At 75.2% G+C, this 51,801-nt stretch carries 56 protein-coding genes; 23 read left to right on the forward strand and 33 right to left on the reverse strand.

Annotation, left to right across the window (positions count from 1 at the left end; genetic code table 11):
* Positions 1-250 precede the first annotated feature (250 nt).
* On the forward strand, positions 251-1,084 hold the full coding sequence (locus tag OO57_RS10805) for an SAM-dependent methyltransferase (protein ID WP_081973598.1): 834 nt from the start codon (positions 251-253) through the stop codon (positions 1,082-1,084).
* A 168-nt stretch (positions 1,085-1,252) separates the two neighbouring features.
* Here OO57_RS10805 and OO57_RS39330 read toward each other — a convergent pair whose 3' ends face one another.
* Positions 1,253-1,783, reverse strand: coding sequence for a hypothetical protein (locus OO57_RS39330; RefSeq protein WP_051777158.1), 531 nt, complete (start codon positions 1,781-1,783; stop codon positions 1,253-1,255).
* A 55-nt stretch (positions 1,784-1,838) separates the two neighbouring features.
* A complete protein-coding gene (locus OO57_RS10815; protein WP_051777161.1) occupies positions 1,839-2,846 on the reverse strand; it encodes a LysR family transcriptional regulator in 1,008 nt (335 codons plus the stop codon).
* A 217-nt stretch (positions 2,847-3,063) separates the two neighbouring features.
* Between OO57_RS10815 and snpA the strand changes: the two genes are divergently transcribed.
* The 3 genes from snpA (at position 3,064) to OO57_RS39335 (ending at position 5,927) form a co-directional block, all read left to right on the forward strand.
* Positions 3,064-3,726: a snapalysin gene (gene snpA, locus OO57_RS10820; protein WP_033252130.1), complete on the forward strand. Its 663-nt coding sequence runs from the start codon at positions 3,064-3,066 to the stop codon at positions 3,724-3,726.
* 320 nt (positions 3,727-4,046) lie between these two features.
* Positions 4,047-5,342: a Tim44 domain-containing protein gene (locus OO57_RS10825; RefSeq protein ID WP_081973599.1), complete on the forward strand. Its 1,296-nt coding sequence runs from the start codon at positions 4,047-4,049 to the stop codon at positions 5,340-5,342.
* A gap of 111 nt (positions 5,343-5,453) precedes the next feature.
* Positions 5,454-5,927: a DUF2690 domain-containing protein gene (locus OO57_RS39335; protein ID WP_051777164.1), complete on the forward strand. Its 474-nt coding sequence runs from the start codon at positions 5,454-5,456 to the stop codon at positions 5,925-5,927.
* Positions 5,928-6,043: 116 nt separating this feature from the next.
* Here OO57_RS39335 and OO57_RS10835 read toward each other — a convergent pair whose 3' ends face one another.
* From OO57_RS10835 to OO57_RS10855, 5 genes are all read right to left on the reverse strand, one after another.
* A complete protein-coding gene (locus OO57_RS10835) occupies positions 6,044-7,507 on the reverse strand; it encodes a cellulose binding domain-containing protein (protein ID WP_033252132.1) in 1,464 nt (487 codons plus the stop codon).
* A gap of 231 nt (positions 7,508-7,738) precedes the next feature.
* Positions 7,739-9,274: a beta-N-acetylhexosaminidase gene (locus tag OO57_RS10840; protein WP_033252133.1), complete on the reverse strand. Its 1,536-nt coding sequence runs from the start codon at positions 9,272-9,274 to the stop codon at positions 7,739-7,741.
* A 68-nt stretch (positions 9,275-9,342) separates the two neighbouring features.
* Complete coding sequence (locus OO57_RS10845) at positions 9,343-10,239, reverse strand: carbohydrate ABC transporter permease (RefSeq protein WP_051777168.1); 897 nt, start codon at positions 10,237-10,239, stop codon at positions 9,343-9,345.
* Positions 10,236-11,150 carry a carbohydrate ABC transporter permease gene (locus tag OO57_RS10850; protein WP_234337299.1) on the reverse strand — a complete coding sequence of 305 codons (915 nt, stop codon included), beginning with the start codon at positions 11,148-11,150 and terminating at the stop codon, positions 10,236-10,238. Before OO57_RS10850 ends, OO57_RS10845 begins: the two co-directional genes overlap by 4 nt.
* A 116-nt stretch (positions 11,151-11,266) precedes the next feature.
* Positions 11,267-12,547, reverse strand: a complete 1,281-nt coding sequence (locus tag OO57_RS10855) for an extracellular solute-binding protein (RefSeq protein WP_081973600.1) — start codon at positions 12,545-12,547, stop codon at positions 11,267-11,269.
* Positions 12,548-12,818: 271 nt separating this feature from the next.
* On the opposite strand from OO57_RS10855, the gene OO57_RS10860 reads away from it, so the two are divergent.
* Positions 12,819-13,667: a GntR family transcriptional regulator gene (locus OO57_RS10860; RefSeq protein ID WP_033252134.1), complete on the forward strand. Its 849-nt coding sequence runs from the start codon at positions 12,819-12,821 to the stop codon at positions 13,665-13,667.
* Between the two features lie 330 nt (positions 13,668-13,997).
* Here OO57_RS10860 and OO57_RS10865 read toward each other — a convergent pair whose 3' ends face one another.
* Positions 13,998-14,681: a hypothetical protein gene (locus tag OO57_RS10865; RefSeq protein ID WP_418909877.1), complete on the reverse strand. Its 684-nt coding sequence runs from the start codon at positions 14,679-14,681 to the stop codon at positions 13,998-14,000.
* Between the two features lie 126 nt (positions 14,682-14,807).
* On the opposite strand from OO57_RS10865, the gene OO57_RS10870 reads away from it, so the two are divergent.
* Positions 14,808-16,109 (forward strand): MFS transporter, encoded by a 1,302-nt coding sequence (locus tag OO57_RS10870; protein WP_033252136.1) that lies wholly within the window; start codon positions 14,808-14,810, stop codon positions 16,107-16,109.
* A 153-nt stretch (positions 16,110-16,262) separates the two neighbouring features.
* Here OO57_RS10870 and OO57_RS47360 read toward each other — a convergent pair whose 3' ends face one another.
* The 4 genes from OO57_RS47360 to OO57_RS10890 form a co-directional block, all read right to left on the reverse strand.
* On the reverse strand, positions 16,263-16,625 hold the full coding sequence (locus tag OO57_RS47360) for a nucleotidyltransferase domain-containing protein (protein WP_418909878.1): 363 nt from the start codon (positions 16,623-16,625) through the stop codon (positions 16,263-16,265).
* A 16-nt stretch (positions 16,626-16,641) separates the two neighbouring features.
* Positions 16,642-17,286, reverse strand: coding sequence for an isochorismatase family protein (locus OO57_RS10880; RefSeq protein WP_033252138.1), 645 nt, complete (start codon positions 17,284-17,286; stop codon positions 16,642-16,644).
* Positions 17,287-17,371: 85 nt separating this feature from the next.
* On the reverse strand, positions 17,372-18,367 hold the full coding sequence (locus OO57_RS10885; protein WP_033252139.1) for a GlxA family transcriptional regulator: 996 nt from the start codon (positions 18,365-18,367) through the stop codon (positions 17,372-17,374).
* 188 nt (positions 18,368-18,555) lie between these two features.
* Positions 18,556-19,422 carry an NAD(P)H-binding protein gene (locus tag OO57_RS10890; RefSeq protein WP_033252140.1) on the reverse strand — a complete coding sequence of 289 codons (867 nt, stop codon included), beginning with the start codon at positions 19,420-19,422 and terminating at the stop codon, positions 18,556-18,558.
* A 130-nt stretch (positions 19,423-19,552) separates the two neighbouring features.
* On the opposite strand from OO57_RS10890, the gene OO57_RS10895 reads away from it, so the two are divergent.
* A complete protein-coding gene (locus tag OO57_RS10895) occupies positions 19,553-20,527 on the forward strand; it encodes an AraC family transcriptional regulator (RefSeq protein WP_033252141.1) in 975 nt (324 codons plus the stop codon).
* Positions 20,528-20,656: 129 nt separating this feature from the next.
* Here the strand turns inward: OO57_RS10895 and OO57_RS10900 are convergent, their stop codons facing one another.
* Positions 20,657-21,454: an MHYT domain-containing protein gene (locus OO57_RS10900; protein ID WP_033252142.1), complete on the reverse strand. Its 798-nt coding sequence runs from the start codon at positions 21,452-21,454 to the stop codon at positions 20,657-20,659.
* Between the two features lie 183 nt (positions 21,455-21,637).
* Between OO57_RS10900 and OO57_RS10905 the strand changes: the two genes are divergently transcribed.
* Positions 21,638-22,114, forward strand: coding sequence for an NTP pyrophosphohydrolase (locus tag OO57_RS10905; RefSeq protein ID WP_234337300.1), 477 nt, complete (start codon positions 21,638-21,640; stop codon positions 22,112-22,114).
* A gap of 133 nt (positions 22,115-22,247) precedes the next feature.
* On the opposite strand, the gene OO57_RS10910 is transcribed toward OO57_RS10905, so the two are convergent.
* Positions 22,248-22,613 carry a hypothetical protein gene (locus tag OO57_RS10910; protein WP_033252143.1) on the reverse strand — a complete coding sequence of 122 codons (366 nt, stop codon included), beginning with the start codon at positions 22,611-22,613 and terminating at the stop codon, positions 22,248-22,250.
* A gap of 418 nt (positions 22,614-23,031) precedes the next feature.
* Here OO57_RS10910 and OO57_RS10915 point away from each other — a divergent pair, with 418 nt between their 5' ends.
* Positions 23,032-23,670: a gamma carbonic anhydrase family protein gene (locus tag OO57_RS10915; protein ID WP_033252144.1), complete on the forward strand. Its 639-nt coding sequence runs from the start codon at positions 23,032-23,034 to the stop codon at positions 23,668-23,670.
* 57 nt (positions 23,671-23,727) lie between these two features.
* On the opposite strand, the gene OO57_RS10920 is transcribed toward OO57_RS10915, so the two are convergent.
* Entirely contained in the window at positions 23,728-24,141 is a 414-nt protein-coding gene (locus tag OO57_RS10920) for a hypothetical protein (protein ID WP_158715085.1), read from the reverse strand.
* A 205-nt stretch (positions 24,142-24,346) separates the two neighbouring features.
* Between OO57_RS10920 and OO57_RS10925 the strand changes: the two genes are divergently transcribed.
* The 3 genes from OO57_RS10925 to OO57_RS39340 all read left to right on the forward strand — a co-directional run bounded on the left by OO57_RS10925 (position 24,347) and on the right by OO57_RS39340 (position 26,301).
* Positions 24,347-24,784: a hypothetical protein gene (locus tag OO57_RS10925; protein ID WP_033252146.1), complete on the forward strand. Its 438-nt coding sequence runs from the start codon at positions 24,347-24,349 to the stop codon at positions 24,782-24,784.
* 317 nt (positions 24,785-25,101) lie between these two features.
* Complete coding sequence (locus OO57_RS10930; RefSeq protein ID WP_418909879.1) at positions 25,102-25,428, forward strand: macro domain-containing protein; 327 nt, start codon at positions 25,102-25,104, stop codon at positions 25,426-25,428.
* A 60-nt stretch (positions 25,429-25,488) separates the two neighbouring features.
* The gene (locus OO57_RS39340; protein ID WP_051777171.1) at positions 25,489-26,301 is read left to right on the forward strand and encodes a hypothetical protein; all 813 of its coding nucleotides are present in this window, start codon (positions 25,489-25,491) and stop codon (positions 26,299-26,301) included.
* Between the two features lie 7 nt (positions 26,302-26,308).
* Here OO57_RS39340 and OO57_RS39345 read toward each other — a convergent pair whose 3' ends face one another.
* The 4 genes from OO57_RS39345 to OO57_RS47365 all read right to left on the reverse strand — a co-directional run bounded on the left by OO57_RS39345 (position 26,309) and on the right by OO57_RS47365 (position 30,295).
* Complete coding sequence (locus OO57_RS39345; protein ID WP_051777174.1) at positions 26,309-26,920, reverse strand: SsgA family sporulation/cell division regulator; 612 nt, start codon at positions 26,918-26,920, stop codon at positions 26,309-26,311.
* Between the two features lie 197 nt (positions 26,921-27,117).
* Entirely contained in the window at positions 27,118-27,405 is a 288-nt protein-coding gene (locus OO57_RS10945; protein ID WP_033252147.1) for a hypothetical protein, read from the reverse strand.
* 160 nt (positions 27,406-27,565) lie between these two features.
* Complete coding sequence (locus OO57_RS10950) at positions 27,566-28,927, reverse strand: histidine-type phosphatase (RefSeq protein WP_033252148.1); 1,362 nt, start codon at positions 28,925-28,927, stop codon at positions 27,566-27,568.
* A 267-nt stretch (positions 28,928-29,194) separates the two neighbouring features.
* A complete protein-coding gene (locus tag OO57_RS47365; protein WP_418909880.1) occupies positions 29,195-30,295 on the reverse strand; it encodes a glycoside hydrolase domain-containing protein in 1,101 nt (366 codons plus the stop codon).
* A 159-nt stretch (positions 30,296-30,454) separates the two neighbouring features.
* On the opposite strand from OO57_RS47365, the gene OO57_RS10960 reads away from it, so the two are divergent.
* Both OO57_RS10960 and OO57_RS10965 read left to right on the forward strand, forming a co-directional pair.
* Entirely contained in the window at positions 30,455-30,898 is a 444-nt protein-coding gene (locus tag OO57_RS10960; protein WP_051777180.1) for a BlaI/MecI/CopY family transcriptional regulator, read from the forward strand.
* Between the two features lie 3 nt (positions 30,899-30,901).
* Positions 30,902-31,834, forward strand: a complete 933-nt coding sequence (locus OO57_RS10965; protein WP_033252149.1) for a M56 family metallopeptidase — start codon at positions 30,902-30,904, stop codon at positions 31,832-31,834.
* A gap of 219 nt (positions 31,835-32,053) precedes the next feature.
* On the opposite strand, the gene OO57_RS10970 is transcribed toward OO57_RS10965, so the two are convergent.
* Entirely contained in the window at positions 32,054-33,721 is a 1,668-nt protein-coding gene (locus OO57_RS10970) for an LCP family protein (RefSeq protein WP_234337301.1), read from the reverse strand.
* A complete protein-coding gene (locus OO57_RS10975; protein WP_033252150.1) occupies positions 33,714-34,376 on the reverse strand; it encodes a DUF6542 domain-containing protein in 663 nt (220 codons plus the stop codon). The genes OO57_RS10970 and OO57_RS10975 overlap by 8 nt, the downstream gene beginning before the upstream one ends.
* Before the next feature lie 270 nt (positions 34,377-34,646).
* On the opposite strand from OO57_RS10975, the gene OO57_RS44655 reads away from it, so the two are divergent.
* The 4 genes from OO57_RS44655 (at position 34,647) to OO57_RS10995 (ending at position 37,024) form a co-directional block, all read left to right on the forward strand.
* Positions 34,647-35,324 carry a lytic transglycosylase domain-containing protein gene (locus OO57_RS44655; protein ID WP_033252151.1) on the forward strand — a complete coding sequence of 226 codons (678 nt, stop codon included), beginning with the start codon at positions 34,647-34,649 and terminating at the stop codon, positions 35,322-35,324.
* Between the two features lie 113 nt (positions 35,325-35,437).
* On the forward strand, positions 35,438-35,842 hold the full coding sequence (locus tag OO57_RS45355; protein ID WP_234337302.1) for a trypco2 family protein: 405 nt from the start codon (positions 35,438-35,440) through the stop codon (positions 35,840-35,842).
* 34 nt (positions 35,843-35,876) lie between these two features.
* The gene (locus tag OO57_RS46730; RefSeq protein ID WP_033252152.1) at positions 35,877-36,455 is read left to right on the forward strand and encodes an EF-hand domain-containing protein; all 579 of its coding nucleotides are present in this window, start codon (positions 35,877-35,879) and stop codon (positions 36,453-36,455) included.
* 80 nt (positions 36,456-36,535) lie between these two features.
* Positions 36,536-37,024: a Clp protease N-terminal domain-containing protein gene (locus OO57_RS10995; protein ID WP_033252153.1), complete on the forward strand. Its 489-nt coding sequence runs from the start codon at positions 36,536-36,538 to the stop codon at positions 37,022-37,024.
* Here the strand turns inward: OO57_RS10995 and OO57_RS11000 are convergent.
* On the reverse strand, positions 36,942-37,337 hold the full coding sequence (locus OO57_RS11000) for a hypothetical protein (RefSeq protein WP_033252154.1): 396 nt from the start codon (positions 37,335-37,337) through the stop codon (positions 36,942-36,944). The two genes, OO57_RS10995 and OO57_RS11000, sit on opposite strands and share 83 nt — an antisense overlap.
* Positions 37,338-37,438: 101 nt before the next feature.
* Here OO57_RS11000 and OO57_RS11005 point away from each other — a divergent pair, with 101 nt between their 5' ends.
* A complete protein-coding gene (locus OO57_RS11005) occupies positions 37,439-38,182 on the forward strand; it encodes a VIT1/CCC1 transporter family protein (RefSeq protein ID WP_051777186.1) in 744 nt (247 codons plus the stop codon).
* 67 nt (positions 38,183-38,249) lie between these two features.
* On the opposite strand, the gene OO57_RS11010 is transcribed toward OO57_RS11005, so the two are convergent.
* Complete coding sequence (locus OO57_RS11010) at positions 38,250-39,347, reverse strand: hypothetical protein (protein WP_033252155.1); 1,098 nt, start codon at positions 39,345-39,347, stop codon at positions 38,250-38,252.
* 83 nt (positions 39,348-39,430) lie between these two features.
* Entirely contained in the window at positions 39,431-39,814 is a 384-nt protein-coding gene (locus OO57_RS11015) for a DUF2809 domain-containing protein (protein ID WP_051777189.1), read from the reverse strand.
* A gap of 287 nt (positions 39,815-40,101) precedes the next feature.
* Between OO57_RS11015 and OO57_RS11020 the strand changes: the two genes are divergently transcribed.
* Positions 40,102-40,626 (forward strand): 2'-5' RNA ligase family protein, encoded by a 525-nt coding sequence (locus tag OO57_RS11020; protein ID WP_033252156.1) that lies wholly within the window; start codon positions 40,102-40,104, stop codon positions 40,624-40,626.
* Positions 40,627-40,633: 7 nt separating this feature from the next.
* Here OO57_RS11020 and OO57_RS11025 read toward each other — a convergent pair whose 3' ends face one another.
* Positions 40,634-41,719: an epoxide hydrolase family protein gene (locus OO57_RS11025; RefSeq protein ID WP_033252157.1), complete on the reverse strand. Its 1,086-nt coding sequence runs from the start codon at positions 41,717-41,719 to the stop codon at positions 40,634-40,636.
* Between the two features lie 111 nt (positions 41,720-41,830).
* Here OO57_RS11025 and OO57_RS11030 point away from each other — a divergent pair, with 111 nt between their 5' ends.
* Positions 41,831-42,304, forward strand: coding sequence for a MarR family winged helix-turn-helix transcriptional regulator (locus OO57_RS11030; RefSeq protein ID WP_033252158.1), 474 nt, complete (start codon positions 41,831-41,833; stop codon positions 42,302-42,304).
* Between the two features lie 50 nt (positions 42,305-42,354).
* Here OO57_RS11030 and OO57_RS11035 read toward each other — a convergent pair whose 3' ends face one another.
* The 4 genes from OO57_RS11035 to OO57_RS46735 all read right to left on the reverse strand — a co-directional run bounded on the left by OO57_RS11035 (position 42,355) and on the right by OO57_RS46735 (position 46,975).
* A complete protein-coding gene (locus tag OO57_RS11035; RefSeq protein WP_033252159.1) occupies positions 42,355-43,629 on the reverse strand; it encodes a hypothetical protein in 1,275 nt (424 codons plus the stop codon).
* A complete protein-coding gene (locus tag OO57_RS11040) occupies positions 43,622-45,163 on the reverse strand; it encodes an alkaline phosphatase D family protein (protein WP_033252160.1) in 1,542 nt (513 codons plus the stop codon). The genes OO57_RS11035 and OO57_RS11040 overlap by 8 nt, the downstream gene beginning before the upstream one ends.
* 99 nt (positions 45,164-45,262) lie before the next feature.
* Positions 45,263-45,895 carry a hypothetical protein gene (locus tag OO57_RS11045; protein ID WP_033252161.1) on the reverse strand — a complete coding sequence of 211 codons (633 nt, stop codon included), beginning with the start codon at positions 45,893-45,895 and terminating at the stop codon, positions 45,263-45,265.
* Between the two features lie 396 nt (positions 45,896-46,291).
* Entirely contained in the window at positions 46,292-46,975 is a 684-nt protein-coding gene (locus OO57_RS46735; protein WP_033252162.1) for a macro domain-containing protein, read from the reverse strand.
* 140 nt (positions 46,976-47,115) lie between these two features.
* Between OO57_RS46735 and OO57_RS11055 the strand changes: the two genes are divergently transcribed.
* Positions 47,116-48,741, forward strand: coding sequence for an ADP-ribosyltransferase domain-containing protein (locus OO57_RS11055; protein ID WP_033252163.1), 1,626 nt, complete (start codon positions 47,116-47,118; stop codon positions 48,739-48,741).
* Between the two features lie 169 nt (positions 48,742-48,910).
* Positions 48,911-49,687: a methyltransferase domain-containing protein gene (locus OO57_RS11060; RefSeq protein ID WP_033252164.1), complete on the forward strand. Its 777-nt coding sequence runs from the start codon at positions 48,911-48,913 to the stop codon at positions 49,685-49,687.
* Here the strand turns inward: OO57_RS11060 and OO57_RS11065 are convergent.
* The 4 genes from OO57_RS11065 to OO57_RS11080 form a co-directional block, all read right to left on the reverse strand.
* On the reverse strand, positions 49,671-49,862 hold the full coding sequence (locus OO57_RS11065) for a hypothetical protein (RefSeq protein WP_033252165.1): 192 nt from the start codon (positions 49,860-49,862) through the stop codon (positions 49,671-49,673). The two genes, OO57_RS11060 and OO57_RS11065, sit on opposite strands and share 17 nt — an antisense overlap.
* A gap of 216 nt (positions 49,863-50,078) precedes the next feature.
* Positions 50,079-50,429, reverse strand: coding sequence for a winged helix-turn-helix domain-containing protein (locus tag OO57_RS11070; protein WP_033252166.1), 351 nt, complete (start codon positions 50,427-50,429; stop codon positions 50,079-50,081).
* Positions 50,426-51,166: a hypothetical protein gene (locus tag OO57_RS11075; protein WP_158715086.1), complete on the reverse strand. Its 741-nt coding sequence runs from the start codon at positions 51,164-51,166 to the stop codon at positions 50,426-50,428. Before OO57_RS11075 ends, OO57_RS11070 begins: the two co-directional genes overlap by 4 nt.
* Positions 51,167-51,291: 125 nt before the next feature.
* Entirely contained in the window at positions 51,292-51,693 is a 402-nt protein-coding gene (locus OO57_RS11080) for a pyridoxamine 5'-phosphate oxidase family protein (RefSeq protein ID WP_033252168.1), read from the reverse strand.
* Between the last annotated feature and the right edge of the window lie 108 nt (positions 51,694-51,801).

A 51,801-nucleotide genomic window follows, 5' to 3' on the forward strand; every position in this document is an offset into this window, starting at 1 on the left:
CCTCGTCCCGGAAGGTCGGCGGCAGGCGGCAGGCGGCAGGCGGCAGGCGGACGTCGACGGTCGCCGCCGTCGGGGTGGTGGGCCCGCCCCCCACCCCCGGCTCAGGCTCGTGCGCCCGGTCGCGCCACGGTCTTGTCAGGTCGGTCCGGCAGTCGGGCAGCGGCCGGTCGTCACACGAACGGGTGGGCCGGGTGCGTCTCGGGCCGCTTCGGCCAAGGGAGTTGCCGTCGCGGGTCTAGAGTCCGTCGACGTGGCACAGACGATCTCCGACGAGCCCGTTCCCCCGTACGTCGACCCGACGAAGCCGAGCATCGCCAGGGTGTACGACGCCTTCCTGGGCGGCACCGACCACTACGAGGTGGACCGCGAGGTGGTCCGCAAGGTCACCCGGGCCGCCCCCGAGGCCGTGGACCTCGCGGTCGAGAACCGCGCCTTCCTGATCCGCGCCTGCCGGTACCTGGCCGCCCAGGTCGGGATCACCCAGTTCCTGGACTGCGGCTCCGGCCTGCCCACCGCCGAGAACACCCACACCGTGGTGCAGCGCGCCGACCCGCGGGCCCGGGTCGTCTACGTGGACAACGACCCGATGGTGCTGGCCCACAGCCGCGCCCTGCTGGCGGGCGACGAGCGGACCCCCGTCGTCGCCGGGGACATCTTCGAACCGGAGGCGCTGCTGCGGGACCCCACCGTGCGCTCCGCCCTGGACTGGGACCGGCCGATCGCCCTGCTGCAACTGGGCACGCTGCACCACTACAACGGCGAGGACGTCCGCACCCGCCGGGACGTCATGCGCGCCTACACCGACGCGCTGCCGTCCGGGTCGTACGTGGCGATCAGCCACTTCCTGGACCCGGAGGACGAACACAGCGGCACCGCCCGGAAGATGGAGGAGATGTTCCTGCACAGCATGATGGGCAGCGGCACCTTCTCCACCCACGACGAACTGCTCCGGCTCTTCGACGGCCTGGAACTGCTCACCCCCGGCCTGGTCCGGTGCTGCGACTGGCGGCCCGACGGCCCCCGGCAGGAGCCGCTGACCGCAGGCCGGCGCTGCATCGCGGGCGGCGTCGCACGGAAACCCTGAGCCGACGCCCGACGACGGTGGTGGTCGGGTCTCCGCCGGAGGCCCGGTCGTAGGCGGTCAGCGGGCCGAGGATGCGGTGGACCGGCTGCCGGGCTTCTTCCCAGCGCCCCGGGCTGCTCCCCGACGTTCTCTGCGGGCTGCGGCCGCCCCCGTCCGGTGGGCCCGGTCTCAGTGCGGTCGCAGCCCGGGGTAGTAGCCCAGTTGGTAGGTCGACAGGTCGGAGACGGCCAGCTCGCCGCCGCCCCGGCAGACGGGGCAGACGCGTCGCGCGAAGCAGACGCGGCAGCGTCGGCGTCCGGGAGGCTCGCCCGGCAACCAGCCGCGCCCGTCGCAGCTGTCGCAGGCGCCGAGGCCGTCGCACTCGTAGCAGAGCACGTAGCCGGGCGTGACGGTCTCCGCCGTCCGGACCGGTTCCGGCCGCCGGGGCTGCTCCGGTTCGCGCGGGGTCGCGGCGGGTGCCCGCCCGCGGTGGGGCGCGTTCGGGCCGCCGTCGTCCGGGCTGCCGTCGTCCGGGCGGGCTCGGGCGGCACCGGCCTCGGCGGGGCGTTCTGCGCGGGGCGCGGCCGCGCGGCGGCGCGGCGGCGGCTCGTGCCCCTGGTCGGCGCCCGGGGTCGGTTCCTCCGGCGGCTCACCGGGCTGCGCCCGCCGGGCGTGCCCGGACCGTTCCGGCTCCTCGCGCGCACCCGGCACCTCTCCCATGGGCTCCGTCCTTCCCCGGTCCGGCCGGGTGAATCCCGTGCGGGCCGGACGGGCGTCAGGTCGGCGGCCCCGCCGACGGCGCTGCCAGTGGCCCCGTCGGCGCGAGGAGGGTGTGCAGGGAGCGGTTGTGGCGGCGCAGCCAGTCCCGGTAGACGGGGTTGCCGCCGGCCAGGCCGAGGTAGGCGTGGCGGAGGTCGTCCCAGAGGCCGTCGAGGGCCGGGCCGCGGACGGTGTCGGGGCGCCAGGTGAGCAGCAGTCGGACGGCGAGCGGGTCGCCGTGGACGGGGCGCAGGACGGTGCCGGGGCCGGGCGGCGAGGTGGGCTGGCAGGGGCGGACGGCTTCGCCGGAGGCGACGAGTTCGGCGGCGGTGGCGTTGTCCCGGACCTGGATGACGCGCGGGTCGAGTCCGGCCTCGGCGAAGACGCGGCGCAGGGCGGCGTACTCGTGGTCGGCGGTCGGGTCGACCATCCAGGTGTCGCGGGCGAGGTCGGCGAGGCGGACGACCGGCCGTCCGGCGGCGGGGTGGGTCTCGGCGAGGGCGACGAACTGGGGTTCGCGGGCGAGCAGCACCCGCTGCTCGGTGCCGGCGGGGACGTGCAGCGGGAAGCCCTCGCTCTCGTGGACGAAGGCGGTGTCGAGCTGTTCGGCGGCGACCAGGTGGAGCAGGGCGATCGCCGAGATGTCGATGTGGATGGTGGTGTCGGTCTCCGGGAGCCGGTCGTGGATGCGGCGCAGCCAGGCGGGGACGGCGCGGCTGCCGACGCTGCCGATCCGCAGTCGGCGGCGGCCCGGTCCGGTGGCTTCGGCGCGGGCGGCGGCGACGAGGGCGTCCATCTCGGTGATCACGGGTCGGGCGCGGGAGAGCACCGAGTGCCCGAGGGCGGTGGGGCGGCTGCCGGTCCGTTCGCGGGTGAACAGCCGTCCGCCGACGGTGCGTTCGATGCGGTGGAGTTGGGTGGTCAGCGACGGCTGGGTCATGCCGAGTCGACGGGCGGCCTTCCGGACGCTGCCGGTGTCGGCGATCGCGCACAGCACCCGCAGGTGTCGGACGTCGAGCTCCATCACGGGAGCATAGCCAGGCGCCCCACGTATGCCAAGAGCATGTCAAGAGATGCCCGCGAACCGTCAAACCGCCTGCCGGGCAAGGGCATTGCCCCGGGCTATCGCCGGTTGCCATCTCCGCGACCCGCCCGGCCTGCCCCAAGCTCGGTGCAACAACTCGTCACCGCGTCCCGGACGTCCTCCCCACGGCGCCGGGACCCGCGAATGGAGTCCCCACATGAACCGCTCCATGACCGTGCTCGCCGCCGCCCTCGGACTGGTCCTCGCGGCCGGGACCGCCGCCGTGCCCGCCGCCGCGGCCGCCCCGGCCCCCGCGGCCGCCCCGGCCCCCGCAGCCGCCGCCCAGGGCTACACCCCGTCCGCGGGCGTCGCCGCCAACTCCGCCGAGGCGGCCGGCAACAAGGCGTTCTACGAGGCCGTGATGAAGTCGGCCCGCGCCAAGCAGGCCGCCAACCCCTACCTGCTGGCCGTCACCGTCACCTACGACGCCAGCCAGGCCCCGACCTTCCGCACCGTGATCTCGCAGAGCGCGCAGATCTGGAACTCCTCGGTCACCAACGTGCAGCTGCGCTCCGGCACCAGCGCCGACTTCCGCTACTACGAGGGCAGCGACTCCCGCGGCTCCTACGCCTCCACCGACGGCCACGGCCGCGGCTACATCTTCCTCGACTACGCGCAGAACCGGCAGTACAGCTCGCTGCGCGTGGTCGCCCACGAGACCGGCCACGTGCTCGGCCTGCCCGACCACTACACCGGCCCGTGCAGCGAGCTGATGTCCGGCGGCGGGCCCGGCACCTCCTGCACCAACCCGTACCCGAACTCCACCGAGCGGAGCCGGGTCAACAGCCTCTGGCTGTACGGCCTCGCCGCCGCGGGCTGACCCCGCCCCGGCCCGGCCCTCCTCCGACCCCGGCCGCTCCGACCCCGGCCGCTCCGACCACCGGCCGCTCCGACCACCGGCCCCCGGCTCCGCGACCCGCGGAGCCGGGGGCCGACCCGCGTCCGGGAGGAGCGCTGCGGGGCCGACGGGGGCCGGTGGGGGCGGGTGGCGGGAACCGTTCCGGCCGGTCACGTCGTCCGAGGCCGCGTAGGGCCTCGCACCGGCCCCGGGTCCTCCCCGGCGGCCCGGCTTGTAGGCTCGGACGGAACAGCTCTGATTCTTGGAGGGGGAGCCCGGTGCGCGCCCGTCGGTTGATAACTGTGGTTGCTGGAGTCGTCGCGCTGAGCACCCCGGCGGTCGCGCACGCCCGCGGCGGTGGCGGCAGCCACGGGTTCGGGGGCAGCGGGGGCAGCCACGGCGGTGGCTCGCACCGGTCGTCCGGCGGCGTCTACTTCTTCGGTGGCGGCGGCGGTGGCGGCGGCGGGTTGATCACCCTGCTGGTGATCGTGGCCGTCGTCCTGCTGGTCCTGTGGCTCATGCGCCGGCACCGGAAGGCGAAGCAGACGGCCGGTCTGAACACGGTCTCGGACCGCACGGCGCACCGCGCGGACGCGCAGGCCCGCGAGCGGGCCGTCCAGGTCGGGGCCCGGGTCGACGCCATCGCCGACACCGACGCGACCTTCGACCGCGCCGCGCTGGAGAGCCGGGCCGTCTGGCTGTACGAGACCGCCCAGCGCGCCTGGTCCCGGAACGACCAGGCCGTGCTGCAGGAGATCCTGTCCCCCGTCCTGTACGGCAAGTGGGCCGACGAGCTGAACGACTACGCGTCGCGCGGCGAGGTCAACGTCGTGGAGATCCTCTCCGGCCCGGTGGTCGAGCTGGTCGACGTGGCGAACCGCGCGGGCGAGGTGAACGACACCGTGACCTTCCGGATCACCGCGACGCTCAACGACTACGTGCGCAGCAGCTACGGCGCGGACGCCGCGCGCAAGGACGGCTCGACCCGCCCGGTCGAGTACTGGACGCTGCGCAAGAACCGGGCCGGGGAGTGGATCGTGTCCTCGGTGGAGCAGGCGGCCGAGGGCGCGCACCACCTGACCGACGCCATCGAGACCGACGGCTGGGACCAGAAGGAGGTCGCCCGCGAGGCGGTGCTGGAGGTGGCCGGGAAGACCGCGGTCAGGGGCGCGGGCGACCTCCTGTCGCTCACCAACGTCTCGTGGAGCACGGACGCCGACGCCGCCGCCGGCGACCTGAGCGTGCTCGACGGCCGGTTCGACCGGGCGGTCCTGGAGGTCGCCGTCGAGCGGTTCCTCGAGGAGTGGGTCATGAACGACGGCAGCCTGGACTTCACGGCCGTGCGCACGGCCGACCGGACCGTCATGCGCGACGCCGTCGTCAGGTCGGTCACGGTGCGCTCGCTGGCCTCGCGCGAACCGGTGGTCTTCCGGGTCGCGGCCGAAGCGGAGGGCGTCTACTACGAGGTCGACCGGCGCAGCGAGCAGGTGCTGCGCGGCGACGCGCACGGCCGCAGGCCGATCACCCTGGTGTTCGACCTCCGGATGGACGACGCGTCGACCGACGCGTGGTCCGTGGTCGCCGCCCACGTGGAGTAGGCGTCAACTCCGGGGGCCCGTGGTGGCACGAACGGGGCAATTCTCCCTGCGGGCGTTAGCGGCTCCGAGCGGCGGGGGTAGTTCGTCCTCACACCACTGATCGGAGTGCCCATGCGACCTGTCCGCACCACCACCGCCGCCACCGCTGCCACCGCTGCCGGAGCCGCCCTGCTCCTCGCCCTCGCCTCCCTGGCCGCCGCCCCGACCGCGTCCGCCGCCGACCGCACCGACCGCGCGGGGCGGGCGCCCGGCTGCACGGCCTCGGCCTGCAACGGGAGGGACCCGGTGGCCTCGCACTGCGACGACGACGGCAAGCTGGTCGAGAGCCGGACGCTGGGCGGGGCGTCCGGCGCGAAGGTCCAGCTCTTCTACAGCGCCGCCTGCAAGGCGAACTGGGCCCGCAGCGTGGACGCGCCGGACGGCGGCGCCGTGCTGGTGACCAGCCGCAACGGCCGCAAGTACGTGCGCGACACCGACGACGCGAAGAAGTACGTCTGGACGCCGATGGTGGACGGCACCGTCGCCGCGCAGGCCTGCCTGGGCCCGCAGAACAGCGACGCGCTGACCTGCACCTCCTACCACTGACCGTAGGAGCTGCTGGGTCCGGCGGCCCCGACGGGCCCGACAGGCCCGCGACGGTGCCCCGCCTCCCCCGCCGAGCGGCCTGGCGGGGGGGACGGGGCACCTGGTGCGGGAGGGGGTCAGTTGGCGGGGACGGTGTCCTTGAACGCGGTGCCGGCCGTGCGCAGCGCGGCGACGTTGGTGGCGACCTGGGCGGGGCTGAGCACCTGGTCCTTGACGAAGTACACGTAGTCGACCTGCTGGTCGTACGAGCGCGGCGTCGTGGAGTACTGGCCCGCCAGGTCGATCAGCCAGTGGTTGAAGTCGATGAACTGCGGGGTCTCGGGCAGGTAGGGCTCGCCGTGGGTGGCGACGACCTGGCCGTCGATGTAGTAGGTGACGTTGCTGTTGTCGATGGTGAACTGCAGCAGGTGCCAGCCGTCGAAGGACTGGCGCTGCTCGCCGTGGGTGTTGACGGCGTTCCACGGGTCCGGGTTGTAGGTCTCCCAGGTGGTCTCGTACATGATGTTGCTCTGCTCGCCCCAGCCGCCGTTGGGCAGGTACTCGAAGTCCTGCTCGCTGTAGTTCGGGTCCATCGGGGCGTTGAGCGGGGTGAAGGCGAAGAAGGTCTGGTTGATGTGGTCGCCGTCGGGGCCGCTGTTGGGGGCGTCGGCGAACTTGACCCGGGCCGCGTAGGTGCCGTTCTTGAACTTCCGCGCGGTGGTCTGGATCTCGGTCTCCTTGGTGCCGGAGGCCGTGCCGTCGGTGGTCAGGCGCAGGTTGAGCACCTTGCTGCCGCCGACGGTGGGGAAGGTGACGTCGGCCGGGGACCAGGTGGCGCCGGAGACGCCGGGGCCGCCCTGGCCGGACTTGACGGTCCAGCCGTGCTGCTGGACGGCGGCGTCCGCGCTGGTGTTGTAGGAGAAGTCGTCGAACAGGACGGGCGCGTTCGGGTCGACCGGCGGGGTGGAGGTCGAGCCGGACGGCGACGGCGAGGCGGACGAACTCGGCGACGGGGACGGGTTGTTGCCGGTGGGGGCGGTGCCCCAGATCAGGGCGCCGTCCTCCTGGAGGGTGACCTTCTGCCAGTTGGCGTAGCCGGTCTGGGTGCCGCTGAAGGAGTAGTCGTCGGACTGGGTGAGGGTCTGCCAGTCGGAGCGGTAGAAGCGCAGCTGCATGTCGCCGGTGGACTGCCCGGGGGCGAGCGAGCCCGCTCCGGCGGTGAAGCCGATCTCCAGGTAGCGGTCGGCGGTGGCGGTGGGGTTGGCCAGGGTGCCGAAGGTGCCGGTGATGTTGCCGCAGCCCTTCACCGCCCAGGAGCAGGCGAAGCGGTAGCTGACGGACGGGCCGTCGGACTTGAAGTAGTAGCGCAGGGTGATCCGGTTGAGCGCGACGGTGGTGCTGCCGGTGTTGGTGACCTGCAGCCAGGGCTCGGTCTGGTCGGCGGTCGCGCCGGAGGCGCTGGTGCGGTACTGGACGCTGAACGCGTCGGCGGCGGACGCCGGGGCGACGGTCAGCGCGGTGGCGGCCAGGCCGGCCGCGGCGATCGCGGCGGCCGCGGCGAGCCGGGCGCGGCGGCTGGTCGTGCGGGGGCGTGCGGACACGGTGGTTCCTTCCGTGGGGGGAGTGCCCCGCGGTGCGGCGGGGCGGCAGGACGTTCCGGCGGTGCACGTGCGGGGTGCGGCGGCGGAGGTGGTCCGCGTGCTGCGGGCGGTCGCTGACGGTGGGTCGGCGACCGGGTCTGTGGGTGCCGCTCGGGCGGCTCGGGCGGTGCGGGCCGCTCAGGTCGCTCGGGCGGTACGGGCGGTACGGGCCGCTCGGGCGGTACGGGCCGCTCAGGTGGCGAGGAGTTCGCGTTCGGCGTGGTGGACGCCGAGGGCGGCGAGGCGGGGGCGGTGCGCGGCGAGGGCGGGCAGGAAGTCCCGGACGTAGTCGCTGTCGGGGTTCCAGGCCCGGTCGGCGATGGCGCACAGCCGCGGGTAGGCGAGGTAGTCGAAGTGCTCGGCGGTGGTGACGAACTCGCTCCACAGCTGGGCCTGGGTGCCGAGCACCCGGGCCCGCTCGGCGTCCTCCCAGTGCGCGGGGGCGGCCTGGTGGGCGTGGGCGGTGGCCAGGTCGACGACGTACTCGGCCTGGCCGAGCGGCTCGTCGGGGCGTCCGCTCTGCGGGTAGTCGAGGTAGGTGGCGCGGTGCGGGGCCATCACCACGTCGTGGCCGCGCCGGGCGGCCTCCCGGCCGTGCTCGGCGTCCCGCCAGGGCATCACGGTGAACTCGACGGGCAGCGTGGCGCCGTCGGTCTCGGCCCAGCAGACCGGGACGCGGCCGGCCGCCAGCAGGTGGCGGCCGACTTCGCCGAGGAACCAGCCGCGCAGCTGGGCGGGCGCGGCGAGGCCGAGTTCGGCGGCCCGGCGGCGGGCGGCGGGGCTGTTCTCCCACTCGACGGTGGGGCACTCGTCCCCGCCGAGGTGGACGTAGCGGGAGGGGAACAGCTCCGTCGTCTCGTCCAGCACGGCGCGGCAGAACGCCAGCGCCTCCTCGTGCACGCCGAGCACGGTCTCGCACACGCCCCAGTCGGTCCACACGTCGAGCTGCCGCTCGGGGTGGTTGCCCAGGTGCGGGTAGGCGGCCAGGGCGGCCCGGGTGTGGCCGGGCATGTCGATCTCGGGGACGACGGTGACGCCCCGCTCGGCGGCGTACCCGACCAGGTGGCGCAGTTCGGCCTTGGTGTAGGCGCCCTGGTGCGGCAGCGCGTCGTACGCGGTGGAGCCGGCGTGGCCGGTCATGCTGCGCTCGCGGCGGGCGCCGATCTCGGTGAGCCGGGGGTAGGCGTCGACGGGCAGCCGCCAGCCCTGGTCGTCGGTCAGGTGCAGGTGCAGGACGTTGAGCTTGTGCAGGGCGATCCGGTCGACGGCGGCCAGCAGGCGGTCCAGCGGCTGGAAGTGCCGGGCGGTGTCGATCATGAATCCGCGCCAGGAGTGCCGCGGCCGGTCGGTGATCCGCACCGCGGGCAGGCTCCACTCGACGCCGGGCACCGGGGCCGCCGAGAGCGCCTCCGGCGGCAGCAGCTGGCGCAGCGTCTGCACCGCGTGCCGCAGTCCGGCGGGCCGGGCCGCGTGCAGGGTGACCTGGAACGGGTCCACCGTCAGCCGGTAGCCCTCCTCGCCCAGTTCCGCGCCGGCGGCGGGGTCCAGGGTCAGCGCCACGGTGCCCTCCGGCCCGGCCGCCAGCGGCAGCCCGGTCGCGGGGCGCAGCAGGGTGCGCAGCAGGTCGGCGACGGCGGCGGCCTCGCCGTCGGCGCGCACGGTGGTCCGTTCGGTCAGGGTGAACCGTCCGGCAGCGGGAACGAGATCGACCGGGGTCGGCAGGATCACGGGGTGGTCTTCTTCCGGGGGTAGGGAGGTGGGTGGGGTCGGGCCGGGCCCCGTCCGGGGCGGCGGGGTCAGCCCTTGACCGCTCCGGCGGTCATGCCGGTGGTGACCTTGTTCTGCAGGAACAGGAAGACCAGCAGCACGGGGAGCATGAAGAGGCTGGCCGCGGCCATGGTGGCGCCCCAGTCGGTGCCGAAGACGTTCGCGAAGGAGGAGAGCCAGACGGGGAGGGTGCGGGCGTCCTGGTTCTTGATGATCAGCGTGTTGGCGAAGGCGAACTCGTTCCAGGCCGTGATGAAGCCGAACAGCGAGGTGGCGAGCAGGCCGGGGGCGAGCAGCGGGAGGGTGATGCGGCGGAAGGCGCCGGCCCGGGTGCAGCCGTCGACCTGGGCGGCTTCCTCCAGTTCGGCGGGGACGGCGGCGAGGAAGCCGCGCAGGGTGACGATGGTGAAGGGGAGGGTGGTCATGAAGTAGACCAGGGTGAGCATGCTGAGGCTGTCGAGCATGTCGGTGTCGCGGGCGATGACGTACATCGGGATGAGCAGGGCTTCCCAGGGCGCCATCTGGGCGGTGAAGACCAGCAGCAGGAAGGCCCGGCGGCCGCGCCAGCGCAGCCGGCCGACGGCGTACGCGGCGAGCAGGGCGACGACCAGGGAGAGCAGGACGGCGCCGAGGGTGACCAGCAGGCTGTTGCGCCAGTAGCCGCCGAAGCCGGGGGCGTGGATCGCGGTGGAGAAGTGTTCGAGGGTGGGGTGCAGGGGGAGGAAGGCGGGGGTGGCGGACTGGATCTCGGCGGTGGGCTTGAAGGCGGTGACCACCATCCAGTACACGGGGAACGCGGCGGTGACCAGGACGGCGAGGGCGGCGAGGTTGAGCGGGAGGCGGCGCAGTCGGCGGGGGGTGAGGAGGCTGCGGGGGGCGGGGAGGCGGCGGGAGGCGGGGAGGCTGCGGGAGGCGGGGAGGCTCATGCCTCGGCTCCTTCCTGGCGGTGCATCCGCCGGAGGGTGGTGACGAGCGCGGCGAGCAGGATCAGCACGGTGAGCGTGGAGGCCGCGGAGCCGAGGTCGTACTTGTGCAGGTTCTGGGCGATCTGGAAGGCGTAGACGGGCAGGGTGGTGGTGGCGCCGTTGGGGCCGCCCTGGCTGACCACCCAGATCTGGGCGAAGCACTTGAAGGTCCAGATCACTTCGAGCGAGGTGACCAGGGCGAACAGCGGGCGCAGCACGGGGACGGTGACCAGGCGGAAGGTCTGCCAGGCGCTCGCGCCGTCGATCCGGGCGGATTCGTAGAGCTCGCCCGGGATGGTGGTGAGCCCGCCGTAGAGGGTGAGGGCGGCGAAGGGGACGGACTGCCAGACCACCAGCAGCACCAGGACGCTGAAGGTGGCGCCGGAGTGGGCGAACCAGGCGTAGTCGTGGTAGCCGTGCAGTCCCAACTGGTCAAGAGCCCAGTTGACCACCCCGAAGCGGGACTGGAACAGCCACTGGAACACCGTGGTGGCGGCGATCACCGGGGTCGCCCAGACCAGCACCAGGGCGCTCATCACGGCCAGCCTCATCCGCCTGCCGAGCCGGACCAGCATCAGCGCGACCAGGGTGCCGAGGCCGGTGATCAGCAGGGTGTTGAGGGCGGTCCAGCCGAGGGTGCGGGCGGTGACCGTCCAGAACTTCGGGTCCGAGAGGAGCTCGGTGTAGTTGTCGAAGCCGACGAACGGGGCGCCGCCGCGGATCAGTTCGGCCAGCCGGAAGTGCTGGACGGAGATCACCAGGTTGCGGGCGACGGGGTAGAGCAGTAGGTACGCCGCGCCCACCAGGGTCGGGGCGATGAGCAGGTAGGGCCGGATCCGGGTGCGGAGCGGCGGTGACGCGTCGGTGGGCACGGCGGGGGTACTCCTGTCGGGGACGTGCGGGGCGGGGCGGCGGACCGGGGCGGGCGGCGGGCCCGGCGGGCGGCGGGCCCGGCGGGCCGGACCGGGGAGCCCGGCCCGCGCGGGGGTCAGTTGCCGCTGAGCGCCTTGGTGATGGCCGCGCTCGCGGTCTTGCCCGCGGCGGACGGGTCGGCGCCGGTGAGGACCTGGGTCATGTACTGCTTGATCGGGTTGTCGGCCTCGACGGCGGCCCAGTCGGGCGAGTTGGGCGTGGCGCGGCCGTTGACGGCGCCCGCGGCCATCGCGGCGGCGCCCTCGTCGTCGCTGAGCACGGAGGCCAGGGTGGTCCGGTTGGGGACGTAGCTCATCTGCTTGGCGATCGCGGTCTGCCACTTGTCACCGGCCAGTGCCTTGACCACTTCGTAGGCGGCCTGCTGGTGGCGGGAGGACTCGGGGACGATCAGGTCGGAGCCGCCGGTGAACACCGCGCCGGGCTTGTCGGCGGTCTTGCCGGGGATCGGGAAGAAGCCGAGCTTGTCCTTGAGGTCCGGGTTGGCCTTGAGGATCGCGGCGGCGCCGCCGGGGGTGGAGATCACCTGGGCGGTGTGGCCCTGGGCGAACACCTCGGCCTGCGGGGGCTTGGCCTCGTCGGACTCCTTGGGGCCCTTGCCGAGGGCCTGGAGCTGCTGGTAGAAGCCGATCGCGGCCTTGGCCTGCGGGGTGTCCAGGGTGCCGGTCCACTTGCCGTCGGAGCCCTTGACGGCGAGGTCGCCGCCCTCGTCCCAGAGGAAGCCCGCGAGCACGTACCAGGTCTGGCCGGTCAGGTAGATGCCGTCGTTGCCGCCGGTGTTGAGCTTCTGGGTGTCGGTGATCCACTCCTCGCGGGTCTTGGGCGGGGTGGTGATGCCGGCCTGCTGGAACAGGTCCTTGCGGTAGATGACCACGCGGTTGGCGGCGTACCAGGGGATGCCGAACTGCTGGCCGCCGATGTTGCCGGGCTCGGCGAGGCCGGGGATCCAGTCCTTGCCGTTGAGCTCGGCGGTCTTGTCGCTGAGGTCGTGCACGCCGCCGCTGGCCGCGTACTGGGCGACCTGGGTGTTGCCGACCTCGATCACGTCGGGGGCGTCCTTGCTGGCCAGGGCGCTGGTGACCTTCTGGCCGATGCCGTCCCACTCCTGGATCTGCACGTTCAGGGTGAGACCGGGGTGGCCGGCCTCGAAGTCGGCCTCGAAGTCCTTCAGGAAGCCGTCGGTGACGCTGTCCTTCATGATCCAGACCGTCAGTTCGGCCGGCCCTGCCGACTCCTGGGAGCCCGAGCCGGAGCCGGAGGAGCAGGCGGTCAGGGTGGCCGCGCCGAGCAGCAGGGCGATCGCGGAGCGCAGGGTGGTCGTCAGTGCGGTGGATCTCACGGTGGGTGCCGCCTCGGGGTGCCTAGGGGTGCCTGTGGGGGTGTTCGAAGAAGACCAAATATTTACCAGTAGACTCAACTGGTCCGGTCGGTGGTAAGAGAAGGTGGCACAGCCGCTGCGGCCCGTCAAGGCCCTGCACGCCCTCCCCATCCTGCCCCCCACCTGCAAAGAAGGTTTCCAGTTCGGGCCTTCCGGAGCCGCGGCGACAACTGGTAAGGTCCGCGAACTGGTCTGGTATGGTCTGACCAGTTCGAAGTGAAGGGATGGAACGATGGCGACGGATTCGTCCGGCGGGGCAGGATTGAAGCGCGACCAGGTCCGGGAGTACCTGCGCGAACTGGTCGAGTCGCTGACCCCCGGCGACCCGGTCCCGTCCGAGCGCGCGCTCTGCGCCCAACTCGGCGTCTCCCGCCCGACGCTGCGCGCCGGGGTGGACGAACTGGTGGCCGCGGGGCTGCTGGTGCGCGAGCACGGGCGCGGCATGTTCGTCGCCCCCGCCAAGATCGTCCAGGAGCTGACCCCGTCCGGCGGCGCCGCGCCGTCCTTCAACGTGCCGCGGGCCTCCGGCAGTTGGACCAGTCGGCCGCTGGAGTTCAGCTCACTGCCGGCCGGTGCGGCGATCGGCCGCAGGCTGCGCCTGTCCCCCGCCGCGCCGATCCTGCACATCGTCCTGCTGCGCCTGGTCGACGGCGAGCCGATGGCCATCGAGCACCTGCACGTCCCCGCCGAACTGCTGCCCGGGCTGGTGCCCGCCGATCTGGAGCACGGGGACCTCTACCAGCTCCTGGCCGTGCGCGGCGTCCACGTCCACGAGGCCGTCCAGGCGATCGAACCCACCGTGGTCAGCGACCGCGAGGCCCGACTGCTGGCCGTCCCCGCCCTCTCCCCCGCCCTGCGCTTCGACCGGCTCACCACCGACGCCTCCGGCCGCCCGGTCGAGTACACCCACTCGCTCTACCGCGGCGACCGCTACCGCATCGTCTCCCGCATCTCGCTGGCCGACCCCTCCCCCGCCACCCCCGGCGACTCCCGCCACCACCCCGGCATCCCCCCGGGCGACCAGACCACCCGCGGCACCGGCCCCACCGTCACCACGGGGGACATCCAGCCCGTGCTGTGACGCTCCGCTCCCCGGGACGGCGCGACGCCTCCCGGACGCGCCCGGCCCGTTCCGGGGCGCGGGGGCGCGCTCAGACGGACAGGTCCGTGTTCAGGCGCGCAGGTCCGCGCTCAGGCGGACGGGGCCGTGCTCAGACGGGCAGGTCCGCGCTCAGGCGCACAGGTCCGCGCTCAGGTGGACGGGGCCGCGCTCAGGCGCACAGGTCCGCGCTCAGGTGGACGGGGCCGCGCTCAGACGGGCAGGTCCGCGCTCGGACAGGCAGGTCCGCGCTCAGATAGGCAGGTCCGTGTTCAGGCGCGCAGGTCCGCGCTCAGGCGCACAGGTTCGTGCTCAGGCGCGCGGGGCGCTGTACCACCGCCACTCGGCGGGTCGTTCGTGGCCGGGCAGTTCGCCCCGGCCGGTGGCCCACAGCAGGGTGGGCCAGGGGGCGGTGCCGGTCGGCGTCCCGGGGAAGAGCCGGGCCAGGACCCGGGCGCTGATCCCGGCGGGGGCCGTCCAGTCCAGGCCCAGGCCGAGCGCCAGGTCCTCGGCGTGGACGAAGAGTTCGACCAGTCCCATGGCGGCGCAGCCCTCGGCGTCCGCCGTCCCGAAGCCGTGGAAGGCCCGGTCCTGTGGCCGGGCCGTGCGCACCATCGCCACCAGCAGCGCCCCGCACGCCTCCAGCACCTGCAGCAGGCCCTGCGGCCCGGCCTCCCGTTGGGCGAAGACCACGCTGGCGGGCTTGCCCGGCCCCTCCCGCCGGTAGACGAACGGGACGAAGCCCTCGGCGGGCGGCGACTGCGGGCCGAGCTGGGCGGCGTAGGAGAACAGGTCGTCCGCCAGGTGCTCCGCGGTCTCCCAGCAACTCCACTCCAGCGTCCCGGCGGGTCGTTCCCAGTCGGCGGCCGCGTCTGCCCCGCGCAGCAGGGCGACGACCAGTCGGACGCCCTCGGCGAGGTCGTCGGCCGTCACCGAGCCGACGGCTCCCGGGTGTTCAGGATGTTCCGGGCGTTCCGGGCGTTCGTGATCGACCATGGGCCGAGCGTACCCGGCTGCCACGGCCACAACATCTCGACATCAAGCATCTTGATATCAAGACACTTCTCGGGCAGAGTTGCTCCCCGTACGGACGAACCACCCTCACCACGGACGGGGAACACCATGCGCGAGCGCGCGGAGACGGAGGGGCTGCTGGCCCAGTTGCGACGTCCGCCGGGCGGGCGGGACGGGCGGACGATGCTGTGGACGCTGTTCGTCGACCGCACCGGAACGGGCGTCTGGGCGGCGGTCTGCGCGCTGTACTTCACCGAGCTGGACCGGCTGACGGCCGCCCGGGTCGGCCTGCTGCTGGGGGTGTCCTCGGTGGCGGGCATCGCAGGGACCCCGCTCGCGGGGCGGCTGGCCGCCTCGTACGGGGTGCGGCGGGTGCTGATCGGGTGCCACCTGCTGCGGGTGGCGGCGATGACGGCGGTGCTGGCCTGTTCGGCGTTCACGCCGCTGCTGCTGCTGGTCGCGCTGGCGACGCTCGGCGACCGGGCGGCCCGGGCGATGGAGATGCTGTACGCCACCGAGGTCGCGGGCGAGCGGCGCAGCGCGTACCGGGCGCTGTCCCGCACCGCGATGAACGCCGGGTACGCGGCGGGCGCCGGTCTGGCCGCACTGGGGCTGGCGGTGGGCACCGCGGCCGCGTACCGGGCGCTGGTGGTGGTCGACGTGGCCTCCTTCCTGGTCGCGGCCGCCCTGGTGGCCTCCCTCCGCGAACCGGCCCGGGCCGGAGCCGGTGCCGAGTCCGAAGCCGGGGTCGAAGCCGGTGGCGGGGCCGGTGGCGGCGCGGCCGAGCCCCGTCCCGCTGCGGGTGCCCCGTCCCGGCCCAGCCCCTGGCGGGACGCCGGGTACCTGCGCTTCGTCGCCCTCGACGCGGTGCTCACCATCGACGACGCGATCCTCAACGTCGGCCTGCCGCTCTGGCTGATCCACTCCACCCGGGCCCCGCACGCCCTGGTCCCCGCCTTCCTGGCGGTGAACACCGTCGTCGTGGTGCTGGCCCAACTGCGGGTCTCGGCCCTGGTCAGCACCGCCCGCCAGGCGGTCCGGGTGGTGCCGCTGTACGGGTTCGCGGTCCTCGGCTGCTGCGCGGCGGCGGCCCTCGCCCACTGGACGGGGGCGCTGGCCGCCTCGGCGCTGCTCCTGGTCGCGGCGGTGCTGGTGACGCTGGCCGAACTGGTCCGCTCGGTGGTCTCCTGGGAGCTGTCGGTGGCCCTGGCCCCGGAGCGGGCCCGCCCCGAGTACCTCGGCGTGGCCGGCATGGCCCACTCCACGGAGAAGGCGGCGGGCCCGCTCCTGCTCACCGGCGCGGTCCTGGCCGCGGGCCCGCTCGGCTGGCTCACCCTCGGCGCGGCCACCACCGCGGCGGCCTACGCCCAACGCCACTACGGCGCGGACCGCCTGGCCCTCACCCGCTGAGCCCGCCGGGCCGTCGGAACGTCGAGCCGCCGGACCGCCGGACCGCCGGACCGCCGGAACGGCACCCCTCAGGGCGTGGACGCGTAGCCGAGGTGGCACCGCACCCGGGTCGCCGCATCGGCGCACAGGGTCCGGCGCCCCCGATGGTCCCGGTCACCGGTGGCGGGCAGGGGAACCGTTCGCCGCCCGGTAGTTGCTGCCGCCCGCCCCCGCGCAAGGAGCCGAGGATCCGCGGCCAGGGCGGTGGGGAGCCGGGGCGGCGGGGAGCCAGTCCCGCAGGGCCTCCGTGAACCCGGCTCCGACCAGCGCGCCCCGTACCGCGTCGAGCCGGTCCGACCGGACGACCAGGTCGAGATCCGCTTGGGTCCGGGTCGTCCGCCCGATCAGGGCGTCCACGCCCCAGCCGCCGCCCACCCGGGCTGTCGCCCCTGCACCCTCGGGCGGGTCCAGCACTTCGAGTAGATCGGTTCCGTTCAGCGCCCGAGCGCTCTGACGACGCGGGCGGTCCGCCGCCACCGGGATACCCGCCTCGTCAGCTGAGCCCGGCGGCCGCCACCGGCCAGGTGAGGTCGGCGACCTCCGCCAGGACCGTCCCGTACAGGTCGCCGACGGTGGCCAGTGCCGCGGCGTGCAGGTGCGCTGCCGGTACGGTCCGGCCGTCCGGGCCCGGGAGCGGCCGGGTCGCGCAGGCTTCGGCGACCACCGTGGGCCGCCGGCCCTCGCGGAAGGCGCCCTGGGCGGTGGAGGCCACGCACATGTGGGTCATGAATCCGGCCAGCACCAGGTCGCGCCGCGGCCCGTCCGCGTCGAACCCGGCCAGCACCCGGGCCAGTTCGGTGCCGTGGAACGCGTCCGGGAAGGTCTTCACCACCACCGGCTCGCCCGCCGCGGGTGCGACCGGCGCACTGATCGCCCCGATCTCGGCCCGGATGTCGTAGGGCGTCCCCGGCCCGCCGTCGTTGACCACGTGCACCACCGGCGCGCCCGCGGCCCGGGCCGCCGCGAGCAGCCTGGCACCGGCGGCGAGCGCCTCCTCTGCGCCCTCCAGTGCCATCACGCCCTCCCGGTAGGTGTTCTGGTAGTCGATCAGCACCACCGTCGCGTCGGCGAGCCGCGGCGGTGTGCCGTCCAGCCCGATCACGGTGCGCAGTGTCGCGGACGTTTCTTGCATGCTCATGTCACAAATCTCCTTCTGGTTTTTACGGGGATTGGGTGCCCACGGTGCCCGCGGTGCCCACCCGGCGACCGTCCCGGCGGCCGTCCTAGCCGCCGTCCGCCACCCGGAAGCGCTTGCGGTACGCGGCCGGTGTCGTGCCCAGGCGGCGGCGCACCGTGCGGTGCAGGGTCTCGACGGAGCCGAGGCCGCTCGCGGCGGCCACGCGTGCGAGCGGTTGGTCGGTGCCCTCCAGCAGGCGCCGGGCGGCTTCGAGCCTCGCGGCTTCGACGTACGCCGCCGGTGTCGTCCCGGTCTCCTGCCGGAACACCCGCGCGAAGTGGCGTTCGCTGAGGCACATCCGGGCGGCCAGGGCGCTCGCGGAGAGGTCGGCGTCCGGGTGCTCGGCGATGTGCAGGCGCAGGTCGTCGATGTCCCGGCGGGAGGCGGGCGGGGTGCTGAGCGGGACGGAGAACTGGCTCTGTCCGCCCTGCCGCTTGAGGTACACCACCAGTTGTCGGGCGACGGCCATCGCGAGCTCCTCGCCGTGGTCCTCGGTGACGAGGGCGAGGGCGAGGTCCATGCAGGTGCTGATCCCGGCGCCGGTCCAGATCGCGCCGGAGCGGACGAAGATCGGGTCGGGGTCGACCGTCACCTCCGGGTGGTCGGCGGCGAGTTGGGCCGCCGTCGACCAGTGGGTGGTGGCGCGCCGTCCGTCGAGCAGCCCGGCGGCGGCCAGCAGGTGGGCGCCGACGCAGACCGAGGCGATCCGCCGGGCGGACGGTGCGAGCCGTCCCACCCAGGCGACCACGTCCCGGTCGATCCGGGCCCGGTAGCCCTTCCCGTCCGGTCCGGGTTCGACGGCGCCCGGCACCAGCAGGGTGTCGACGGGCCCGGCGACCTGGTCGAACGTCAGGTCGACGGCCAGCCGGACCCCGGCGGAGGTCCGGACCAGACCGTCCGCCGGTCCGGCCAGTTCCACCCGGTAGCCGGCCCGGCCGCCGCTCTCCCGGCCAGCCAGGGCGAACACCTCGGCCGGGCCGGTGACGTCGAGCAGGTCGACGTCCGGGAAGACCGCGATCACCACGCGGCGGTTGCTGGGCATGCCCCCATCCTCGGCCGCCCCGGCGGGTGTCCGCAATGACACCGTTCTGTCGGATCCGGCCATCACCCCGCCGGGTCCGCGGAGCCGGCCGCCACCCCGCCCGGTCTGCCGCCACCCCGCCCGGCCGACGGGCGCCCCGCCCACTCGGTGCCCCGCTCAGTCGGCGCCCCGCCCAGTCGGTGCCCCGCTCAGTCGGCGGGCGTCCAGCACCCGGCCGCGGCGGCCGCGGCCACGTGGTCCTCGAAGGAGCGGGGCGGGCGGCCGAGCGCCTGCTCGACGCCGTCGCCGATCTCCGCGCCGCGGCCCTCGCGGACGTCCGTGAGCAGCCCGGCCAGTCGCCGGGCGGCCTCGGCGGGGGCGCCGTGCGCGGTCGCGGCGGCGACGAACTCCTCGGCGGTGACGTCCTGGTGGCGGACCGTCCGGCCGGTGGCGGCGGAGATCAGGGCGGCGGCCTCGCCGAAGTCGATCGCCCGCGGGCCGGTCAGCCGGTAGGCGCGTCCGGCGTGCCGGTCGCCGTCCTCGGCGAGGGCCGCGGCGGCGACCTCGGCGATGTCCTCGGCGTCGACGAACGGGGTGCGCCCGTCGCCGGTGGGCAGGGCGAGGAGGCCGGACAGGACCGCCGGGCGCCAGAAGGTCTCGCTGAAGTTCTGGGCGAACCAGCCCGGTCGCAGGATCGTCCAGTCGACGCCGCTGTCCTGCACGGCCCGTTCGGCGGCCTTCAGCGGGTGGCCGTCGTCGGCCTCGTCGACGCCGTACGCGGAGAGCAGGACCAGCCGCCGGGCGCCTGCCGCGACCGCGCGGTCCACCAGCAGCGGGAGGCGTTCGCGCCGGTCGGTGCCGGGTCGCAGGTCGGGTTCGACGAGGTAGAGGGCCCGCGTCCCGTCGAGCGCGGGCGCCCAGCCCGCGGGGTCGTCCAGGTCGAGGCGGTGGCCGCCGCCACCGGCGCGGGAGACGTTGCGGGAGGCGGTGCGGACGGGGTGGCCCAGGGCGGTGAGGCGGCGGGCGACGCGGCGCCCGGTGGTGCCGGTGCCGCCGAGCACGAGGATCTCGTTCATGCCCCCAGCCAACCCCGCCGGGCCTGGACGTCCCATGGGTGTCCGTCCGCGTTCCCTTCGCGATCGTCCCGCGGGGCCGATCCCCCTCCGCCCGTGACGGGCGGCGGGCGGGGGCCTAACCTCGGCGGTCATGGACGTCCTGAGCGATCTGCTGCACCGGGCCCGGGCCCGGCACACCCGGGTGCACCAACTCGTCCAGCGGCCCCCGTGGTCGATGGCCTTCGCGGACCCGCCGCCGCTCACCGTCGTCGCCGCGATGGACGGCCCGGCCTCCGTCCGCCTGACCGGGCCCCCGCCCGGCGGTCCCGCGCTGCTCGGTCCTGCACTGCTCGACCCCGCGCTGCTCGCCTCCGGGGACGTCGCCCTGGTCCGCGGCAGTGCCGGGCCGTACGTCCTGGCAGACCGGCCGGGGACGCCTCCGCAGGTGCTGGTCCGGGGCGGGACGAAGCAGGTCCTCGACCGCGGCGCGGGCGCCGACCGCAGCCTCGCGCCGCGCACGTACGGGGACGGCCTGCCCGGGGCGACCACGCTGCTGCACGGCGCCTACCGCTTCCGCGGTGCCGCGGGCGCGCACCTGCTGGGGCTGCTGCCGCCGCTGACCGTGGTGCCCGCCGGGGACGGGACGGAGGCGGCCCTGCGGCTGCTGGCCGCCGAGACGGCCCGGGAGGTGCCCGGGCAGGAGGCCGTCCTGAACCGGCTGCTCGATCTGGTCCTGGTCCTCGCCCTGCGCGCCTGGGGCACCCGTCCGGACGCCGAACTGCCCTCCTGGCCAACCGCGTTGGGTGTCCCGGCGATCGGCGAGGCGGTCCGGCTGCTGCACGCCGACCCGGCCCGCCGCTGGACGGTCGCCGAACTCGCCGCCCGGGTGGGACGCTCCCGCACCGCCTTCGCCGCCCAGTTCACCCGCGTGGTGGGCGAGCCCCCGCTCGCCCACCTCACCGCCTGGCGGATGGTCCTCGCCGCGGACCTGCTCCGGGACACCGACGCCACCGTCGCCGCCGTCGCCCGCCAGGTCGGCTACCGGGACGCCTTCGCCTTCAGCACGGCCTTCAAGCGCACCCGCGGCCTCACCCCGTCCGCCTGGCGCGAGCTGCGGGAGGACTGACACCGGCCCCCAGTCCTCGCCCCCGTCCGGTCGTCCGGTCGTCCGGTCGTCCGGCGCAACGGCAGGGCCCCGGGGACGGGTGCGTCGTCCTCCGGGGCCCTGCCGTCCGCGTACGGGCGGGCGCGGTGGTCAGTAGCGCTCCTGGCCGAACAGGTCGACCCGGATCGGCTCGACCGCCTGGCCCTCGCCGGGCTCGGGGTCCTGCGGGGAGAGCGCGATCGCGATGCCCGCGACGGCGAGGACGACCATGATGCCGACGGCGAGCGGCAGGATGAACTGCGAGGCGGGCGTGCCGCCGCCGAGGGGGCGGCCGTCGAGGGTGACGGCGACGGCGGCCATCGCGGTGTAGTGCATGGCGACCACCGCGACGCCCGCGATCAGCGCGGCGCCGAGCGCGGACGACAGGCCCTTGACGTTGAGCGTCATCCACAGGGCGGCGGTGGCCGCGGCGACGGCGATCGCCACCGAGGCGACGACCAGCAGGGTGTCGTAGGAGACCGCGCCCTCGACCTGCATCGCGGCCATGCCGAGGTAGTGCATGACGGCCACGCCGCAGCCGGTGAGGAGGCCGCTGACCAGCAGGGTGCCGGTGCTCTTGCCCCGGTAGCCGACGATGCCGATGCCGAGGCCGACCACGACGACCGCCACCAGCAGGCTGAGCAGGGTGAGCGGGATGTCGTAGACCAGGCTGGAGGAGTCGACCATGAAGCCGAGCATCGCGATGAAGTGCATGGACCAGATGCCGCAGCCGAACGCGCCCGCGGCCAGCGCCAGCCAGCCGAAGCGCTTGTTCGGCCGCAGGGTCATGGCCCGCGCGGTGCAGCGCAGTCCGATCGCGGCGCCCACGCAGGCGATGAGGTACGCCACCACGGGATTCACCCACCCGTATTGAAAGCCGTCCAGGTGGGCCGTGGTGCCGTGGTTCATGAGGGTCCGATCGAAAACGTGTTCACGTGCGAGTTTGCCGCAGAGACAATACCGCCCAGTAGGACTTGGTCTGCACCAAGGTCCGTGTTCGGCCTTTACCCCGCCTTTCCCGCTCCTCCGCATTTCCGCTTCTCCGTTCTCCCGCGGCGGGGGCCCCGGCCCGCTGTGGCAGGCTTGCCGACCATGGAACAGCGCGCCGAAACCCCCGCCGGGCCCTCCGCCGAACCGCCCGGCCAACTCCCCGGCCCGCTCTTGGTGGTGGACGGCGCCAACGTGGTCGGCTCCGTTCCGGACGGGTGGTGGCGGGACCGCCGGGGCGCGGCCGAGCACCTGCGCGACGGGCTGGTGGCGGTCGCGGCGGCCGGAGTGCCGGGGGCGCCGGGGCCGTTGGCGGTGGTGCTGGTGGTGGAGGGGGCGGCGCGCGGCGTCGCGGGGGTGCCGGAGGTGCGGGTGGTGTCGGCGACGGGCAGCGGCGACGACCGGATCGTGGAGCTGGTCGCCGCGGAGTCCGCACTCGCCCCGGGCCGCCGGGTGCTGGTGGCGACGGCCGACCGCGGGCTGCGCGAACGGGTCGCCGCACTGGGCGCGGAGCTGCTCGGCCCGCGCACCGTCCGCCGCGACCCGCGTGCACCCCGGCCGACCGACCACCCGCCCGAGTGACCTTCCGGCCACCGGGCTGACGGTTCGCCGGGCTGGCGTGGTGTCAGCGTCCTTGCCCCACGGGCAAATCGATGGCCGGGACGACACCGGTTCGGGTGTTCGACGAGTCAGGCGGGCCGGGTGGTTCGACGCATCAGGCGAGTCGGGTCCGGGCGGCGGCCGGGCGGGTGCGGCCGCGGGAGCTGACCGCGGGACGGGTGGGGCGGCGGTCGGGTCGGGACGGCTGCTCGGCTCCGGCGCCAGCTCCAGCTCCGACCCCAGCCCCGGCACCGGCAGTCGGCGGGGTCGGGCGGGCGGCGAGGGCCGCCTTGAGCGCGCGCACCGCCAACAGGACGGCCACGGCGGCGAGTTCGGCGGGTTCGGTGGCACCGCGCGCGGCGGCGTCGCGCTGGCAGGCGGAGCACCAGACCGCGCTGGCCCGGCCGCCGTCGGGGTAGTCCAGGCCGACCGGCACCAGGTAGTGGCAGCCGCAGGCCTGGCAGACGAAGAGCAGCCTCACCGCTGCACCACCCCCGATCCCCCGCACACCGAGCACGGCGACCAGTAGCTGCGCTGCACCGGTTGCTGTCTCCCCTGCGGGTCGGTCTCCACGGAGTGTTCCGTCTTCTCCGTTCCGCGCGCCCCACCGCAACCGGGGCAGGTCTGCTGCTCAGCCATCGGTCACCTCCAGACCACAGACCGTAGCGTGCCGACCCCGTCCGCGACAGCCGTTCGCGCTCGGAGCACACCCGGGCTTTGTCCGTCCGCCGGGAGGGCGGCTGCCGAGGTGTCCTGACGGTGCGTCGGCCGTGCCGCACCGGGGGCTCGTGCGACGGCGGCGCGCGCCGGTGCGCTGCTCCGCGCGCCAGCGCGGCACCCCGTGCGCCGTGTCCGATTCCCGCCAGCCGGGCGGGCGGCGGTGCGCGATGATCACGCGCATGACCACGAACTCGCAGGGCGTCCGGATCGAGCACCGCGGCGCCGTCCCCCAGGTCCACCCCACCGCGTACGTCGCGCCGACGGCCACCCTGGTCGGCGACGTCCGGATCGGGCCGCGCGCCCGGGTGATGTACGGCGCGGTGCTGGACGCGGAGGGCGCGCGGATCGAGGTCGGCGAGGCCGCGGTGGTGTGCGAGCACGCGGTGCTGCGCGCCTCCGCCGTCGCCGCCGAGCAGCCGGTGCTGGTCGGCGACCACGTGTTCGTGGGCCCGCACGCGACCCTGCTGGGCTGCACCGTGGAGCGCGCCTGCTACCTGGCGGCCTCGGCCCACGTGCTGCAGGAGGCCGTGGTGGGGACCGGCTCGGTGGTCGCGGTGGCCGCCCTGGTGCACGCCCGCACGGTGCTGCCCCCGGAGTCCTTCGTCCCGCCGTACACCACGGCCGTCGGCGAGCCGGTGCAACTGCTGGCGCCGGGCGATCCGGAGCTGCCGCAGGCGATCGGGCGGCTCGGCTTCGCCGGGACGGCCTTCGGCGTCGACGCCGCCTGGACCGACCGCGTCGCCCGGCACGAGCAGATCACCGAGATCCGCTCGGCGGAGTTCGGCGCGCACCTGGACGACCACCCCGCCACCGACTGACCCGACGCGGGCCCCTCCGACGCCAGCCCCCTCCGACGCCCGCTTCAGCCGCCCGCTTCAGCCACCCGCGGGCCGCTTCGGCACGGCGTCAGGCGCGACCTCAGGCGCCGCACCCGACCCGGCGCCCGACGCAGCACCCCGCCCGGCGCCCGGTGCTGCGCCCGGCGTGGCGTCAGGAGTGGCGTCCGGCCAGTCCGCGGGGGACGCCTCGACGTCGTTGCCGCGCACCCAGACGGTGGAGACCCCGAGCAGTCGGCGCATCACCGCGAAGCCGCCCTCCCAGCCGTCGGGCAGCCGCAGGCGGCCGAACCGGACGCTGCCCGCGCTGAACCGGGTGTCGCTGCTCTCCAGCATGCCGGTCCAGCCGGGCAGGCCCATCTCCGGGACGTTGCCGGTCAGTTCGGCCTGGACCTGGATCTCCAGTCCGTCGGTCAGCAGCAGGGCGGGGCCCCGGTACACGGGTGAGGTCATGCCTAGAGCGTGCGGGAGGCCCCCGGATCCGCGCAAATCACGCAATCCTGGTGGATCCGGGTTGATCCGGGCGGGCCGAGACCGTTTCGTTGGGTGGAGTATTCCGTTCCGTGGCCATTCGGCCACCTTCTGCCACCCCTCGTCATGCAATATGACATTGCACAGCCGGGAAGGACTCGGCTGGCGTAGCAACGGGAGAACCCTCATGATCAAGCCCCTGGCCGTCCTGGCCGGTGCGGCAGCCCTGTCGGCGGCCCTCACGGTCCCGGCGGCGGCAACCACCTCCGACACCGCGCAGAGCACCACCGTGTGCAGCCCGTACGCCCTCCAGGGCGGCCTGGCCACGCACCTCTGCGCGGAGCGGACCGGTGACCAGGTCCGGCTGTACGGCACCCTCGCCCTGGCCGGCCCGCCCTCCCCCGGCACCCCGCTGCCGTACCGGAAGGACGTGACCGTCAGCCTGACCGGCACCGCCCCCGCGGGCACGATCAACCAGTACGTCCTGTTCACCGGTTCCAACCAGGAGATCGGCGGCATCACCGGCACCGTTCCCTGCGACGTCCCGGTCCGGGGCAGCTTCTCGGTGTCCTCCTACCCGCTGGGCCCCGACCCGGTCCAGCTCGACACCGTCGTCCCCTGCTGACACCCGCCGACCGGGTCGGCCCGCCCCTCGCCGGAGGGGCGGGCCGACCCCGGCGTTCCGTGTCCGCCCTCGGCGATACCGGTGCGTGGCGGCCCCGGGGCGGGGAAGGCTGACGGCATGGCAGCGCGCATCGAAGTCGTCCTGGGCGACCTCGCCGAGCAGGACACCGACGCCCTCGTCACCGCCGCGAACGAGTCCCTGCTGGGTCCTGTCCGGCCGATCTTGTCGGATCAGCGCGCGGCGTCGGGCGCCCGGCTGGGAGTGCCGGCGGAACGCCCTCGTACTGGATGTACTTGGGTGTTTCGCCGGTGCTTCCGGTGGCGACCCCGGCCTTCGACCTGTTCCCGCCCGTCCGCCACGTGATCCACACCGTCGGCCCGGTCTGGGACGGCGGCGGGTACGGCGAGGCGGAGACCCTGGCCTCCTGCTACCGCCGCTGCCTGGCCGTCGCCGACGGCCTCGGCGCCACGAGCGTGGCCTTCCCGGCGATCTCCACCGGCGCGTACGGCTTCCCCGCCGACCTGGCCGCCCGGATCGCCGTCGACACCCTCACCACCGCCCCCACCGCCGTCACCCTGGTCCGCCTGGTCGCCTTCGACGCCCCGTCCCGCGACCTGCTGCGCGCCGCCCTCGCCGAACACTGACCCCGCCGGGGCGGCGGATATTGCGTTGCCCGGTGCGGCGGGCGGGTGTTGGGTGGGCGGGTGCTGTTCCAGGAGGAGTTGATCGCGAGGGTCCGGCGGGCGTGCGAGGCGGACGGGGGGTTGGACGCTGCGCTGATGTACGGCTCGTTCGCCGCCGGGGAGGCGGACGAGCACAGTGACGTCGAGTTCTGGCTGTTCTTCACGGCGCGCAGGCGCGCCGAGGTCGATCCGCGGGCCTGGTGCGAGGCGATCGCGCCGCTGAGCTACGGGCTGCTGAACGAGTTCGGCTCGTACGTGGCGTTCTTCCCCGGCCTGGTGCGCGGCGAGTTCCACTTCGCGACGGTGGACGAGATCGCCGGGGTGGCGGGCTGGCCGGCCCGCGGCGCCGCGGTGGAGCGGATGCTGGTGGTGGACCGCCGCGGGGTGCTGGCGCCGGTGCTGGCGGGCCTGCCGCAGCGGTACGTGCCGCCGGTCGACGGCCCGGGCGTGATCGCGGAGTACTGCGACCCGTTCGCCAACTGGCTGGTGCTGGCCCTGCACCTGGCGGCCCGGGGCGAGGAGTTGCGCGCGTGGGACGCGCTCGGGCACGCCCAGCGGCACCTGCTGTGGATGGCGCGGCTGGCCGAGGAGTCGACGGCGCACTGGCTGACCCCGTCGCGCGGCGCCGAGCGCGAGCTCTCGGCCGCGACGGTGGCCGGGCTGCGGGCGGCCACCTGCGCCGCGGCGCCGCGGGAGCTGACGGGGGCGCTGCGCGGCGCACTGGAGCTGGGCCGCCGCCTGTGGCCGGTGATCGCCGCCCGGTACGGGCGCACCGCCCCGGTCGAGCTGTTCGCCGAGGTCGACGCGGCCCTGGCCCGCCGTACGGGCGCCTGACGGCGCCTCACCCCCCGTCCCCGGCCCCGCCCCCATCTCCGTCCCCGTCCTCGTCCTCCCCCTCGTCGAGGAGGCGGCGGACCAGCGCGTCGAGGTCGACGTGGTCCCGTTCGCAGCCGACCGGGACGACGCACTCGGTGCGGCGCAGGAAGGCGTGCAGGGCGTGGGCGGGGACGCGCAGCAGGGCGTCGGCCTCCTCGCCGTGCAGGGAGAGCAGGACGTGTCCGCGGTCGGGGCCGTGGCCGGGGGTGACGGACATGTCGCCGAGGCCTGCGGGGCGGGTCAGTCCGGCGAGCAGGACGTCGCGGGAGAGCGCCCAGGTGACGGGTTCGGGCAGGTCGACGTGGTTGTCGAGGTGGACGGTGTAGGGCTCGTCGGCGCGGTAGCGCAGGCGGGCGGCGACGGGGACGTGCAGCCCAGGGGCGAGGACGACCTCCACCACCAGGTGCACCGTGGGCCGGGTGGTGCTGCAGCGCTGCGGCGGGACGAGGAGCGGGTCGGGGCCGTCGGGGTCCTCCGGCTCCCCGTCCTCCGGCTCCCCGTCCTCCGGCTCCCCGTCCTCCGGCTCCGCGTCCTCCGGGTCGTCGTCCTCCGGCTCCGCGTCCTCGAAGGGGTTCACCGGGCTCCACCGCCGCCCGCCGCCCGCCCCGCACGGGGGAGAAACGATTCTTCACTTGCTCCGCGGTCACCCGCTGCGCGCCGCAGCGCCTCTCGAACGTGCACGTCAGGACAACGACGCCGGGCCCGATCGGTGACACCCCGTCCGCTCCGCCGTTCGTTCCGTCCCCGAACGGGCCCGCTGCGGCAGGGGAACCGCTAAGCCTGGGCGACCCGGCGCGCCAGGTCGTCCAGGTAGGCGTCCCCGTACGCGTCGGCCAGATCGTCCAGGTCGATCATCGGCGGGATGTCGATGACGGGCTGGCGCCCGACCAGGAACGCCACCGTCTCGCGGACGATCCGCTCCTCGTCGCCCCCGGCCAGGCCGGGCCGCTCCAGCACGCCGTCGGTGACCCGCACCTGCGTGGCCGCCTCGACCGGCCCGTCCGCGATCCGGACGAGGTACTCGCGGTCGCCCAGGGGCTCCACCCGGATGTCAACTGCCATGGCGCAGGTCGTCCTTCCGTCAGTGCTCGGCCGTGCGGCGGTCCCGACGCCGCGTCACCTGCCGGTTCTGCCGACGGGTGGCGGCCGCCTCCACCATACGACCTGTGCGCACCGCCGCCGCCCGCCGCCCGCCCGGAGCCCGCCGAGAGCCCGCCGGGCGTCAGCTCCGGTCGAAGCAGCGCTCCAGCTCGTCCAGGTCGTAGAAGTAGGAGCCCTTGGCGATCGGGTGGCAGCCGGCCTTGAACGCGGTCTCCCGCTCGTTGTAGAGCATCCGCACCAGGTGGCTCGGCTTGCCGTCGGCGTCGGTGGCGGACCGGTACAGGTCCCACTGGACGTTCGCGGCCATCGGGGCGACCTGCGCGCCGCGCCACGGGTTGTTCGCGTAGCTGTAGGGCTCGGCCGGGTCGGCCTGCTCGGTGCTGCCGGGCAGGCCGAGCAGGGCGGCCAGCGGCTCGATCTCCTCGGCGTGGGTGAAGCGCAGCACGGCGCCCGCGGTGCCGGTGCCGTCGGCCTCGTGCTCGGCCTGCGCGAACAGGTCGTCGAGCAGGACGCCCGCCATCTGGTAGGTGACGGTGCGTCCGGTGAAGCCGGGGCCCTTCTGGTAGAACTCCTCGGCGTCGTCGAGGTAGCCGAACCACTGGGCGTCCGGGGGCGTCAGGAAGCGGTCCAGGTCGGTGCCGCGGGCTTCGACGGCCAGGTCGGGCGCGGCGCTGTAGAGCGCGTACAGCGAGCGGGCGAAGGCGGTCCGCTGCTCGGTGGTGAGGGTGGCGGCGAAGGCGTCGGTGAACAGGCGGCGGACGGTGTGCCCGGCGGCCTCGGCGGTGCGCGGGTCGGCGTCGACCGCGGCCAGGGCGGCGGCGAGCTGCGGGTCGTTCGCGACGTACGCCCGGTAGGCGGCGTTCTGCGGCTGCTTGTGGAAGTACAGCAGGTCCTTGTCGGTGACCGGGGCCGCGATCAGGCCCGCGAGGGCGGGTTCGCCCGCGACCAGCCCGGCGGTGAAGGCGTCGGCGCTGGCGGTGGCCCGGGTGACGCCGGAGGTCTCGACCACGATCGGCTCGCCCCGGGCGGCGATCGAGTCGAACAGGCCGGGCAGCCGCTGCTCCATCCGCAGCGCGGTCTGCCGCTGCTCGTCGGCGCCGCGGGCGGAGAGGTTGCCGTAGCCGATCGAGGCGCCCGCGGCGAGCAGCGTCCGCACCTGCGGGGCGAGTTGGGCGCCGAGGCCGGTCAGGCCGCCCGCCTGCTCGGCCCGGGCGAGCAGGGCGAGGACGGCGTCGCCGTCCTCGCTGTCGCTCATCGCGCGGGAGCCGTGCCGGGCGACGTTCTCGGTGAAGACCGGCGTGTAGCCCGCGGGGACCGGCTGGTAGCGCGCGAGGGCCTGCTGCGGGGCGTAGGGGGTCTTGGTGCCGTAGCTGTCGCTGCGGGCCGGGCCGGAGGGGGCCTGGGCGTCGGCGGTGCCCGCGGTCGCGAGGGTGGCGGCCAGGGCGGTGGTCAGGGCGGCGGCGAGCGCGGCGGTGCGGTTCACGGTGGGGAGCCTCTCGGAGCGGGGCCGACCGGTCCGTCCCGGTCGACCGCCGTACCCTGCCAGCCCCGTTCGAACGGCTGCCCACCCGCGGCCGATCACCCGGTGTCCCCGGGGTGAACGCCGGTCCACGGCCCGGGTGGGGCGGGGGCACGAACGGGGACGGGGGGGCGGGGCCCCGGCCGGGTGCTGTCCGGGCCCCGGCCGGGAGTCTCCTGGGCCCCGGCGCGGGGCCGGGGCGCTCTTGCGGCTGTCAGCCGACGGCTGCTGTCAGCCGACGACCGCGACCGGGGCGTCCCAGGCGTTGCGGTCGACGGTGACGGTGGCGCCGCCGTAGGTCTCCTTCTGGTTGACCTGGTACTGGTGCGCGCGGCGGTGCCCGCTCCACAGGCCGGAGGAGAACGGGAAGCTGCCGGTGGTGTCGGCGGCGCCGTCGTAGCGGGCGTACCACATCGCGTCGGGCAGGTCGGGGGCGTTCTTCCCGGCGGCCGCGGCGATGCCCGCGGCGCTGGAGGAGGCGAAGCCGTAGAACCCGGCCCAGTAGCCGGAGCCGTGCACGGCGCGGTTCCAGGACTGGACGTAGGCGAGGACCGCGTCGGCGCAGGAGGTGTCGGCGGTGTTGTAGGCCTCGACGTCGAGGTAGAGGGTGCTGCCGGGGCGCATGCCGAGGGCGGCGGCCTTGGCGACGGCGTCCTTGCCGTCGGTGGTGCCGAGCGGGACGGCGGTGTCGGCGGTGAGCTTCTCGGGGCTGCTGCCGGTCTGGCAGGGCGGCTGGGCGCCGACGTACAGCGGGACGAGCTTCCAGCCGCTGCTGCTGACGGACTTGACCCAGTTGGCGGTGAGCTGGGGTTGGGCGCAGCCGCGGTTCTTGCCGCCGATGTAGACGGCGGCGGCGCCGTAGGGGCTGGTGCCGTGCCAGGCGTTCATGGTGGCGAGGCTGGGGGCGGTGCAGGTGTCGAAGGCCAGGCCGGTGAAGGTCGCGGGGGCGGTGCCGGGCTTGGCGACGGGCGCGGCGGGCGGGGCGGCGGCGCCCTTGGCCGTCGGGCTCGACCCGGCGGCGGACGCCGACGCCGACGCCGAGGCGGGGGCCGACGCGGACGCGGACGCGGAAGCCGAGGTCGAGGGCGACGCGGACGCGGAGGTCGACGGCGAGGCGGAGGCCTCGGCGCTCCCGCCGGGTACCGGCGTGCCGGTGCCGCCCTCGGCGGTGGCGGCGGGCGCGACGGCCGCGGGGTGCTCGTCCCCGCCCCCGGCGGCGGCGAGCGCGGCGGCGCCGGAGCCGATCACCAGGACGGCGGCGGCGGAGAGCAGGACGGCGCGGCGGTTGCGGGGGCGGCGTCCGGACGACTCGCGGGCGCGGTGGTGCGACACGTGCTCTCCACTGAGGGGGTCTTGTCGGGTGTTCCGCACACCATAACGGGTACTTGGTGAACCCTTTACCCTCCGTCCGGGCCGTGGGGGCGGCCCCCTAGGATGGGGGGCGAACTGTCCGAGTCGGGCGCGGGCGGCCGTGCCGGAGGGAGTCTCCCCATGGAGTTGGCGGGCGTCGACCCAGGGCGCGGCGAGGGCGACGAGCACGGGCGGCCGCGGCGCCGCGGGCAGGGCGAGCTGGCGACCGAGGTGCTGTCGGTGCTGCACCGGGCACCCGGGCCGGTCACCGCGTCCTGGGTGCAGGAGCAGCTGGGCGGCGAGCTGGCGTACACCACGGTGATGACCATCCTGTCGCGGCTGCTGGCCAAGCAGGCGGTGGTGCGCAGCCGGGCGGGCCGGGCGTACGTGTGGTCGGCGGCGGCGGACGCGGCGGGGCTGACGGCCCGTCGGATGCGCCGCCTGCTGGACACCGAACCGGACCGGGACGCGGTGCTGGCCTCCTTCGTGACGGCGCTGACGCCCGAGGACGAGCAGCTGCTGCGCTCGCTGCTGAACGCGGCGGAGTCCTCCCCGGAGGGCGGGAGCCGGGACGACGGGCGCTGAGCGATGGGCTTCTTCGTCTTCCTCCCGCTGGTGCTGCCGTTGACCTCGCTGCCGATCGCGCGGCTGGCCGAGCACCACCTGCACCCGCGCAACGCGGTGCGGCTGCTGTCCTGGATCGGCGTGACGATGGCGGTGTGCAGCACGCTGGCGCTGGGCCTGCTGTTCGTGGTGGGCACCGCGCAGATCCCGGGGAACCCGCTGCCGGACAGCTGGTCGGACCCGGAGATCCGGACGGCGGTGCCGTTCCACGAGGCGGTGGGTACGGCGGCGGTGGCGGGCCTGGTGACGGTGCTGACGGCCTGTGCGCGCTCGCTCCGCCGCCACCTGCGGATCCGGGCCCGGGCGCAGCGGGCGCTGGCCCCGGTGCCGCCGGGTTCGGAGCTGGTGGTGCTGCCCGACCCCGAGCCGTACGCGTACGCGGTGCCGGGCGGGCCGGGCCGGGTGGTGGTGTCGACGGCGATGATGGACAGCCTGGACGCGGACGAGCAGCGGGCGCTGCTGGCGCACGAGCGCTCGCACCTGGCCAACCGTCACCACCGCCACCTGCTGGCGGCGCAGTTGGCGAGCTGCGTGAACCCGTTCCTGCGGCCGCTGCAGAAGGCCGTCGGGTACGCGACGGAGCGCTGGGCGGACGAGGAGGCCGCCGGTTCGGTCGGCGACCGCCGCCTGACCGCCCGCGCGGTGGCCCGGGCCGCCCTGGTCACCCGCGGCAGCGGCCCGGCCCCTTCCTTCGCCGCCTTCGCCGCCCCGGGCCCGGTGCCCCGCCGCGTCACCGCCCTCCTCAGCCCCGCCCTGGGCGAGGCCTGGCCCCCGCCCGCCTCACCCGCCGGCCTGGCCGCGATGGTCGCGGCCGCGGGCACCGCGGTCTCGGCGGTCTCGGCCCTGAACGCGGCGGTGGCGCTACTGCTGCTGGTCAAGGCGGCGACACCCTGGTGAGGACGGGCTGCCGCCACCGCACCTGAAAGGGCCTCCGGCTGGGCGCTCAGCCCGGCGGGCAGGCGCTCGCCGGGCCACGGCGTGCAGCACCGAGCGGCCGTCCACCAGCACGACCTGCCAGCGCCTCCGGCCGGGCAGGTGCCGCGGCGCGCCGTCTCCCCCGCGGGCGCAGAACCCCCTGCGGCGCGGGGTGCCGAGGGGGTTCGCTCCTGGCCGGGCTCAGTCGACGCAGGGGACGCCGCCCGCCTTCACCGGTGGGCCCTGCATCTGCAGGGTGGCCGCCGGGGTGGGTTGGGCGGGGGCGGTGGGGTCGCCGGTGGTGGCGCCGGTGGCGTGGTCGGCGCCGAGGAGGATCTGGACGTGGCCGGGGGCGATCGCGGTGGAGGCGGTGGCGGTGGCGCCGTAGCGGGCGGCGATCTGCCGGGCGGCGTCCTGGGCACCGGTGCCGTACTTGACGGTGGTGGTCCTGGGGCGGGTGTCGGCGGTGCCGACCTTCCCGGCGCGGTAGCCGAGCGCTACCAGGGCCTTGGACTCCTCGCCCGCCGCGCCGGAGACCGGCGACCCGTTGAGCACGTCGACGGTGGCGTCGGCGGCGGGTGCCTCACTGAAGCTGAAGCTGGGGCTGGGGCTGGGGCCGGGGCCGGGGCCGGGGCCGGAGGCAGTGGAGGTCGCGGGGGTGGCGGGGGTGGCGGCCGGGTCGGCGTCGACGGGGTGCCCGAACAGCTGCTTGACGATCCGGCGGAGTTTCACCGGGTCGACCTGGTTGACCTCCTGGCCGCCGATGGTGGCGAACTTGTCGATCGGCAGGGTGTTGAACTCGACGTTGCCGCCGGTCAGGTTGGGCGCCTGCTGGACGAAGTCGAGGATCTGCCACTGGTCGTCTATCACCACGTCCTTCTTGACCACGTCCAGCAGGTCCTGCATCCTGCCGAGGTCGCCGATGACGCCCTCCTGCTTGAGCTTGTACTCGACGGAGGCGATGAACGCCTGCTGCCGGTGGGTGCGGTCGAGGTCGCCGTTGGTGAGGTTGTGCCGCTGCCGGACGAAGGAGAGCGCCTGGGCGGCGTTCAACTGGCTGACTCCGGCGGGCAGTTGGAGGCCGGTTCCGCCGCCGGGGCGGGTCACGTTGCCCTTGCTGTCGGTGATCCGGGAGACGATCGGGTCGTCGACGGCGTTGTTCAGGCAGACCGGGATCGGTTCGAGGGCCTTGGCGATGTCGTAGAAGCCGATCAGGTTGACCTCGGCGAAGTGGTCGATCGGGATGTCGAGCAGCTTCTGCACGGTCTGGATGGTGGCGGAGCGCCCGGCCTCCCGGCTCTGCTGCTCCAGTTCGGCGCCATTGAGGCCCTTGGCGCGCAGCTTCTCCTCGGCGGCCTCCTTGGCGTAGCCGTACGCCTCCTTGATCTTGTGCATCCTGCCGTCGGCGCCGTACGTCTGCACCCAGTCGTCGCGCGGGATGGAGACCGCCTGGGCCTTCCCGCTGGGCGGGATGTGGAGCACGATCAGCGAGTTGGTGTTGTAGCCGCCGATCTCGCTGGAGCCGGCGTGCAGTTCGTCCTGGACGAACTCCTTGGGCAGGTCGGTGCCGTCCATGTTCTTCCGGCTGTCCAGGCCGATGAGCAGGATGTTGACCGAGGAGTCGAGGTGTGCGGGCGCGTCCTTCCTGGCGTCGTCGAGGGCGCGCGAGCGGTTGACGGCGTTGAGCTGGCTGGTGGTGTACCAGGCGAAGCCGCTGGTGCCGAGGACGGCCAGGGAGAGGCAGCAGGCGACGGCGCGGCCCGCGATGACGCCGGGGCCGGGGCGGCGGGGCACGACCCGGCGGGGGCCCCGGCGTTCGGCCGCGGGGCGCCCGGTCGCAGGACGCCCGGTCGTGGCGCGTTCAGTCACGGCGGGCCCTCCGGGTGCGGAACCTGCGCAGGGCGACGGCCAGCAGGGCGGCGGCGAGGGCGGCGAGCATCCACGGGAACTGGGCGCTGACCAGTTTCAGGCCCTCGGTGCCCAGCCCGGCGCCGCGGTACTCGTCGCCGCGCGCCAGGTAGTCGACGCCTCCGGCCGCGGCCAGCGTCACCACCGGGGCGCCGCTGGCCACCCACCACCAGCCCGCCCGGCTGCTGACCAGTGCGGCCAGCACCGGCCCCAGCACGGCGCAGGCCCCGTACCCGGGGCCCAGGCCTGGTCCGGCCAGTTCGTCGGCGAGCGCGCCGAGCACGGGGAGGCCGAGCGCGGGCAGGACGGCGGGCATCCGGTTCGACGTCGGCGCCGTGCCGCCGCGTCCGGCCGCCCTCCCGCCCCGCCGCGCGTTCTCGCGCCCGCCTCCGCGGCCGCCTTCGCGTCCGTTCTCGTGCGCGTTCCCGCGCCCGCCGTCGCCGTCGCCGTCGCCGTCGGGGGCGCGCCGCTCGTCCCGGTGCGGGCCGCGCTGCGCGGGGACGGGGTGGCCGGGGGCGGCCGTCTCCTCCGTCCGCTGCGCCCGGCCCGCCCCGTCCTGCTCGTCCCGCCGCAGCGGTGCGTCGCCGCGCGCGCCGGCCGACCTTCGCCCCGTCATCGCCACCTCTCGTCCACTGCCGCGCCGCGCCTGCGGCATCCGACCGTTCCGGGCTACAGACGCGTGGCGGCCGCCCCCGGTTCCTCTACATGGCTGTAGAGGTTTGAGCGAAGCATACAAATCCGCTCCGGGTACGTAAGCTCGCCACAGGTCGCCGCCCGGCTCCGGGCGACAACTGGCAGAACGCGACAGCCCGGTGGCAGGACACGGCCGCCGGGCGTCCTCGGGTCCGGAAACCCCCGGCCGCACGTGCGAGAGAAGGAGTCACCGGTGGCGGAACGCGGCGCGAAGTGGCCGTGGGCGGTACTGGCGCTGGCCGTCCTGGGGATCTGGCTCTACGAGCGCGGCGGCGACCACGCCCCGCCGCCCGCCGCCGCCCCGGCCGCCGCCTCCTCCCCCGCGACCGGTCCGGCCTCCGCCCCGCCCGCCGCCTCCCCCGCCGCCTCGCGGCCCCCGGGCGACTACGCGCCGAAGTACTTCGCGGCCGAGGTGGAGCAGTACGCGGCCGAGGCGGGGGTCAACCCGCAGCTGGTGATGGCCGTCCTGTTCAACGAGGCGTACAAGCCGCACGGCCCGGACGTCGAGCGCGCCTGGCAGAAGATGAAGCCCGAGGCCTCGTTCGGCATCGCCAACATGCACCGCGCCGCCTACGAGGAGACCCGCCGGGGCCGCCCCTTCGCCGACCGCCCCTGGGAGGACCTCCCGGACGACCCGGCGCTGGCCGTCCGCGCCGCCGCCTGGCACCTGCACGACCTGGGCGCCCAACTGCCCGCCCGCCCGGCGACCTCGCTGAGCCGCGACGAGCTGATGGCCCTGGGCTACAACACCGGCGCGGGCAACATGCTGCTCTTCGCCCGCGGCACCAGGCCCGGCCCCGAGGCCCGCGCCTACCTCGACAAGCTGCACGACAACTGGTCCAAGTCCGCGGACGCCCTCGCCGCCCGCTGACGCCGCCGCCGTTACCGAATCGGGAGGACGTACTCCCCGGTCCGCCCGCCCGGCCCCGCCCGACCCCCCAGGGTGGCCGACGGACCATCAACTCGGCCCGGGGAGACGAACTGATGAGGGCCCAGCACCGGGGGGCCGGTCAGGAGACCGTGTTCGAGGTCGGTCCGATCGAGATGGAGTTCGAGGTCGAGCTCCGGGCGGACGCGACGGCGGGCGGGAAGTCCAAGGTCTGGGCGCTGTCCGCGGAGGCCGCAGGGAGCGTCTCCCGCGACACGACGCACCGGATCTCCTTCACCCTGCAGCCCCGGCGGGCCGACCGGACCGACCTCCGGATCTCCGGATCTCCGGATCTCCGGCGGGGACGACCGCGTGCGCGGGCCGGAGGACCTCACCGGCCACTACGAGAGCTGAGCCGCGACCGGGCCCGGGCGGCGGAGACCCAGGGGGGTGGAGCGCGTGCGGTGGCGGCCCGCCGGGGCACCCGGCCCGGTGGGCGGTGGCGCGGGCGGATAGGATGACGCTCCGTCAATTGCCGTCCACCGGAGGGTCACTGTGTCCGACGACCTGCTCATCGCGAAGATCAGCCACGGCTTCGACCACCTCGACGCCGACGGGGACGGGCGGCTGACCGAGCGCGACCACGTCCTGATGGGGCAGTCGGTGGCCCGCTCGCTGGGGCACCCGGCCGGGTCCGCGGAGGAGGAGCGGATCGTCGGGGCGTACGTGGCGATCTGGCGGGAGCTGCACCTGCCGCACCTGCCCGCGGGGGCGCAGGCGATGGGCCGGGCGGAGTTCCTGGCGTCCACCGCCTCGCTGGCCGACGACCCGCGGGCCGCGGGGGCGACCCTCGGGGCGCTGGCCCGGGCGTTCCTGGCGGTGGCGGATGCGGACGGCAACGGGCGGGTCGACGCGGACGAGTTCTTCGCCTTCCAGCGCGGCCACTTCCCGCAGCTGCGGCGCAGCGACGCCGACACCGCCTTCGCGCACCTGGACCGGGACGGCGACGGGGCGCTGTCCGCGGAGGAGTTCGAGAGCGCGATCGTCGAGTACTGGACGAGCCGCGACCCGGACGCCCCGGGCAACTGGTGGACGGGCAGCCCGCAGGGCGACCCGGCCCCGACCACGCTCTGAGCGCCCGTCCCCGGCGCCCGGCCGGTGAGCCGCCGGTTCCGGTTCGACCGGGCGGCGGCGCCCGGGGAACCCTGGCCGGCATGACGGAACACACTCTCGCGCCGACCGACGGCCCCGACGCGCTGGACGACCTGCTGGACGCGGCCCGCGCCGGGACGGTCGAGCGGGGTCACAACGAAGTCGCCACCGGGCACCTGCTGCTGGCGCTGCACGGGCAGGTGCCCGGTGTCGCGCCCGGCGCGCTGGCGGAGGCGGTCGGCCGGAGCCTGGCGGCGCACACCTGGTCGCGGTTCCCGGTACCGGCCGGCGAGTTCCCTCCGCTGTCCCGGTACGCGGGCGAGGTCCACCAGCGGCTGGCCGACGGCGGGCCCGGCCCGCTGGCAGCGCGGCTGCCGCCGGCCGTCCTGGAGTGCGAACCGTCCGGCCCGGGCCGCCTGGCGCTGCACGCGCTGGGCCTGACGACCCGGCGGGCCCACCGCGAGTTGGTCAGCGCTGCGGCCGGCCGGGTCTCGGCACCTGCCGGGCGGCGCGCCGGTGCCCGGCGAGGTCGGTCACGTCCCGCGTGGTGAGGGCGCGGACGGCGGGCAGGCCGGTCCCGAGCGAGGCGGCGAGGCGTTCGCGCACCTCGCGCGGGGTGCGCGGGCGCCAGCCGGGGCCGTCGCAGCAGCCGGACTCGAACCGGACACCGGCCCGCAGCAGCGCACCGAGCGCCCGCCAGGCGGCGGCGTCGGAGCGGCGCGGGACGTGCAGGTCCTGCCCGGCGTCGATCAGCGGGCCGCGGCAGCGCGGGCAGACCGCGGTGCCGCCCGCCCGCCGCTTGTAGGACGCGCGGCACGGCAGGCACACGTGGTGCCGACTGCCCGTCCCTCCTCGGAAGCACATGCCCGTCATCCTGACGCACCGTCACCACCTGCGGCAACGCGTTTTCCGGTGCTCCGCCCGGGCTGCGGGGCGGAGCGGCGTCCGGCGGGCACACTGGCGGCATGAACGATTCCCGCAACCGGGGCGCGGGCCCCGTGCCGCCGCCGGAGCACGACGAGGCGCACGGCGGGGGGCTGGGCGGGCGGTTGAACTGGCTGCGGGCCGCGGTGCTCGGGGCGAACGACGGCGTGGTGTCGACGGCGGGCCTGGTGGTGGGCGTGGCGGGGGCGAACGCCTCGTCCACCGAGTTGCTGACGGCGGGCCTGGCGGGGCTGCTGGCGGGTTCGCTGTCGATGGCGGCGGGCGAGTACGTGTCGGTGAGCACCCAGCGGGACGCGGAGCAGGCGGCGCTGGCGCAGGAGCGGCGGGAGTTGCGGCTGACGCCGGAGGCGGAGCTGGCCGAGCTGGCGGGCCTGTACGAGGCGAAGGGGCTGGAGCCGGAGCTGGCCCGGCAGGTGGCCGTGCAGTTGACCGCGCACGATGCGCTGGCGGCCCACGCGGAGACCGAACTGGGCATCGATCCGGACGAGTTGACGAATCCGTGGCACGCGGCGTGGGCGTCCTTCGCGGCGTTCACGGTGGGTGCGCTGCTGCCGCTGCTGGCGATCGTGCTGCCGCCGCAGTCGGTGCGGGTGTGGGTGACGGTGGTGGCGGTGCTGGCGGCGCTGGTGCTGACGGGGTGGGCGAGTGCCCGGCTGGGCGGGGCGGAGCCGCGGCGGGCGGTGCTGCGCAACGTGCTGGGCGGCGGGGTGGCGATGGCCGTGACGTACGCGGTGGGCGTGCTGCTGGGGGCGTCGACGGGCTGATCCGGGCACGCGCGAGGGGCCCGGCGCCGGGTGCGTCCCGGTGCGGGCCCCTCGGGGGCGGGCGGGGTCAGTAGCGCAGGTCGGCGGCGATCCGTCCGGCGTCGGAGAGGGTGCCGTCGGGGACGAAGCTGACGGTGGCGCCGGTGTCGAGGGCGCGTTCGATGACCTCGTCGACGACGTCCTCGCGGGCGCCGGACCCGCCCTCCTCGGCGGGGACGAGGTGGTCGCCGTCGTCGCGGGCGGTGGTGCGGAAGTTCTCCTCGACCACCAGCAGGGCGATCCGGCCCTCGGCGGCGGTCTGCCAGACCTCGTCGATCCCGGCGGCGAAGGCCGTCCGGCCGCGGGCCTTGTCGAGGCGGGCGAGGGCCTCGGTGATCTCCTGGTCGGCGTGCCCGCGGACGGCGGGCTCGACCGTCTGGCGGACGGTCTCGGCGGTGGCCTGGGCGAGGCCGCCGTGCGGGATCTGCGAGGTGGTGGCCTTGGCGATCGGGCCGACGGCGTCCAGCAGGGCGAGCGCGGGGGCGTCGCCGACCACGTACAGCGGGCGGGGGTCGGCGGCGAGGACCTTGCCGACGGCGGTGTCGGCCTGCCGCAGGAAGGTCTTGGTCTCCTCGTCGCGGAAGGTGCTGGGGGTGTCGCCGATCCGCTCCTGGCGCTCGGGGTCGGGGTTGTCGTGGACCCGCACCAGCGGGAGGCCGTGGGCCTTCTCCTCGGTGACGCGCTCCTGGTTGCCGCCCCACAGGACCACCCGGTCGGCGGCGACCGCGAGCACCCAGTAGGGGCGTTCGGCGATCTGCGAGGAGACCAGGTTGCGGGTGAGGAAGGTGTCGGACAGGACCACCCGGGCGGGGGCGGTGCGGCCGAGCGACCAGACCTGGTGCTCGCCGGGCGCGGCGAAGATCGCCAGGCCGTCCTCGGCGTGCACCAGGTCGACCTCGGCGAGCGCCTTGTCGAGCTGCTCCAGGACGTCGATCCGGTCGGCGCGGGAGACCTCGGGATCGGCCTGGACCTTCTCCTTCGCCTCCGCCACCAGGTTGCGCAGGCGCACCGGGTCCTGCGCGTTGTCCGGCTCGCGGCGGTGCGTGGGCATCAGGATCGACACCGCCGGGTAGGGGCGGGGCCGGCGCAGCTCGGCGAGGACGGCGGGGCTGAGGGCGGGGTGCATGGAGACCCTTTCCGAAGGCGGTTCGGCCTTCTGTGCGTGGACGCGCGAAGCCTGTGTTCTGCTCCCGAATGTCCCAAATGTACCTATTTGCCCTCCGGGACGTCGAACCGCCGGGCGCGGCGGCGGGCCAGTTGGTGGACGGCGACCAGGACGACCGCGCCGAGGGCGTAGCCGAGCAGGTCGGGCAGGTCGAAGGTGGTGCCCAGGACGAGCCGGCTGAGCCGGCTGCTCCGTCCGAGGTCGGCGGGCAGCCCGCTGGCCTGGAACAGCTCCACCGCCCAGCTGGCGGCCAGCGCGGTGCCGCCCGCGGTCCACGGGCCGAGGCGGGGAGCGGCGGCCACCAGCACGGTGTACAGCAACGCCGTGTACAGCGCCCCGCCGAGCAGGGCGGCCGCGCGCTGCGGCGCCGACGCGGGCAGCACCAGCCCGAGCAGCAGTACGGCGGCCGCGCCCGCCAGCCAGCACATCCGGGCCCGTCGCTCCCCCGGCGGCCCGGCGGAGCGCCGGGCGGCACCCCGCGGGACGCTCGGCGCGGGGCCCGGTTCGGCGCCCGGTCCGGTGCTCGGTGCGGCGCCCGGTCCGGCGCCCGGTTCGGCCTCCCGATGGGCCGTCACTTCCGGTGCGGGGGGCGCCCGGTGGCCTTCGGGGCGGGGGTTCGATCGGTGCGGCGGACGCCGGTCGGTGGTGCGCATCCGCACAGCCCATCACACGGGCCGGGCCGCACCGTCGCCGGGGCGGACCCTACGGTGGGGGCATGCGGACCATCGAGTTGACCTGCGACCCGGCCTTCGACCGGGCGGTGCGGACGGTGTGGCGGCAGCTGGCCGACGGCGGGGTGGACTCGCTCGCGGACAACCCGCACCCGGGGCACCGCCCGCACCTGACCCTGGCGGTGTGCGGGGGGATCGCGCCGGACCGGCTGGCGGCGGTGGACGAACTCCTGTCCGGTGCACTGCCGTTGCGGGTGCGGCTGTCGGGCCTGCTGTCCTTCGCCGCGCGCAGCCGCCGCCGGGTGCTGTCCTGGGGCGTGGTGCCGGGCCCGGAGCTGGTCGACCTGCACCGCGAGGTGTGGCGGCTGCTGGCGGACGAGCCGGACCCCGACCCGCTGTACCTGCCGGGCCGTTGGATGCCGCACCTGGGCCTGACCCGCCGGGTGGAGCCGGACGCCCTGGCGCTGGCGCACCGGCTGCTGGGCCGCCATCCGGACCTGGTCGGGGTGTTCGACGCGGCCCGCTCCTTCGACGCGGACAGTCGGTCGACCGTCCCGCTCGGTGCCTGACGGCTCGTCAGGGCGCTTCGGTGAGCGCGGTGAAGAACTGCCGGACGTCCTCGGCGAGCAGGTCGGGGACCTCCATCGCGGCGAAGTGGCCGCCGCGGTCGAACTCCGACCAGTGCCGGACGTGGTAGCGCCGTTCGACCAGCGGGCGGACCGCCAGGGTGATGTCGTGCGCGAAGACCGCGACGCCGAGCGGGACGGGGCAGGGGGTGGCGCCGCGCGGGGTCTCGCGGGTGAGGCGGGCGGAGGAGGCGGCGGTGGCGGTCAGCCAGTACAGGCTGACGTCGGTGAGCAGGCGCTCGTCGTCGACGGGGGTGGCCGGGTCGGTCCAGTGCGCGAAGCGTTCGGCGATCCAGGCGAGTTGGCCGACCGGGGAGTCGGTGAGGGCGTAGCCGAGCGTCTGCGGGGCGGTGGCCTGGAGGGCCTGGTAGGGCGGCCGGTCGGCCTGGAGGGCGCGGACCTTGTCGAGCCGGGCCTCGTCGGCGGCGGAGAGCGTTCCGGCGTCCGGGTCGGGCGGCAGCGGCAGGTAGGTGACGTGCACGCCGACGACCCGGTCGGGGGCGTGCGCGGCGAGGGCGGTGGAGATGCCCGCGCCGAAGTCGCCGCCGTGGGCGCCGTAGCGTTCGTAGCCGAGGCGGTGCATGAGTTCGGCCCAGGCGCGGGCGACCCGGGGCACGCCCCAGCCGCGTTCGCGGGTGGGGCCGGAGAAGCCGAAGCCGGGGATGGACGGCACGACCAGGTGGAAGTCGCGGCGCAGCGGTTCGAGGACGTCCAGGAACTCGAGGAAGGAGCCGGGCCAGCCGTGGGTGAGGATCAGCGGGAGGGCGTCGGGGCGGTCGGCGCGCAGGTGCAGGAAGTGGATCCGCTGGCCGTCGATCTCGGTGGTGTGGTGCGGGAGTCGGTTGAGCCGGGCCTCGTGGGCGCGCCAGTCGTAGCGGGTGCGCCAGTGGTCGGCGAGTCGGCGGAGGCGGGCCAGCGGGAAGCCGTAGTCCCAGCCGGCGCCGTCGATCTCGTCGGGCCAGCGGGTGCGGGCGAGGCGGTCGGCGAGGTCGTCGAGGTCGGCCTGCGGGACGTGGACGCGGAAGGGCTCGATCATGGGTGTCACCTCGGGTGCGGTCGGCGGCGCGATCGTTAGCGCCATAAACGTTCGTCGCACTAACGAAGGTAGACTGTTAGTGGCACTAACGCAACAGTGGGAGGACCGAGCATGAGCCCCGCACCCGAGGACGCCACGCCCGAACGGCTGCGCGCCATCCCCAGCCGCCTGCTGGCCGGGGCCGCCGCGGCCGCCGACCGGCTGGTGAACGAGCGGCTGGCCGCCGAGGGCGCCCGCAAGTGGCACTTCGCGGTCCTGGTCGCGCTCGCCGAGACCGGCCCCGCCAGCCAGTCGGACCTCAGCCGCCGCACCGGCGTCTACCGCAGCGACATGGTCGCCGTCCTGAACGAGCTCGCCGAGGGCGGCCACCTGGTCCGCGAGCCCGACCCGGTCGACCGGCGCCGCAACGTCATCACCCTCACCCCCGCCGGCCGCGACCGGCTGCACCGCCTGGACGCCCTGGTCACCGCCGCCCAGCAGGACCTGCTCGCCCCCCTCTCCCCCGCCGAACAGGCCGAACTCACCCGCCTGCTCGCCCTGCTGGACACCCGCCACCGCCCCCCGCACGGGGGCGAGCACGCCTGACGGGCCGTCGGGGCCCTCGGTCGGGGCCCCGGCGGTCCGTCAGGCGGCCGTCACCAGTCCGAGTTGGCCGCCCCCAGGCCCAGCAGCACCTGGTCGAAGCCGTTGCCGTCGCTGTCGTCGGTGTACGACAGCGCGAGGGTGCCGAACGGGGAGGAGGCCACCGCGAGCTGCTCCTGCCGTCCGGCGGTGTCCCGGCTGACGGACCGGGCGGCCAGGCGCCCGGTGGAGCTGCCGTCGGGGTTGAGGCCCCGGGCCCACACCGCGGGGTCGGCCCCGGCGACGCTCCAGCCGACCACGGCCGCGCGCCGGTCGTCGATGCCGATGCTCGGGCCGACCGCACCGGCGCCGGTGGAGACCTCGACCTCGGCCGAGCCGGGGGCGCCGGTCGCGGTGAAGGAGCGGGCCCAGACGCCGCGGGTGCCGGTGTGGTCGGACTCCCAGGCCACCGCGAAGTCGCCGTTGAAGTCGGCGGCCACCGCCGGGTGCTGCTGCTGCCCGGCACCGGCGCCGTTGGCGCTGCGGCGGGCGAGCGTGACGGCCCCGTTCGCCTTGGCCAGCCCCACCAGGCCGATCTGGTAGGAGCCGTTGCCGTCGGTGTCCTCGCCCCAGACCACCACGGCGTCGCCGGAGGCGGAGGTCGCCACGTCGGGGTCGTGGTGGGCACCGCCGGTCGCGTTGACCGTCACCTCGTACGCCTTGGTGGTCGTCCCGGTGTACCCGGCCGCCTTCACGGTGGCCGCCGCGGTGCCCTGGACGTCCTCCCAGACCACGGTGAACGCGACGGCGGTAGTGCTGCCCGGGGCGCCGTCCGGGTCGACCGCGACGTGCGGGCGGACCTGCTGGCCGTCGGCGTTCGCGTTGGCCCGGCCGGAGCCGAGCAGCGCGCCGGTCGGGGAGAGCACCCGGTAGACGACGTTGTAGTAGCCGTTGCCGTCCGGGTCCTCCGCCCAGACCACGACGGCGTTGCCCCGGTCGTCGAGCCCGACGTCGGGCTGGCGGTGCCGCCAGGCGGTGCCCGCCGTGCCGCCCGCCGAGAGCTTCTGCTCGTAGGCGGAGGTTCCGTTGCGGTGGACCCGCACCCACACGTCGCTGTGCGCGTCGTCGGCCGGGTCGGCGGTGTCGCGGTCGTCCTCCCAGACCACCGCGGTGTCGCCCAGGCGGTTGGCGGCGACCGCGGAGGTGTCCTGGTCGCCGGTGGCGTCGCTGTTGGCGGTCGTCCAGGAGGCGGGGCCCGCCGCCGCGGCCGGGCCGGCCAGGGCGAGGAGCGCGGCGAGGACGGCGGCGGGGAGCGCGGCGAGGGCGCCGGGTACGGAGGGCTTACGCATCGGCCAACCCCGGGTGTCCGTCGTGGATGGTGAAGGTCCGGGCGGTGGTCGCCGCGGCGCCGTGCTCGGTCACCGTCGCCACCGAGCGGAAGTCCGCGGTGATCTGCGCGGGCGTGATCCGGGTGCGGACGTAGCCGCGCCGGTCGGAGTAGAAGCGCAGGTGCGGGTTGAGCGCCCCGTTGGGGACGGCCGTGGTGGCACTGCCGTTGCCGCCGCTGGTGATGGAGGTGCAGACCAGTTCGGAGCCGATCGTCGCCGACGACGGGTCCGCGTAGTCGGCCTTGAGGTCGTTGCCCCAGGAGGCGTGCACGTCGCCGGTGAGGACGACCGGGTTGCGCACCGCCCGGTCGACGATGCCCTGCTGGATCCGCGCCCGGCTGGCCCGGTAGCCGTCCCAGGCGTCCATGTTCATCGCGCCGGACGCGTTGACGTTGCGGGCGAAGAAGACCTGCTGGCCGATCAGGTCCCAGGTGCTCAGGTGCCGGCCCAACCCGTCGAGCAGCCAGGCCTCCTGGGCCGCGCCGGTGATCGAGCGGGAGGCCAGGTCGGCGTCGGCGCAGACCTTCGTCCCGTCGCCGCACGCCTGGTCGTCGCGGAACTGGCGGGTGTCGAGCATGTGGAAGGTGGCCAGGGTGCCCCAGCGGACCCGGCGGTAGAGCTGGATGCTGTTGCCGGAGGGGGTGGCGGCGGCGCGCAGCGGCATGTTCTCGAAGTACGCCTGGTACGCGGCGGTGCGGCGGGCCGTCCACTGGGCGGCCGTCAGCACGGGGCTGCTGTCGGCGCGGACCGTGTTGGCGTAGTTGTTCTCCACCTCGTGGTCGTCCGGCACCACCAGCCACGGCGCGATCGCGTGCGCGGCCTGCAGGTCCGGGTCGGTGCGGTAGAGCGCGTAGCGGCGGCGGTAGTCGGCCAGCGAGACGATCTCGCTGCCCAGGTGCCGGCGCACGCCGGTGGTGCCGGCGCCGCCCTCGTAGATGTAGTCGCCCAGGTGCAGGATCAGGTCCGGGCGGTCGTCGGCCATCCGGCGGTAGGCGGTGTAGTAGCCGCTCTCGTAGTGGGCGCACGAGGCGAACGCCATCGTGAAGTCCCGCCCGACGGCGGTCGGCGACGGCGCGGTGCGGGTGCGGCCCACCGGGGACACGTGCCCCTGGGCGCGGAACCGGTAGTAGTACTCCGCGTCCGGGGCGAGGCCGCCCGCCAGCACGTGCACGGAGTGGGCCTGGGCGTAGCGGGCGGTGACCGTGCCGGAGCCGACCAGGGTGGCGAAGCTCTCGCTGGCGGACACCTGCCAGTCGACGGCGACGTCGGCGTTGGGCATGCCGCCCTGGCCGTCCGCCTCGGTCGGGGCCGGGGCCAGGCGCGTCCAGAGCACCACGCTGCTGTCGTCCGGTTCTCCGGAGGCGACGCCGAGCGTGAAGGGGAAGGGGGTGGTGGCGGCGGCCGACGGCTGTGCCGCCGCCCCGAGTTGGAGTGCGGCGGCACTCGCGGTGCTGAGCCCGCCGAGGAGGAAGATGCGGCGACTGAGGTTGCTCATGGCCGCCCATGCTGGCGGGCCCGGGTGAACTCCCGCCCCTTCCGCGGGAACCGCCGAGTGACGCGGTGACGGCGCGAGTTGACATGAACTGGCAGGGCGTCAGTGGCGGTGCACCCGGCAGGGGGCGTACTCGTACGGGGCCTTGAAGCCCTGGACGGGGCGCAGTTCGGCCGTCCAGTCGCCGGAGATGACGCCGCGCCGCAGCAGGAACAACTGGTTGGCGCGGCGGCACAGTTGGGCGCGGTACTGCTCGACGGCCTCCTCGCCGTTGACGGCGAGCCCGGTGACGAACTCCTCCAGCAGGCAGCTGCCGCAGGCCCCGCCGAGGTGGTGGCGTTCGCGGCCGATCCCGACCGCCTCCAGGCCCCAGACGGTGACGGTGCCGTCCGGACCGACCCCGGTCAGCAGGGCCTCCGGGGGGCCGTCCGCGGTGCAGGCCGCCAGCAGGCGGGCCCGGAACGCCTCCGGGTCGACGGCGACCAGCGGCTGGTTCATCCGGCGGGCGGCCACCACCACCAGGTGCGCCAGCACCGTGGCGACGGCGGTCACGCAACCCGCGGCCAGCAGCCAGCCGGGGCCGTCACCGAGGCCCAGGCCGACGGCGACGCCCGACCAGAACAGCGCGGAGAGGTAGTCCAACGCGCGGGCGCCCTGCCGCGCGACGATCCGCAACGCGGACCAGCCGGCCAGCACCGGGATGACCACCAGCCCGACGGTCTGCCACACACCCATGCCCGCCCCCTGACTCCCCCTCAGCTGAGGATTTCCGCCCGGGGGGAGTTCCAACCTTCGGACCGGGATCCGACACGAACGCAAGGCACTGCGCGCAGCGGGAACGGGTTCCCGCCCGCGGAGAACTCCAGCCCCGGGCCCGAACCACCCGAAACGGACGCGCTGCGCGCGGCAGGAACGGGCTGCCACCCGAAGGGAGTTCCAGCCCCAAGGCCCGGCACGAACACACGGCGCGCGGCGAAGCGGAGCAGGGCGGAGAGCGGACGCGAAGCGCTGCGCGCAGCGGGAACCGGACCCCGCCCGCGGAGAACCCCAACCCCCTGACCCGGGCCCGGCGCGGATGCGTGGCGGGGGGGAGCGCTGTGCGTTGTGTGCAGGGGTGCCCCCCGGGAGGGGTTAGCGGTGGCGGGTGCCGCGGGCCGTGGTGGGGACGGTGAGGCGGTGGGGGCGGTCGGCGGGGGCGGCGAGGAGGTCGTCGAGTTGGCTGGTGACGGTGGCGCGCAGGTCGTCCTCGTCGGTGAACTCGTGGTCCTCGAACAGGGAGTGGCCGGTCCACATCAGGTTGGCGCAGACCTGGGGCGGGACCTGGCCGGTCTGGGCGCCGAGGCCGACCAGGGCGACGGAGGCGATGCTGCCGGGGGTGGCGGCGTTCTGCCGGTGGACGGCCTGGAAGGCGGCGGCGCAGGCGAGGGCGACGTTCAGCGTCTGGCTGACGTCCTGCGCGGAGGTGCGCATGGTGGGGGTGGAGATCAGGAAGCGGGGCACGGCCGCGCCGGAGGGCACGCAGACGGCGCCGCCGACCTTGAGCTCGCCGCCGTGGCCGTCGCGGATGGCGCGCTGGACGCGCAGCTGGATGCCCGCGCCGAGGTGCCGCTTGATCACGGCGTCGAGGCCGCCGTCCATCCGTCCGCGGGAGTTGGTGGGCGTGACCCAGGCGTCGACGTCCACGTCCAGGATCGAGCCGGTGCGGATCTCCACGCCCGGGGTGCCGGCGAACGCGGTGCGCCAGGCGGCCACCACGTCGGTGTTGAGGTCGGTAAGGACCACGCGCAGCGGCTCGGGGGCGTGCTTGACGGTCATGCGGGTGAACTCCGTTCGGCCGGTGGCTCGTTGTCGGTTCCGACGCTACCGGCGGGCACTGACAGCTCCGGGTCGGCGGCCTGTCGGCGGCGGGGCCTAGCGTGATCTTCGATCGCACCGCCTCCCGGTTGGAGACCGCCATGTCCGAACCCACCCCGTCCGCCGCCGACCCGAACGACCCGCTGGGGCTCGCCGAGCTGTTCAAGGGCGGTGGCGAGGAGTGGTTCCCGGTGCTGAAGCGGTCGATCGAGCTGCATCGGGACGCGGCCTCGTTCATCGGGCCGAACCGTCCTCAGGACGTGGTGCCGGTGCGGGAGTTGACGTTCCAGGCGCTGAAGCCGAACCCGCCGGGCAAGTGGAAGGTCGTGGTGTTCGGGCAGAACCCGTACCCGCGGCCGGAGAGCGCGACCGGCATCGCGATGTTCGACAACACCTTCCAGGACTGGAAGGACAGCCAGTTCGGCCGGGTGGTGAGCATCCGCTGCATCATCAAGGCCGCGGCGATGTGGAAGTACGGCATCCCGAAGAAGACGCCGATCGCCGACCTGCGGGCGCTGCTGGCGCAGCACGGCACCGTGCAGCCGCCGGAGTGGTTCCAGGCGATGCTGACCCAGGGCGTGCTGCTGCTGAACGCGGCGCTGACGGCGAGCAGTGACGGGTCGACCTCCCCCGCGGTGCACACCAAGTTCTGGAAGCCCGTGGCGGAGAAGATCGTGGAGGAGGTCCTGCGGGCCAAGCAGGAGGGTCCGGAGGAGGACCGCGGGGTGGTGTTCGCCTGGTGGGGGACGCACGCGCGGGCGCTGAAGCAGTCGGTGGAGTGGATCGCGCGGCGCTACCCGGACGTGCAGGTGCGGCACATCGACCACCCGAACCCGGCGGCGCAGGGCGACGTCTTCTGCGACGGCGAGCACTTCGCGCAGGTCAACGCGGCGCTGGAGGGCCTGGGCGCGGACCCGGTGGACTGGCTGCCCGGCGCGGGCTGGCAGGCCGCGGCCGCCGCCGAGGGCCGCGCCGACGAGGGGACGGCCTCCCGGATGGGCGCGTTCATCGCCTCCACCATGGAGCTGCACCAGCTGTACCTGGAGCGGCTCGCCTCGGTGAAGGACGAGGGCCTCGAACTGCCGCCCGTCACCGGCGTGTTCGACCTGGAGCGGTTGGGCTTCCGGGAGGCGGTGGAGCCGGTCGCGGCGCTGCTGCGCGGGCTGGAGCGGCACGTCGGCTCGGCGCACGAGTTCGGCAAGCGGCACGCGGACGCCGCGGCGGGCGCCACCGCGGGCGGGCTGGACGCGGAGGCGGTCGCGGCGCTGCACCTGTACACCTGCGAGTCGGCGTTCTACCGCGAGCTGAACGCGGCGCTGCGCCACCCGGACCGGGCCCGGCTGGCCCCGTACCTGCCGTACCTGCGGCTGCTGTTCGACGCGGTCGGCCGCCTGCCGGTGCGCCCGGAGCCGCTGTGGCGGGGCGTGGCGCTGGACCTGCGGGCGCAGTACCCGCTGGGGCGGACGGTGACCTGGTGGGGCGTCTCCTCGTGCACCTCGCGCCCGGCGGTGGCCCGCTCCTTCCTCGGCAGCCGGGGCCGGCGGACGCTGTTCGAGGTGCGCCCGGCCCGGGCGGTGGGGATCCGGCAGTTCTCGGCGTTCACCGAGGAGGAGGAGTACATCCTGCTGCCCGGCACCCAGTTGACCGTCACGGACGTGGTCGCGGAGCGCGGCGGGCTGTGCACGGTGACGCTCACCGAGTCGGCGGACGGGCCGCTGGTGTCCTGAACCGGGGGTCTCGCGACGTCCGGCCGGGGTCTCGCGACGTCCGGCCGGGGTTTCCGGCGTCCGGCCGGGGCGGGGGTGCGCCCCCCGTTCCGGCGTACGCCCCTTGCCGCGGCCCCCGGCAGGTGCCGGGATCTTCCCTGACGGGGGCGGGTTTGATTGACTGCGCGTCATGACCTCCCGTGTGTTCGAGTCCGTGCCGCCCGATCCGATCGCCTACCTGGACCGGCTGGCCGTCTCCGAACTGGGCCGGGAGTACAAGTCGGCGATGCTGGCGGCGCTGGCGGTCGAACGGGGGCAGACGGTGGTCGACCTGGGCTGCGGGCCCGGCACCGACCTGTCCGCGCTGGCCGAGGCGGCCGGGCCGGAGGGCACCGTGCTGGGCGTGGACCACGACCGGGAGGCGGTGGACACCGCCGCCGAGCGGACGGCCCACCTGCTGCAGGTCGACGTCCGGCTGGGCGACCTGCACGAACTGCCGCTGGCGGACGGGAGTTGCGACCGGGCCCGCACCGACCGGGTGCTGCAGCACGTGGCCGATCCGGCGCTGGCACTGCACGAGGCCCGCCGGGTGCTGCGGCCGGGCGGGCTGCTGGTGCTGGGCGAGCCGGACTGGGGGACGCTGACCGTCGACCACCCGGACGCGGCGCTGACCGCCGCGTACACCCGGTACGTCACCGACCAGGCGGTGCGCAACGCCCGGATCGGCAGCCAGCTCCCCCGGCTGGCCGCCGGGGCCGGGCTCGACGTGCTGGACGTGCGGCCGCTCACCCCGGTCTTCCGCGAGGTCTCCACCGCCGACCAGGTGCTGGGCCTGCAACGGGTCACCCGGCGCGCGGTGGCCGCGGGTTACTTCACCGCCGAGGACGCGGACCGCTGGCTGACCCACCTGGCGACCGGGCACTTCCTGGCCGCCGTCACCTTCCACGTGGTCACGGCCCGGGCCTGAGCCCCGGCCCCGCGGGGGCGAGGGCGAGGGCGAGCAGGTCGGTGAAGACGCCGAGCGGGTCGTCCCAGCCGCTGCCCGGGTCGGTCCGGTCGCCGTTGGTGTTGACGGTGGGCCGGCGGGTGCCGTCGGCGGTGGCGAAGGCGTACGTCCAGGAGCCGAGGGTGGCACCGCCCATGCCCCAGAGGCTCCCGGTGCCGCCGGACGCCCCCCCCCGGCGGTCGGGGCGGGACGGCCGGGGCGGGGCGAAGGGCTGACCGCCCGCTCGCTGGCCCTGCTGGAGGGGGCCGCCGCACTCGGCGCGCTGCTGGCCGGCTCCCGGCCCGGGAACTGAGCCGGGGCGGGAGCCGGGCCGGGAGCCGGGGCGGGGCGGGAGCCGGGGCGGGGCGGGGCGTCAGGCGCCGTCGGCGGTCTCGATCTGGTGGATCAGGCGCTTGAGTTGGGCGACCTCCTCGCGCAGGGCGCGCTCACCGGCCGGGGTGAGGGTGATCCAGGTGCGGGGGCGGCGGCCCTCGTAGCCCTTCTCGACGGCGACCAGGCCGGCCTTCTCCAGGACGGTGAGGTGCTGGCCGAGGTTTCCGGCGGTCAGGTCGAGGGTGGTGCGCAGGAAGCCGAACTCGGCGCGCCGGGCCTGGTGGGCGACGGTGAGGATGCCGAGGCGGATGCGCTGGTGGACGGTGTCGTCGAGGGCCTTGGCGGGGTGCTGTCCGGCGTCGGCACCCTCTGCGGCTTCGGCAGGCGTCATGCGGCGGCCCGCGGGCGGGCGCGGCGGTTGGCGAGGGCGAAGAGGAGGGCGCCGGTGAGCAGGTAGAGGGCGGGGACGCCGTGGCGGCTCAGGGCGGACCAGGGGCCCGCGGCCGCGCCCCACCAGCCGAAGGTGACGGGGGTCAGTTCGATCAGCAGGTAGCCGAGGGCGAACAGGGCCAGGGCGCGGCTGCGGTCGATCCGGGCGAGCACCAGCAGCGGGACGCCGATCGCGGCGGCCCCGCCGAGGAACTGCTGGACCAGCAGGGTGGCCCGGGCGTCGGCGGCCAGGTGCAGGCCCCAGAGGTCGAGGTCGGCGCCGGGTGCGGGCTGGGAGGCGCCCCACCAGGTGGTGACGGCGAGGGCGGCGACGGCCGCGGCCCCGGCGAGCACGTACGGGCGCACGGGGGTGCCGACGCCGCGGCGGCGGGAGCGGTGCAGGTACCACCAGGCGGTGGCGGCGTACGCGGCGAGCAGGCCGGCCGTCCAGTAGGCGGCGGAGCCCTGCCGCATCAGGGTGCAGGTGTCGCCGGGGGCGGCCGGGCCGCCGGGGCAGGGGACGGTCTCCTGGTGGAAGGTCAGTCGGCCGACCAGGACTCCGCCCAGGGTGACCAGGCCGAACAGCAGCAGCGGGATCCAGGAGTCGCGCTGGACGGCCCGCACCCGCCGGGTCAACTCGCCGAGGCCGGACAGGACTTCACGGGGGGTGCCGGGCAGCGGCACCGAGGCGTCTGTCATGCAGTCAGCTTTGCATCACAGAGCTGTTGCCACAAGAGAGCGGAGGGGAAAGGGACGGAGGAGGGCGGGCGCGCGAAAGGGGCGGGTACCGGTGGCACCCGCCCCTGGGAACCGCGGTGGGGCCGTCAGGCGCGGCCGAGGGCGCGGTCGACGGCGATCTCGATCACCACCCGCTCGGGGTTCTCCCGGGGCTGGCGGTAGCGCTCGGCGTAGCGGCGTTCGGCGTCGGCGACGGAGGCGGCGTCCTGGCGGATCACGGCCCGGCCCTCCAGGGTCGCCCAGCGGGCCCGGTCGACCTGGCAGAGGGCGACCCGCTGTCCGGCTTCGCCCGCGGCGAGGACGTTGCGGACCTTGCGGCTCTCCCGGCTGCTGATCACCCGGGCGGTGCGGGTGGCCGGGTCGAAGGTCGCGCCGACCGGGACGACGTGCGGGGTGCCGTCGGGGCGCAGCGTGGTGAGGGTGCACAGCTGGTACTCGCGCCAGAAGGCGAGGTAGGCCGGGTCGAGGTCGTGGAGGTCGTGTGCCATGTCCGCATGCTAGTAGGGCTTGGTCAGGTTCGCCTGAGTGCGGGTATGTCGCGGTGGCAGGTCGGGCAGTGTCCTGCCCAGGTGGCGAGGACCAGCTGCAGCTCGCGG

Source organism: Kitasatospora phosalacinea (genome assembly GCF_000717185.1).
In the GTDB taxonomy this organism is placed as follows: Bacteria; Actinomycetota; Actinomycetes; order Streptomycetales; family Streptomycetaceae; genus Kitasatospora; species Kitasatospora phosalacinea_A.

Coding starts and splice junctions, on each gene's coding strand:
- OO57_RS10880 (WP_033252138.1), bottom strand. CDS start 17,286: ATGAGCATGCAAGAAACGTCCGCGACACTGCGCACCGTGATCGGGCTG.
- OO57_RS11040 (WP_033252160.1), bottom strand. CDS start 45,163: ATGAGCAACCTCAGTCGCCGCATCTTCCTCCTCGGCGGGCTCAGCACC.
- OO57_RS10870 (WP_033252136.1), top strand. CDS start 14,808: ATGCGCGAGCGCGCGGAGACGGAGGGGCTGCTGGCCCAGTTGCGACGT.
- OO57_RS11075 (WP_158715086.1), bottom strand. CDS start 51,166: ATGACAGACGCCTCGGTGCCGCTGCCCGGCACCCCCCGTGAAGTCCTG.
- OO57_RS45355 (WP_234337302.1), top strand. CDS start 35,438: ATGAGGGCCCAGCACCGGGGGGCCGGTCAGGAGACCGTGTTCGAGGTC.
- OO57_RS11080 (WP_033252168.1), bottom strand. CDS start 51,693: ATGGCACACGACCTCCACGACCTCGACCCGGCCTACCTCGCCTTCTGG.
- OO57_RS10975 (WP_033252150.1), bottom strand. CDS start 34,376: ATGACGGGGCGAAGGTCGGCCGGCGCGCGCGGCGACGCACCGCTGCGG.
- OO57_RS10890 (WP_033252140.1), bottom strand. CDS start 19,422: ATGAACGAGATCCTCGTGCTCGGCGGCACCGGCACCACCGGGCGCCGC.
- OO57_RS10945 (WP_033252147.1), bottom strand. CDS start 27,405: ATGGCAGTTGACATCCGGGTGGAGCCCCTGGGCGACCGCGAGTACCTC.
- OO57_RS11035 (WP_033252159.1), bottom strand. CDS start 43,629: ATGCGTAAGCCCTCCGTACCCGGCGCCCTCGCCGCGCTCCCCGCCGCC.
- OO57_RS11055 (WP_033252163.1), top strand. CDS start 47,116: ATGTCCGAACCCACCCCGTCCGCCGCCGACCCGAACGACCCGCTGGGG.
- OO57_RS10995 (WP_033252153.1), top strand. CDS start 36,536: ATGACGGAACACACTCTCGCGCCGACCGACGGCCCCGACGCGCTGGAC.
- OO57_RS11070 (WP_033252166.1), bottom strand. CDS start 50,429: ATGACGCCTGCCGAAGCCGCAGAGGGTGCCGACGCCGGACAGCACCCC.
- OO57_RS11010 (WP_033252155.1), bottom strand. CDS start 39,347: ATGCACCCCGCCCTCAGCCCCGCCGTCCTCGCCGAGCTGCGCCGGCCC.
- OO57_RS10815 (WP_051777161.1), bottom strand. CDS start 2,846: ATGGAGCTCGACGTCCGACACCTGCGGGTGCTGTGCGCGATCGCCGAC.
- OO57_RS39335 (WP_051777164.1), top strand. CDS start 5,454: ATGCGACCTGTCCGCACCACCACCGCCGCCACCGCTGCCACCGCTGCC.
- OO57_RS11000 (WP_033252154.1), bottom strand. CDS start 37,337: ATGTGCTTCCGAGGAGGGACGGGCAGTCGGCACCACGTGTGCCTGCCG.
- OO57_RS10900 (WP_033252142.1), bottom strand. CDS start 21,454: ATGAACCACGGCACCACGGCCCACCTGGACGGCTTTCAATACGGGTGG.
- OO57_RS11025 (WP_033252157.1), bottom strand. CDS start 41,719: ATGATCGAGCCCTTCCGCGTCCACGTCCCGCAGGCCGACCTCGACGAC.
- OO57_RS11020 (WP_033252156.1), top strand. CDS start 40,102: ATGCGGACCATCGAGTTGACCTGCGACCCGGCCTTCGACCGGGCGGTG.
- OO57_RS10905 (WP_234337300.1), top strand. CDS start 21,638: ATGGAACAGCGCGCCGAAACCCCCGCCGGGCCCTCCGCCGAACCGCCC.
- OO57_RS11065 (WP_033252165.1), bottom strand. CDS start 49,862: ATGGGCGGTGCCACCCTCGGCTCCTGGACGTACGCCTTCGCCACCGCC.
- OO57_RS11005 (WP_051777186.1), top strand. CDS start 37,439: ATGAACGATTCCCGCAACCGGGGCGCGGGCCCCGTGCCGCCGCCGGAG.
- OO57_RS11015 (WP_051777189.1), bottom strand. CDS start 39,814: ATGTGCTGGCTGGCGGGCGCGGCCGCCGTACTGCTGCTCGGGCTGGTG.
- OO57_RS11030 (WP_033252158.1), top strand. CDS start 41,831: ATGAGCCCCGCACCCGAGGACGCCACGCCCGAACGGCTGCGCGCCATC.
- OO57_RS10885 (WP_033252139.1), bottom strand. CDS start 18,367: ATGCCCAGCAACCGCCGCGTGGTGATCGCGGTCTTCCCGGACGTCGAC.
- OO57_RS10895 (WP_033252141.1), top strand. CDS start 19,553: ATGGACGTCCTGAGCGATCTGCTGCACCGGGCCCGGGCCCGGCACACC.
- OO57_RS46735 (WP_033252162.1), bottom strand. CDS start 46,975: ATGACCGTCAAGCACGCCCCCGAGCCGCTGCGCGTGGTCCTTACCGAC.
- OO57_RS10865 (WP_418909877.1), bottom strand. CDS start 14,681: ATGGTCGATCACGAACGCCCGGAACGCCCGGAACATCCTGAACACCCG.
- OO57_RS10960 (WP_051777180.1), top strand. CDS start 30,455: ATGGAGTTGGCGGGCGTCGACCCAGGGCGCGGCGAGGGCGACGAGCAC.
- OO57_RS10920 (WP_158715085.1), bottom strand. CDS start 24,141: ATGACCTCACCCGTGTACCGGGGCCCCGCCCTGCTGCTGACCGACGGA.
- snpA (WP_033252130.1), top strand. CDS start 3,064: ATGAACCGCTCCATGACCGTGCTCGCCGCCGCCCTCGGACTGGTCCTC.
- OO57_RS10965 (WP_033252149.1), top strand. CDS start 30,902: ATGGGCTTCTTCGTCTTCCTCCCGCTGGTGCTGCCGTTGACCTCGCTG.
- OO57_RS11060 (WP_033252164.1), top strand. CDS start 48,911: ATGACCTCCCGTGTGTTCGAGTCCGTGCCGCCCGATCCGATCGCCTAC.
- OO57_RS10860 (WP_033252134.1), top strand. CDS start 12,819: ATGGCGACGGATTCGTCCGGCGGGGCAGGATTGAAGCGCGACCAGGTC.
- OO57_RS10925 (WP_033252146.1), top strand. CDS start 24,347: ATGATCAAGCCCCTGGCCGTCCTGGCCGGTGCGGCAGCCCTGTCGGCG.
- OO57_RS10845 (WP_051777168.1), bottom strand. CDS start 10,239: ATGAGCCTCCCCGCCTCCCGCAGCCTCCCCGCCTCCCGCCGCCTCCCC.
- OO57_RS11045 (WP_033252161.1), bottom strand. CDS start 45,895: ATGGGTGTGTGGCAGACCGTCGGGCTGGTGGTCATCCCGGTGCTGGCC.
- OO57_RS39330 (WP_051777158.1), bottom strand. CDS start 1,783: ATGGGAGAGGTGCCGGGTGCGCGCGAGGAGCCGGAACGGTCCGGGCAC.
- OO57_RS10915 (WP_033252144.1), top strand. CDS start 23,032: ATGACCACGAACTCGCAGGGCGTCCGGATCGAGCACCGCGGCGCCGTC.